The organism is Bacillus sp. FJAT-25509, from assembly GCF_001420605.1.
Taxonomy (GTDB): domain Bacteria; phylum Bacillota; class Bacilli; order Bacillales; family Bacillaceae_G; genus Gottfriedia.
Genome location: NZ_LJIZ01000016.1, coordinates 346,029 through 403,699, shown reverse-complemented (window position 1 = coordinate 403,699; position 57,671 = coordinate 346,029). Strand labels below are relative to the sequence as shown.

Sequence of the window (57,671 nt, the reverse complement as noted above, 5' to 3'; positions counted from 1 at the left end):
AAAAGGTGAAACTTTGTATGATACGGTTAAAACACTTCAGGCAATTGGTGTTGAAGCAGTTGTAATCCGTCATACACAAGACGAGTATTTTCAAGAAATAAAGGATGCAGGAATGCCAATCCTGAATGCCGGCGATGGATGTGGAAATCACCCAACACAATGCCTACTTGACTTACTAACGATCAAACAAGAATTTGGAAGCTTTGAAGGATTAAAAGTAGCAATCGTTGGAGATTTAAGACACTCAAGAGTTGCACGCTCTAATGCTGAAGCACTATCTAGATTAGGTGCAAAAGTATACTTCGCAAGTCCTGATGAATGGAAAGATGATAAAAATACTTATGGAACATATAAAAATTTAGATGAATTAGTCGAAGAAGTTGATGTCATGATGCTATTAAGAGTTCAGCATGAGAGACATGACGAAGAGACAAATCACATAATGGAAAATTACTTACAAAAGCATGGCCTAACGGTTGAAAGAGCAGCAAAAATGAAACCTACAAGCATTATCATGCATCCAGCACCATTTAATCGAGATGTTGAAATTGCAAGTGAACTAGTTGAATGCGAGCGATCAAGAATCTTTAAGCAAATGGAAAACGGAGTATATGTACGAATGGCTGTGTTAAAAAGAGCCTTACCAACAGTATGGGGAGAGATGAAAAATGAAGTACTTGTTTAAAAACGGTGTCATCTTACAAGAAAATGGTGAACTTCTAAATCGAGACGTATTAGTAGTTAATGGAAAAATTTCAGTCATCGCTGCAACAATCGTTGATGAAGATGCGATTCAAATTGAATTAGATGGCAAATTGCTTTCACCAGGTTTAATCGATGTTCATGTGCATCTTCGTGAGCCAGGCGGTGAACATAAAGAGACAATCGAAACAGGTACGAAGGCAGCGGCAAGAGGAGGATTTACTACAATTGCTGCAATGCCAAATACTCGACCAGTACCAGATACACTCGAGCACCTAAGCGCATTAAATAAAAAAATAGAAGAAACAGCAGTCGTAAACGTATTACCATATGCATCAATTACAATCCGACAAGCTGGTGAAGAGCAAACAGACTTTGAAGTCTTAAAAGAAAATGGAGCTTTTGCATTCACAGATGATGGTGTAGGCGTTCAATCTGCTGAAATGATGTACAAAGCAATGCAAAAAGCAGCTGAACTAAATGTCTCAATCGTTGCACACTGTGAAGAAAACACACTGATTCAAAAAGGTTGTGTCCACGAAGGCAAGTTTTCAAAAGAAAATGGTTTAAATGGAATTCCTTCAATTTGTGAAAGTGTTCAAATTGCTCGAGATGTTCTATTAGCTGAAGCTACAGGTTGTCACTATCATGTTTGCCATATCAGTACAAAAGAATCAGTAAGAGTAGTACGCGATGCAAAACGTGCTGGAATTAAAGTAACGGCTGAGGTTTCACCACACCATTTAATTCTTTGTGAAGATGACATCCCAGGCATGGACACAAATTTCAAAATGAATCCTCCATTAAGAAGTGCAGTCGATCGAGAAGCATTAATCGAAGGATTACTTGATGGAACAATCGACATGATCGCAACAGATCATGCACCTCATACTGAAGAGGAAAAAGCTCAGGGGATGCAATTAGCACCGTTTGGAATTGTAGGGCTAGAAACTGCTTTTCCATTATTAAACACTCATTTTGTCGAAACGGGTAAAATGACTTTACAACAAGTAATAGACTTTTTAACAACTAAACCTGCTGAAGTTTTTAACTTAAACAGAGGGAAAATTGAAGTTGGAGCGGTAGCAGACCTAACTGTAATCGACTTAGATTTAGAAGAGGAAATCGATTCAACAACATTCCTTTCAAAAGGTAAAAACACACCATTTAATGGTTGGAACTGTAAAGGTTGGCCAGTAATGACAATGGTAAATGGCAAATTAGTATATGAAAGAGAGGAACTAACAGTATGATGCGTCAATTAATATTAGAAGACGGTACAGTTTTTGTAGGAGAAGGATTTGGTAGCGAAGTTGAAACAACAGGAGAAATCGTATTTACAACAGGTATGACAGGATATCAAGAGGTATTAACTGACCCATCTTACTGTGGACAAATCGTAACATTCACTTTCCCTTTAGTAGGGAACTATGGTATTAACTTAGAGGATTTTGAAAGCATCGTACCAGCAGTACATGGCTTAATTGTAAAAGAATATGCTGAGCATCCATCAAATTTCCGAAACAAAATGAGCTTGGATCAATATTGCAAAGATAAAGGAATTCCAGGTTTAGCAGGAATTGATACACGTATGTTAACGAAAAAACTTCGTGAAGTTGGAACGATGAAAGGTAAATTCTGCAGCATGGAAGCAAATGTTGATGAAGTAGTTGCAGAATTAACAAATACACCACTATTCACAAACCATGTTGAACGAGTTTCAACACAAAAACCTTATAGAAGTCCAGGTAGAGGACACCGAGTAGTATTAGTAGATTTCGGTATGAAACATGGTATTTTAAGAGAATTAACAAACCGTAAATGTGACGTTACAGTTGTGCCTTATAACGTTTCAGCAAAAGAAATATTCTTACTAGCTCCAGATGGAATTATGTTAAGTAATGGACCTGGAGATCCAAAGGATGTTCAAGTAGCAATCGAAATGATTAAAGAAGTAGTAGGTAAAGTACCATTATTCGGAATTTGCTTAGGTCACCAATTATTTGCTCTAGCAAATGGAGGAAATACTTCAAAGCTTAAATTCGGTCACCGTGGTGCGAACCATCCGGTTAAGCATTTAGAAACAGGAAAAGTAGCAATCACTTCACAAAACCATGGTTATGCTGTAGAAACAGAATCAATTGAAGGAACTGACTTAGAAGTAACACATGTTGCACTAAATGATGGAACAGTTGAAGGACTTAAACACAAGACATACCCAGCATTCACAGTACAATATCACCCAGAGGCTTCACCTGGACCAGAAGATGCAAACTACTTATTTGACGAATTTATTAGCATGATGGAAGCACAGAAACGAGAGGGGAACTTACAATGCCAAAACGCGTAGACATAAAAACAATCTTAGTAATCGGATCAGGACCAATCGTAATCGGTCAAGCAGCAGAATTTGACTATGCTGGAACACAGGCTTGTCAGGCATTGAAAGAAGAAGGATACAAAGTAATTCTTGTAAACTCAAACCCTGCAACAATTATGACAGATGTACAAACAGCAGATAAAGTATACATCGAACCACTAACAGTAGATTTCGTTAGTCGAATCATTCGTAAAGAACGACCAGATGCTCTTTTACCAACATTAGGAGGTCAAACAGGACTTAACTTAGCGGTAGAATTAGATAAATCTGGCGTATTAAAAGAGTGTGGAGTAAAAATTTTAGGAACAACTTTAGAAGCGATTAACCGCGCAGAAGATCGCGACCTATTCAGAACATTAATGAACGACTTAAGCGAGCCAGTACCAGAAAGTGAAATCATTCATACTTTAGAAGAAGCATATGACTTCGTAGAAGAAATTGGCTACCCAGTTATCGTAAGGCCTGCCTTTACTCTTGGAGGAACAGGCGGAGGAATTTGTAATGATGAAGAAGATTTAAAAGAAATCGTAGCAAGCGGATTAAAAAATAGCCCAGTAACACAATGTTTATTAGAAAAAAGTATCGCTGGTTTTAAAGAAATCGAATATGAAGTAATGCGTGATGCAAATGACCATGCGATTGTTGTATGTAACATGGAAAACATCGACCCAGTTGGTGTTCACACAGGAGATTCAATCGTAATCGCTCCTTCTCAAACGTTAAGTGATCGTGAATATCAAATGTTACGAAATGTATCATTAAAAATCATCCGTGCTTTAGGAATTGAAGGTGGATGTAACGTACAGCTTGCACTAGATCCAGATAGCTTCCAATACTATGTAATCGAAGTAAATCCACGTGTATCACGTTCAAGTGCGTTAGCTTCAAAAGCAACAGGCTACCCGATTGCAAAATTAGCAGCGAAAATCGCAGTAGGCTTAACACTAGATGAAATGATTAACCCAGTTACTAAGAAAACTTATGCTTGCTTCGAGCCAGCATTAGACTATATCGTATCAAAAATTCCACGTTGGCCATTTGATAAGTTTGAAACTGCAAACCGTCAGTTAGGAACTCAAATGAAAGCAACTGGAGAAGTAATGGCAATCGGTAGAACACTTGAAGAGTCATTATTAAAAGCGGTTCGCTCACTAGAATTAGGAGTAAATCACATCGAACTTAACGCAGTAAAAGAACTGTCTAAAGAAGAAATGATTGCTCGCATGGCAAAAGCTGACGATGAAAGACTATACATTGTTGCTGAAGCAATGAGAACAGGTATGACGATAGAAGAAATACACGATATTACAAAAATTGATTTCTTCTTCCTACACAAAATTGAAAACATCATTAAAATGGAAAAACAAATTAAAGAAAACCATTTTGAACTAGATGTACTGTTAAAAGCTAAGAAAATGGGCTTTAGTGATGATTACATCGCATTAGAATGGAATGCAACAAATAAAGAAATATACGAATTTAGAAAACAAAATCAAATCATACCAGTATATAAAATGGTTGATACATGTTCGGCAGAGTTTGAATCTACAACACCATACTTCTACGGAACATACGAAATCGAAAATGAATCAATTGTAACAGATAAGAAGAGCGTAGTAGTTCTTGGATCTGGTCCAATTCGAATCGGTCAAGGGATCGAGTTTGACTATGCAACAGTACATTGTGTAAGAGCAATTAAAGAAGCTGGATACGAAGCAATCATTATAAACAACAACCCAGAAACAGTTTCAACTGACTTCAGTATCTCAGACAAACTATATTTCGAGCCATTAACAATTGAAGACGTAATGCACATTATCGATTTAGAAAAACCGATGGGAGTAGTTGTTCAATTCGGTGGTCAAACAGCAATCAACCTTGCAGGTAAATTAGTAGAACGTGGTGTAAAAATTCTTGGAACTTCACTTGAGGATTTAGATCGTGCTGAAGACAGAGACAAGTTTGAAGAAGCACTTCAAAAATTAGGTGTACCACAACCTCTTGGTAAAACAGCAATGACACCTGAAGAAGCAGCTGCAATCGCTGATGAAATTGGTTACCCAGTATTAGTAAGACCATCTTATGTACTAGGTGGACGTGCAATGGAGATTGTATACCACCGTGAAGAAATTCTTCACTACATGCAAAATGCAGTTAAAATCAATCCAGAACATCCAGTATTAGTCGACCGTTACTTAACTGGTAAAGAAATTGAAGTAGATGCAATCTCTGACGGAATCGATGTATATATCCCAGGTATTATGGAGCATATCGAACGAGCTGGAGTTCACTCAGGAGATTCAATCGCAGTATATCCTACACAAAATGTATCAGAAGCTGCGAAACAAAAATTAATCGATTATACAATCAAACTAGCTAAAGGTTTAAATATTAAAGGATTACTTAACATCCAGTTTGTTGTTACAGATAAAGATGAAGTATTCGTACTAGAAGTAAACCCAAGATCAAGCCGTACAGTACCATTCTTAAGTAAAATTACAAACGTACCAATGGCGAATATCGCAACAAAAGTTATCTTAGGTCAAACATTAGCTTCATTCGGATATGCAACAGGCTACCATCCAGAAGGAAATGAAGTATATGTAAAAGCACCAGTGTTCTCATTCGCTAAACTACGCTCAGTAGATATAACATTAGGCCCTGAAATGAAATCAACTGGAGAAGTAATGGGGAAAGATGTAAGTCTTCAAAAAGCATTATACAAAGCTTTAGTAGCTGCTGGAATGCAAATCCCAACTCACGGATCAGTGATCATTACAGTAGCTGATAAAGATAAAGAAGAAGTAGTTAATATCGCAAAACGCTTCCATGAAATTGGATTTACAGTATTCGGTACGGAAGGAACTAAAAATCACTTAGAAAACCACGGTGTACCAGTAAAAGCGGTAAACAAAATTAACGAGCATGAAGACAATATGCTAGATATGATCAAGCGTGGAGATGCACAGTTTGTTATCAATACGTTAACAAAAGGTAAAAAACCAGCTCGTGATGGATTCAGAATTCGTCGTGAATCAGTTGAAAACGGAGTAGTTTGCTTAACTTCACTAGATACAGCAAATGCAATATTATCAGTAATTGAAAGCTTAACATTCTCAACTTCTGCACTACCAAACAAAGAAATGAAGGCTGGCGTATTAGTATGATAAAAAAAGAACTCATGACAATTGTCTCAAACAGAGAAATTGCCCATCAAATTGTCGAAATGACATTAAAAGGTGAACTAGTTCAGGAGATGCACTCTCCTGGGCAGTTTGTCCATATAAAAGTGACTGGTGGACTAACGCCACTATTAAGAAGACCAATCAGTATATGTTCGATCGACAAAGAGAAAAGTGAGTTCACGATGATATTCCGCGCAGAAGGTGAAGGAACTAAGCTTTTAAAAGAAGCAAGCGTTGGACAACAAGTTGATGTATTAGGTCCTCTTGGTCAAGGTTACGATGTTGAAACTCTTTCAGAAGGAGATACAGCACTACTAGTTGGTGGTGGAATTGGTGTACCTCCGATGTATGAACTTTCAAAGCAATTTAAAGCTCGTGGTGTAAATGTAATTCATGTATTAGGATTTGCTTCAAGCAATGTAGCTTTTTATGAAAAAGAATTTTCAGAATTAGGACCAACCTTTATGGCAACAGTTGATGGAACTCTAGGTACAAAAGGTTTTGTAACTGATGTAATTCGTGAAAAAGAACTTCAATTTGATCAATACTTTGCATGTGGTCCAACTGTGATGTTAAAGGCTTTACAACAGCAATATAAAGGTATGAAGGATGGCTATATATCACTTGAAGAACGAATGGGCTGTGGAATCGGAGCTTGTTTCGCATGTGTATGCCATACTGAAGACGGGTCATATCGTAAAATTTGTAGCGATGGACCAGTATTCCAAGCTGAGGAGGTAGTACTATGATTTCATTACAAACAAAACTTCCTGGCTTAGATTTAAAAAATCCTATTATGCCAGCTTCTGGTTGCTTCGGTTTTGGTAGAGAGTTCGCAAATCTTTACGATCTAAGTATTCTTGGAGCTATTATGATAAAAGCAACAACAGTTGAAACCAGGTACGGAAATGAAACACCTCGTGTAGCAGAAACTCAGGCGGGGATGTTAAATGCGATTGGACTTCAAAATCCTGGTTTAGAAAAAGTAATAAACGGTGAATTAAAATGGTTATCAAATTATGATGTACCAATCGTTGCAAACATTGCTGGATCAACTATTGATGACTATGTAACAGTCGCAAAAGAGATTTCCAAAGTAAGTAATGTAAAAGCACTAGAATTAAACATTTCTTGTCCAAACGTAAAATGCGGTGGGATTGCATTTGGAACGGATGCTGCAACAGCGGCTGAAGTAACAAAAAAAGTAAAAGAAGTAAGCGAAGTTCCACTTTACGTAAAATTATCTCCAAATGTAACGAATATTGTTGAAATCGCAAAAGCAATTGAAAATGCAGGAGCAGATGGATTAACAATGATTAATACATTACTTGGGATGAGACTTGATTTAAGAACTGGTAAACCAATACTAGCTAATAAAACTGGTGGATTATCAGGTCCTGCAATAAAACCTGTAGCGATTCGTATGATTCATGATGTGAGTCAAGTAGTAAACATCCCAATCATCGGAATGGGTGGGGTTATGAATGCAGAAGATGCACTAGAGTTCTTCCTAGCAGGAGCAAGTGCAATCGGTGTAGGTACGGCAAACTTCGTTGATCCATTTGTTTGTCCAACAATTATAGATGAACTACCTGAAGTACTACACAAATACGGATATCAATCAATTGAAGAATGTATTGGAAGGAGCTGGAAACAACATGTCATCACAAGTGGTCATCGCGCTTGATTTTTCATCAAAAGATGAAGTAATGAATTTTGTAAAAAAATTTCAAAAGTCTCTATATGTAAAGGTAGGGATGGAGCTATTTTACAAAGAGGGTCCAGCGATCATAAAGGAATTAAAAGAATTAGGACATCAAATCTTCCTAGATTTGAAACTTCATGATATTCCAAATACAGTAAAACACGCAATGAAAAATATCGCCTCTCTAGAAGTAGACATGGTTAATGTTCATGCAGCTGGTGGAACGAAAATGATGAAGGCAGCATTAGAAGGTCTAGAAGAAGGCACTCCAGCTGGTAAAAAAAGACCATTACTAATAGCTGTGACACAACTGACAAGTACCTCAGAAGAACAAGTAATCCATGAACAAGGAATATCTTCTTTACAAGATTCGATTAAACTATATGCTGCGATAACAGAAGAAAGCGGTCTTGACGGTGTAGTTTGCTCTCCACTTGATGTAGAGTTAGTGCAAGCAGCAGTTGAAGGTGAGAACTTCCTTACTGTAACACCTGGTATTCGACTAGCAGATAATAGTGTAGATGATCAAGTACGTGTAACAACACCAGCGAAAGCTAGACAATTTGGAAGTAGCTATATTGTAGTAGGACGCAGTATTACAAAAAGCGAAAATCCAGTAGAAGCATATGAAGAAGTAATTGCACAATGGGAGGGCGTAACAATATGAAAAAGAATATCGCAGCAAACTTATTAAGCATTGGGGCAGTAAGTCTACAACCTGAAACTCCATTTACTTGGGCATCAGGAATCAAATCTCCAATCTATTGTGATAATCGCCTAACTCTTGGCTATCCAGAAATTCGTAAAAACATTGCAAAAGGCTTAGTTGAACTAATCCAAACTAAATTTGGTAACGTAGATGTAATCGCTGGAACTGCAACTGCTGGAATTCCACACGCAGCATGGACAAGTGATTTAATGGAATTACCAATGGTTTATGTACGTAGCTCTGCAAAAGGCCACGGCAAAGGAAACCAAATCGAAGGCCCAATCACAGCCGGACAAAAAGTAGTAGTTGTAGAAGACCTAATCTCAACTGGCGGCAGCGTAATCACATGCGTTGAAGCTTTACGCGAAGCGGGCTGCGAAGTACTAGGAGTAGTCTCAATCTTCACATACAATCTTCCAGCGGCAGTAGAGAAGTTCGATGCAAACGACGTAACATACTACTCTTTAACTGACTATGACACACTAGTTGAAGTAGCAAAAGAACAAGGATCAATCGAAGCAGAACATGTAGCAAAACTAACTGCATGGAGAAAAAATCCACAAGACGCTAGTTGGATGACTGTTGAAGTTTAATACTTAGAGTAGAAAAGATGACTTTTTAGAGTCATCTTTTTTTTGTGGGGTGAAGTTATATATTTGGACTGCAGATAATGTGGACGAAAGTGCATTCTTTCACACCTTAAACCCAAACAAATTATTTGATAAATAATTAATAAGTTTTTAAACTATTCATACAATTGATTGAAAGTAACTTTAAAATTGGAGGTTCAAATATGTCAATCGCAAAGCAATTTCTTACGAATAGTTTAATGGAATTCAAAGGGATAAAAAAGCTTGGTGACCGTTCGATGGATCAGCTAAATAATGAGGAGTTACACTTGCACCCATCTAGTGAATCGAATAGTATTTCCATAATTGTAAGGCATTTAAGTGGTAATATGATTTCTAGATGGACGGATTTTCTCACGACGGATGGTGAAAAATCATGGAGAAATCGTGACGTTGAATTTGAGGGGATATACCAAACAAAGGATGAGTTGTTAGCAGATTGGAATAAAGGATGGAATGTTGTTTTTAACACACTAGAGAGTCTACAAGAAGAAGACGTATTAAAAACGATTAAAATTCGTGGTGAAGACCATACTGTTTTACAAGCAATACATAGACAAATTAGTCATTACGGAAGTCATATTGGTCAAATTGTTTATATAGCTAAGTTAATAAAAAATGATGAATTTAAGAGTTTGAGTATTCCAAAAGGGAAATCTCAAGAATTCTTAGAGTACAAACTGAATGAATCAAAAAAATCTACGACTTAGGTTGTAGATTTTTTTACGCATTAAGAAAGTATAAATTGGCAGCTGTGAAGTAAGCTCGTCGTTGTAGCCAATTTTAGTAAAAATATAATTGCAACTACGCCCTCTATCTTCGCCTGAAAGCTTTCAAATTTGCGAGTTTTCTTTAAAAATTTCTAGCTTTATCTTTCACTTTACCCTGTACTTTTATGGACTGAAATATGTTTATCCACATTTCAAGAAAATAAAAAGTGTCACAAAAGAGACTAAAATTTAGTAAATTTTAGTAAAGTTTTCCATATATAATATTCTTGTATAGAATTGTGATGAATGATTCGACAGCTAAAATGATAAACTTCAGATCACGCTCTATTTCAAATATAGAAAATTATTTGTAAAAGGAGACGATTAAATGAAAAAATTAATCGGAGTAAGTGTCTTATCAGCTAGTTTAGTCCTAACTGCAACACCTATTAGCTATGCTAATACAAACGATTTACCTTATGTAAACGAAATTTTAGAAATGCAACCAAATGTTACAGAAAAAGAATTATTAAATGATGTAAAATCAATCACTAAAAAGACAGGTGATAAGAAAGAAGTTATATTAGAACAACTTTTTAATGAGCTTAAACAAAACGAAGCCCAAGGGCTGTCAGAAAAAAGGAAAGCTAGGGGAGCTAGTGGTGGTACTGTAAAGGTTGGAACAGGAGTAAAAGGCCAGATTTACTATACGGCATCGGAAACTGCTTATTTAAATCATGGACATGTAGGAATGTATTATACTGCTGAAACTGTAGTCGAATCTGTTCCAGGAAAGGGAGTTCGTACATTAAATTACCTTAAAAGACTAGTAGATAAAGGAGATGCGCAAGTTAGATCAGTTAATACTACAACTGCTAAACGTAATGCAGCTGCCGATTGGGCATACAGTCGAGTAGGTAAAGATGATTACTCTTACAATTTTGCAACTAACCGTAAAACAGATCATTATGGTAAAAAAAATTGTGCAAAGTTAGTCTGGTCTGCATATAAGTTAAAAGCGGACTTAGATTTAGATAAAGACAAAGGATCAGGTGTATATCCGAGGGATGTACGTGATGCAAAAGATACAACGCTAGTCCGTAAAATATAAATTTTATAAGGCAATAAGTTGAACAGTTTGACTTATTGCCTTTTAGTATAGTTTAAGGAGAAAAATATGAAAAGAAGATATAAAACTATCATACTATGTTTAACTTGCTTACTGGTTATTTTTAGTTGTTATTTTATTTTTAATAAAATAAGAGTTTCTCCATTTATTGTAAAAGAGGAGACCATTCGAAAGAATAACTTTTTAAATGATAAACAAGCCGTCTTATATTATTCTTCTACAGCGGACCAAGATATGGATGGTAGAGGGAAAAGTATCGCGATCTTTGTTGATGATGACGGTGTAGCAAGAGGGTATAAAATGAAAGGATTAGAACTTGGTAGTGTTGCTTTAGGAGAAAAAGGTCTTTTATTAATGGATAAAGAAACACTACGCTTAATTGGTCATCAATATAAAGAAGTTAAAATGGAGTATCAACATACAGGAGATCTAACAGGATATCTAAAAAGTTCAAATCTTTATTTTACTATTTTTAATTCAGGTTTTGTAAAAAATGGTTATGCTTCAAATGTATTATATGGGAATGAGAAAGGATTTGAAAAAGGAAATATCCCCCATTTTATTTCAACATCGGGTGTTGATAAAAATGAAATACTTATTTTAACAGAAGATATTGAGAAAAATACTGCTCATTTACGTAAAGTTGTTTTCGACGACAACAAACTAATAATAAAAGATTTAATTCAGCTTAAAAACCGATCTGGTTATAATAGTTACAATCCTAGCTCACAGATTATTAGTGATGAAAATTATTACTACATGGTACTTGAGGAAAGGAAAGAAGGGAATTTGAAGGATGAAAATGTAGTACTAGTTCGAATAAATAAGAAAACATTAAAGCAAGAAATGATCACACTTGTTTCCTATAAAAATAAAACCATCAATCAATTGACCGCAAAAATTCCTTACAGCACTGATCATTCGATCTATATTTATGGTAAGGAGCTTTTCTGCGCAAATGGGCTAGGTGATGTTTACACAGTGGACACTACTAATAATAGAGTCAAAAAGAAATTTACAATTGAAAATCCACGAAAAGGCCCGTATCGCTATGGAGAACAAACATATTTCAAAAATGATTCAATGTTTGTCGTAAGGTATGATTCAAAAAAGAAAGTTAAATATTACTTTGAACAATATTCTTTAGTTTCCGGCAAAAAAACAAATGAAGTTAAAATGCATGGAGTAGATGAAATTTTGTCTTCAGTAAAAGGGAAGTCAGTTCATTCATACGATTTTAAAATATTGAAATAAATAAATAATAATTGCATTTTAGTATAGTCTAGGAGAAAAAATGAAAAGAAAATATAAAACTATCATACTATGTTTAACTTGCTTACTTGTTGTTTTCAGTTGTTATTTTACTGTTAATAAATAAGAGTTTTGCCATTTATTGTAAAGGCTCTTTTCGTAAAATTTGTTGTTTTTTTAATGAATAATTTTATAAATTTACCCTTTTTTGTGTAAAAACACTAAGGGGTAATTTCAAATGAATGGAGGAATGTTTATGAAGAATTTCCTTGCAATAATATTACCAAGTATAGTTTTATTTGCATTTATATGGATAGATTCTATGTTTCCTGAAAGTAAATATATTATTTTAGGAATATATTTACTCTTCCCAATAATATTCATTATTCAGGGTATTATTTATTCAAATTCAAAAGGAAGTATGATAGTTGGCTTCTCGCTATCAACTGTTGCAGTTATTCTACCTATTTCAATATGGTATAATATAGGAAATATAGTTACTCCAGTAATCATATATCTATTATTAGGAATGTTATCATTCTATTTATTCAGGAAAATTAAATATAAGTCAGTCTAAAAAGTTGATATGACAAAAAAGAATTTTACTTTTTGGTATTTCAAATATAACCCATTATAAGTCGTCAATTGAGGGCTTTTTCCTTTATGAAAAACCTTTTAAAATGTTGACGGTAGTATAATTGGATTTTTGACACGCTGAAATAAGCATGTGTTCGACTCGATTTTCAAATGCCACATTGTTCCCCAAATCAAGCCAGCGGTACCAGAATAGGTAGTTATCCAAATATTTTGTCGCAACTCCTAGAAAACGCTCTATCCACTTTTTCAAGCGATTATGAAAGTTGTTAACGTGTTGAATGTGGTAAAGTCCCTTCTTTACACGCTGTATTTGTCGCTCAATGTAATCCTTTTATCTTAGCGAACTTTTTATAATTCGTTGCCGTATCAGTGCATAACAAAGACAACTAGTAATAGAGTCAAAAAGAAATTTACAATTGAAAATCCACGAAAAGGTCCGTATCGCTATGGAGAGCAAACATATTTCAAAAATGATTCAATGTTTGTGGTAAATTATGATTCAAAAAAGAAAGTTAAATATTATTTTGAACAATATTCTCTGGGAACTGGCAAAAAAACAAAGGTAGTTCAAATGAATGGAGTAGATGAAATTTTGTCGTCAGTAAAAGGGAAATCAGTTCATTCATACGATTTTAAAATATTGAAAGAGAAAAAGGAAAAATTATTTCATAAGTCTACATTATATATCTTCAAAAAATAAAAAATCTTAAAATCTACGACTTAAGTTGTAGATTTTTTTTATGTCCCTAAAGACTAATAGTGTACGAATGTTCAATCTATTTAATGAAGAAATAGATTAATTGAAAGATTAGAATGTATTTGAGACCAGAGAAAAGGAATAACGAAGAATTTTAGGATAGGGAAGAGGTACTGGGAGAATCATTTTAAACCACATAAAAATAACTCAACGATTCTTTTACACATGCATTACTTTAATCCTGGTAAAAATTTTAATAGTGAAAATAGTTCGAAAATATTGTAAAATGTTACAGGTTAGGGGGATGGCAATAGATGAAAATTTTAATCGAAACAATTAATCATTTTAAACCGTATTGGAAAGTATTTCTAGTTGCTTTTGTATGTTCATTAATTGCTGGCGCATTTGCGATTATTCCGCCGATTTTGACTGGTAAATTGGTCGATGAGATTATTGGTGGTCCTGATTCAAAAATTATTTTTTATTTAATTTTAGGGATTATGCTCGCATTCTTATTTAAGGTCGGTTTTGAATCATTACAAGAATTTATTCAAGTAAAAATTGGTCTAGATGTAATTACAGATATGCAATTACGTGCATTTACAAAGCTTCAAAAAGCACCAATGACGTTTTTTTCAACAACACCTCGGGGAGATATGTTATATAGGTTAACGCATGATGTAGAATCTGTTCAAAACTTGAATAATACAGTTGTACCACGTTTTATTCAACAAGTAATTGCAGCTATTGCAGCATTTATAGCGGTGTTTCCGTTGTATTGGCCTGCTGCAGTCGTCATGCTAGTTGTATTTGCAATTTATTTAGTTCCTTCTTTTATGATTGGTAAAAAAGTAAGAAAAATGGGAGCTATAGCTCGTGATATGAGTGCTGATTTGTATAATCATACTCAAGAAAGTATTGAGTCAGTTCGTTTAGTGAGAACTTTTCAAACGCAGGATATTGAAAATAAAAAATTAGAAGATAAATTGTCTGTTTGGAAAAGATTTGCTATTCGCTTGGCTTTAATTGGGAAGGTTAATTGGCGTTTAGGAAATGTGATTAATAATGGTGCACCTGGGGTCATTATGTTGATTGGTGGATATTCGATTTGGCAGCATGAAATTACAATTGGTACTTTAATCGCCGTTTTAGGATTTATCCCAACAATGTTTATGCCAGTACGCTCTTTAGCTGAAAATGCGTTAACAATTCAACAAGCAATTCCAGCACTTCAAAGAATTTATGAGTATTTTGATTTGCCTGCAGAACAGCCTGATGATTTACCGAAATTTGGAGAAGTGAAAGGTGATCTAGACGTTAAAAATGTTCGTTTTACGTATCCAAATTCAACTGAAGAAGTATTAAAAGATGTTTCGTTCTCAATGAAAGCTGGTCAACATATTGGGATTGTTGGTTCCAGCGGTGGAGGAAAAAGTACTTTAATTCAGTTATTACTCGGATTATACCAGCCTTCTTCAGGTTCAATTTTTGTTGATCGTAAAGATTTATCTTCACATGATTATCAATCATTACGCCAAAATATTGGAGTCGTTTCTCAGGAGACTTTCCTTTTAAATAGTACATTAAAGCAAAATTTACTTTATGCTAAACCGAATGCAACAGATGAAGAACTTAAACTTGCTGTTGAAGCAGCGGACTTATCTGATTTAGTTGAGTCACTACAAGAGGGTTTTGAAACGATTGTTGGTGAAAGAGGGCTAAAATTATCTGGTGGTCAAAGACAACGAGTAGCTCTTGCAAGAGCAATTTTACGTCATCCTCCAGTGTTAATTTTCGATGAGGCTACATCATCATTAGATGGAGAAACAGAGGAAAAGGTACAATCATCGCTTGAAAAGTTAATTCCAGGTCGTACAACAATTACGATCGCACATCGACTTGTAACAGTAAAGGATGCTGATTGTATTTTATTATTAGATAAAGGGCGTATTGCTGAACAAGGAACACATGAAGAATTATTATCATTAAAAGGTCAGTACTATCAATTATATATGGCACAATACAGTGAACTAGAAAAGGAGAATGCTGTATGATGCAGAAAAATACAAAAAAAATAGGTGATGGAAAAAGAGTCATAAACTTTCTCAAGCCTCATAAAAAATGGGTATTTGCAGATTCATTCGTAATTGCTTTAAGTCAAGTTTGTGCAGCATTAATACCTACTCTAGGAACGGGTTGGTTAATTGATCATATAATTCCAAACCATGATAATGCACTATTATGGGGATTAATGTGGTTGCTTTTAATTGCTGCAATTCTTGATTTAATTTTAATGGTCATTGATGAGTATTTTTGCCATCATATTGCTAAATCTGTTACAAACTGGCAAAAACTACGCTTATTTAAGCACTTGCAAATTTTACCTTATTCATATTTTCATCAATCTAAATCTGGTGAATTATTAGCTCGAGTTTCTGATGACCCAGATACACTTCATAACTTTTTAGCTTGGGAAGGCTCTACTTTTATGGCTTCTGTTCAAGGAGTATTTATATATAGTATTGTTTTACTTTGGATTAATCCTTATTTAATGATTACTAGTGTTGTTTTAGGTGTTTTATTTTATTGGACGTCCAATAAAGTCGGAGCTCGTACTAGAATTGCTTCGGCTAAAGCTAGAATGGAAGCGTCACGTTATTTAGAAAGATTACGAGAATCAGTAACAGGGATCCAACTTTCGAGAATTCTTGGTGCAACGGATTATGAAATTCAAAGTGTTGCAGATATTCGTAAATCATTTATTAAAGAATCAATTATCGAATTAAAAGCAAGAATGCAATCAATTGTCGTAATCGGTAGCTATAATGGATTTGCTTTAGCAGCTGTCTATATTATAAGTGTTTTACTGATTTCAAATGATCAAATCACAACGGGACAAATGTATACGGCAGGTGGACTTGTGACCATTGCGGCTAATGAAATTCAAAGAATGCTAAGAAACTGGTTATCAGTACGTAGAACTGGTCCTGCATTAGATCGTTCTGAAAAATTATTAGCTGAAGAAGTTTCAGAATTTGAAGTACAAGAAGGTGAAAAATTAAATTCTGTTAATGGGTTAATTGAATTTAAAGATGTTAAATTTGCCTATCCAACGAAGGAAGAATTCGTGTTAAATGGATTGTCATTTCATGTGAAACCAGGGGAAGCAGTGGCTGTAGTAGGACCGAGTGGTGCTGGAAAATCAACAATTGTAGATTTATTATTAGGTTTTTATCCATTAAATAATGGAACAATAGAAGTAGATGGTTTACCAATTGAAAAAGCAAATGCAAAGTGGATCAGGGATGCGATCTCGTTCGTTTCGCAAGATGTACAGTTAAGAAATGGTAGTTTAGCTGATAATATTCGTATAGGAAATGAATTAGTGACAAATGAAGAAATGATTCAGGCTTTAAAAGATAGTGGATTATCAGACTATCTAAATTCATTACCAGAAGGTTTAGAATCATCAATTGGTGAACGAGGTGCACTATTATCTGGCGGTCAAAAACAAAGATTATCGTTAGCAAGAGCTTTAGTTAAAAACTCTCCTATACTTATTCTAGATGAAGCAAGTTCGGCTTTAGATCCGATTACAGAGTTACAAATAAATGAAGCAATTCAACAGCGAAAATCAAAACAATCTGTCATCGTAATTTCACATCGACTATCTACCGTATTAACAGCGGACAGAATTGTTGTACTAGAAAATGGGAAAGTAGTCGAAGAAGGTACACATCATTCTTTATTAGAAAAAGATGGCGTATATTCAAGATTATTTAAAAGAGAAGCTGAAACTGGTGAAAATGTCATTAGTGTATCGTAAAAAAATAAAAAGGAGTGTTAGAATGACTAATATTTCAATAAAACTTTACGAAACAAAAGAAGAGTTAAGAAAAGGCTTTGGCGTATTAAAACAACTTCATACTCACTTAAATTAAGAATCATTTTTTACTTTGTACGAAGAAATGAAACAACAAGGCTATCAATTATTTGGGTTAGAAGATCAAGGAGTGACGGTTGCAGTCGCTGGTATTAGTATTTTAACAAATTTCTATAACGGTAGACATGTATTTGTTTACGATTTAGTGACAGATGAAAGTAAACGCTCAAATGGATACGGAAAGAAATTACTAGATTTTATTTCTGATTTTGGAAAAAGAAATGGTTGTCAATTAGTAACGCTACAATCCGGTGTCCAAAGAATTAATGCGCATCGTTTTTATGAACATAAAATGGAGAATAAGAAGCTTTCTTATTCTTTTAGTAAAGATATTGAATAAACTTAAAAACCCTAATGATTTAGGGTTTTTTATTCTATATATATAAAATAAACAAGGAACATGTATGATAAAATTAAAATTGTTTTGTTAACTTGAAGTAGGGGGAGTAATCCGTGAATAGAAAAGAGTTTTGGAGTTTAGTTGAAGAGTCTAATAATAAAGAAGATCAAGCTGAATGGTTAATTGAGGATTTAAGTAAAAAAGACTTAAATGAAATTGTGGATTTCGAATTGCATTTTCAAGGTTTAATGAATGAGAGTTATCAATCAAGATTATGGGCAGCTGCGTATATATTAATGGGTGGAAGTTCAGATGATACATTTGATTATTTTAGAGGTTGGCTAATTGGTCAAGGTGAAGAAATTTATCACAAAGTAATGGAAAATCATGAGTTTTTGGCAAATTACATAAATGATGAAAATCTTGATGAAGAAGGCTATCCTCAAAATGAAGAATTATTAAATGTAGGACAAGATGCATATACGTTAGTAAAAACAGGTGATATTGAGTGGGACGATGAAAGTTATGATGAGTTGTTAGAAAAACTGGAACAAAAAGGTCTGATGCCTGCAAGCGAGATGGAATTTGATTGGGATGAAGAAGATTCTGATGGTTTAGAAGCGATGTTTCCAAAATTATGGGCAAGATTTGGTGAAAATCCATTAGGATAAAAATTATTGTTTTCTTTTAGGGAAATTATAGATATAACTAAGAGCCCTTTAAAAATTAAGGGCTCTTAAAATTAGAATTCACTATGTATATGTTTTTTTATTAATTCAACAACATCTAAAAGATAATTACTTTCATGTGAAACAAACTGATTTTTATCTACAGATTTTTGAATTTGAATTTTTTCCTCTGTTTCAGTAATTTGAAAACCATCAACTTCAACTGTATCTCTTAATCCATGTGCGAATTGATAAAATTGGTTAAAATCAGCTTTCACGATCCCTGAAACTTCTTCTTTTTGTAGGTTGAAATCAGTAAAAGGTTTATTGCTTTTTAGTAAAAAAACATGACTCAATTCATGATCATTAATCGTTTCTAAAATGATCGAATTTTTAATGATGCCCAGAGGGATTACATCTTCCATTTTTACTTCTATTCCAAGTTCTTCTTTTACTTCTCTTAATCCATCTTGAACTGTTTCAGTAGATAATAAATGACCAGCAGCGGTAATATCAAATAAATTCGGATAATCCTTTTTTTGATGACTACGGATTTGAAAATAAATTGAAGCTTGGTCTTCTACTATACTAAGTAACCAGCAATGAAATGTTTCGTGCCATAATCCTTTTTTATGTACTTCACTTCGAGAGGCTTCGCCTATATGATTACCAGATTCATCAAAAATTTTAAGTAATTCTTCTTTCATTTAACTAACCACCTTGTATTTGATCTATGAACCATGTACTTCATTATAAAATAAATTTTGTCGGATTGAAGAATATTTTGATTAATCAAGATAATTCTTTCAATTCCACCTCATTAGAAATAGAGAGAGAAATAACGGCGGTATCTTACTTAGTCCGCCGTATCCTATAGGTGATGTTTAGGGATGTTTACTCTTTATCTATTTTTAAACCTACCCTTATTCAATACTGATGCTGCTACTGCTATAAGGAGTATACCCATAAAAGCGGGTGCAGCATGACCGAGTGTTACATAGATTTGACCTCCTATAATCGGCCCAATTATTCTTGCTAAAGCCTGAATAGATTGGCTACCTCCTTGGATTCTGCCTTGTTCACTAGGATCAGCAGTCTTGGAGACCATTCCATTGAATGAAGGCCCAAAGATTGAATCACCAAACCCAAATATAAACATTCCAACAATAAGAAGAGGATAGTATGAAAATAAAGCCGATGCAGCAATAAGACTGTAGCCTATAATTTCTGAAACCATTCCAAGAGTTGCTATTTGTGAATCACTAAATTTAATTAACAGCTTTGGCATGATGAAACCTTGTGAAATGATGTCTTGGACACCCATAATTGAGAACATTAGTCCAATAAGTACAGGCTCCCAATTGAATGTATCGATTGTAAATTGTGAAAAAACTGCCTGTATTGATCCGTTCGGTATCCAAAGTAGGAACGCTGAGATGAGTAGCCATTTTAAGTTTTTTATGGAAAGTATGTTTACAAGCTGGCTGAATGGATTCAGTCTTACAAAGGTAATCTTTTTTAGTCTATTATTTATATCAAGGCTCTCGGGCATATATAAGATTCCAAAAACAAAATTTAGTAAAGTTATGATTGCTCCAAAATACATTGGTACTGAATAGCCAAACTTGGCAAGTAATCCACCAATAGTAGGTCCAATTGCGGCTCCTACACCTGCAACGGCACTTACCCACCCGAAGTATTTGGTTCGCTTTTCACTTGGTGTGATGTCTGCAAAATATGCGAAGATTGTGCTTATGCTCCCGCCAGTTATCCCTTCTATTATACGTCCAGCAAAAAGGACCCAAAGAGCTCCTCCGATGCCAAAAACTAAGTAGCCGATAGCGGAACCTAAAAGGGATATTAAAAGTATTGGACGACGACCAAATCTGTCGCTTAATGCTCCTAGTCCGGGAGCTGCAAAAAACACGCATAAGGCATAAACAGAAGTCAACAACGTAACAACTATGGCTTGATCTCCTGGATTGCTGATATAAGGCTGTACTAAGTATGGTATGACCGGTGTGATGATACTAAAGCCTATTCCGCAAAGAAAGACAGACATTAGACCGAAAAGTAAAGCTTTTTTATCTATGGTTTGTTCCAGTTTCTGTTCTTTGAGTGATCTAAATTTGAACAATTATATTCTCCTCTCAATAACGATAATTTTGATTCCTAGGAAACATATTTATCGTACGAGGATATTGTTTCCTTGTCAACAATAATATTAAAATAAAAAACAGCCTATTCTCTCATAGAGTTGGGCTGCTTAGGGATCATCTTTACTATTTAAATTTATTCCGGTTTACGATCGATATCGATTCCTTGTGTCTTTATTTCTGCATCTAAATGATTACAATAATTGTTCACGAAGTTAAGCATACTGTCGAATTGTTCTTCGGTTATTTGATCAAATACAGCTTGATCTCGCTCTCGAAACTTTTTATGTAGTTCTTCATGGATATTGTCTATTACTTTTCCTTGCTCAGTAAGCCTAAAATAGATTTCTTTCTTATTATCTGGTTTCTGGTAGCTTTCAATCAGTCCCTTATTTATAAGCTTCTTTGTTATTTTAGTAATGGCACCTCTTGTCATATATAAGGAATCAGCAAGTTTGGTCACGTTGGAATCTACATTTTTCCCAATGTATTCGATACAATGTACTTCAGAAGATTGATACCCTTTAAGAGCCTCTTCCATCTTAAACTTATTAAGCCAAACCATCTTGTTAAATACGTCCCTAAAACCCATTATAAGCTGTTCTTCTTTGTTCATAGTCAATCCTCCAACCCGTTGGTTCATTAACAATATTATATAAAATATTGTTTCTGTTTCAACAATATTAAAATCATTATTTTAAGAATAGGTGAAAGGAGGGCTAGAAGTATATAAGTGAATAAAGTTGTTCCACAAGTAGTAAATATACACGTAACGAGTTTTTCATCTAAAATAATCATTTTGAATGTTTAGGGAATAGTGAGAAATATAGGTATAGCAAGCTTGACATGAATTGAGAATTTTTCCTTCATGAGTTAACTATTTTCTGAAAAGTTTACATTCATCCGTAATTAGGTTAATTTAGTATTATATATTTGTAAAAGTTTGTCTCTATTGAGTAATGTTATGATTTGTTGACACTTTCACAAATGACTTCATTAAATTAAAATTATTAGGTGAATTGAAATGAGAATAGCTTTTTTTGACTCAGGAATTGGTGGGTTAACTGTCTTAAATGAGGCACTGAAAAAATTACCAAATGAAGATTTTTTATATTTTGCTGATACTCTTCACGTTCCTTATGGCACAAAGTCGAAGGAAGAAGTAAGTGCATTTGTAAAAAAGTCTGTTGAAATGATTATTAAAGAAGATGTAAAAGCATTAGTAATTGCATGTAATACGGCGACTAGTATTGCAGTAAATGAATTGAGAGAAATGTATGATTTTCCGATTATCGGTATGGAACCGGCTGTAAAACCAGCTGTTGAAATGAACAGAACAACTGGTAAGAGAGTATTAGTTTTTGCGACGCCACTAACCTTAAAGCAAACAAAGTATAATGAGCTTATATCTAGGGTGGACGATCTAAGTATTGTAGACTCATTGCCTTTACCAGAGCTTGTTCATTATTGTGAGGAATTAAATTTTGATGAAAACTTTATGATTGATTATTTTAAAAGTAAACTTTCATTATTTAATATTGAGCAATATGGAACAATTGTTTTGGGTTGTACTCATTATCCTTTTTATAAAAACATCTTAAAAAAGATTTTACCTGAAGATGTTCAAATTGTTGATGGAAGTAATGGTACTGTAAAAAGATTATTCCAGTTACTTGGAGAAAATGGCCAATTAAATGAAACTGGTCAAACAAATGTCAAATTTATGTGTTCGAATAATGACATAGAATATATTGAGAAGACAAAACAGGCATTAAGCTACTTACAAAATAAAAAGAGATAAGCTAGATTTAGCTTATCTCTTTTTATTTTTAAATACAGGTCTAATATTGTTTATGATCGAATAGTTGTTAAAGTCAATCTTTTGAAAACTTTTATCTATAAGAGAGGGGAGATTGTATTTAGATGGTAAAAGTAAGGGATGTATTAAAGTATTTCGGCGTCATTACGATGCTATTTTTTGCTGCTTATTTAATCATTAAATATATAAGAGAAGATGAGATTTTCTTGAATTTAATTTTTGGATTTTGCGTAGGACTTGTATTATTTTTAGGATCAATAGTAAGTAGTAAAAATGAAAAAGTTGAAATGAAAAAGTAAATAGGTTTGCACAGTAGGTCATGAAAAAAATGGTGCCATTTTTATAGGCACCATTTTTTTATTTCTTCAATTTTAAAACAAGTTCTTCATCAGGTGTTACATACACCGTATTGTTTTGTTCGTAAATGACAAAACCTGGTTTGGAACCATTTGGTTTTTTAACATGGCGAATTTCTGTGTAATCGACTGGGACCGAGCTTGATTGACGCGCTTTACTAAAATATGCAGCGATAATAGCTGCTTCTTTAATTGCATTTTCACTAGGATCCTTAGCACGAATGACAACATGGGAGCCCGGGATATCTTTTGTATGAAACCAAAGCTCGTCCCTGCTCGCAAGTTTATTGGTTAGATAATCATTTTGTTTATTATTTTTACCGACTAATAATTGTTCACCAGTAGTAGAGATGTATTCATCTAATGTAACTTTTTGTTTGTTTGACTTTTGGGCTTTTTTCGATTTTTTCTTTCTTATATAACCCGTTTCCACTAGTTCTTCTCTAATTTCTTCTAAATCACGTGGGGAAGCAGACTCGATTTGTTGAATAACTGTCTCTAAATAATCATTTTCTTCTATCGTTAATTTAATTTGTTCTTTAATATGTGCTACCGAATTTTTAAGCTTAGTATATTTTGTGAAATAAGCTTGTGCATTTTCAGAAGGTGTTTTTAATGGTGATAACGGTATGACCATTGTGGCACCATTTTCGTCATAGTAATTAATTACTTCAATTTCTTTCATACCTTTTTGTAGTGCAAACATATTTGCAGTAAGCAATTCGCCTTGTAACTGAATTTTATCTGCTTTATCAGTATCTTCAAGACTTTTGTGTAATTTTTTAATTTTTTTCTTGTTTTTTGTAAGTTCATTTTGTAACAGTTTTTCTAAATCTCCGCTTTGTTGTTTTACACGGTCACGTTCTGCTTTACCAAAGTAATAAACATCTAAAAGTTCACTTAAGCTAGCGAAAACAGTTTGTTCGGCTTGTAAGTGAGATAAGTTTATGAAATAAAACATTTCTCTTGATTCTAAGCGGAAAAGTGAAGGAGTAAACTTTTTTAATTGTATTTCATTCATGATTGTTTTAAACGAATTATATACATCTTCTTTTCCATTATAGACAATTTCATTTGCGAGTAATGGAGAGATTCCGGAGAACTGCTGAACAATTGCTTCGGATGGTGACACCTCACCTTGGTTTATAATTTGATTAAACTCCTCTACAGAAATAACTTGAAATGGATCATGTTTTTCTTGATTTGGAGGAGAAATATAAGTTGCACCGGGTTGTACAATTCGATGACGATTCACTGCCATCGGTACATGCTTAATACTGTCTAAGATTATTTGTCTTTCTTCATCAATTAAAATGATATTACTATGTCTACCCATTAATTCGATGATCAATGTTCGGTATTGTTCATCACCAATTTCATTTCTACTACGAACTTTAATGTTAACGATTCGCTCGTGTTCTAATTGTGTAATGCTTTCAATGAACCCACCGTTTAAATGTTTTCTTAAAAGCATTGTAAACATTGATGGTTCTGATGGGGTATCGTAGTTTTGATTTGTAAAATGGAATCTTGCGTAACTAGGGTGAGCACTTAATAATAGTTTGTAATTGGCACCATTTGCTCTCACGGTAAGTAGTACTTCATAGTTACTTGGTTGTACAATTTTTGATATTCTTCCAGTTGTTAGTAGAGCTACTTCGTTTGTCATAGCTCCTGTAAAAAGTCCGTCAAAAGACATATGTATCACGTCCTACTCTTTAAAACACTATTTTTTTATTATTATAATTTTTAATCATTATAAATAAAATGATGAGGTTATTAAATTTGACCAAATATCAATTAGAATAAGGACGTTGATTTCCACTGCAGGATGCTCGCTTTCCATGGGGCGGAACCTGAGCCTCCTCGTTCTGTGCGGGGTCTCAGGCTTTCCGCATTTCCCATAGGAGTCGAGCACCCTTCCGTTCCAATCACTTCTCTAATTGTATTCAATTCTAATTCAATTATAAGTTCAATAAAATGATGGGGATTCAAAGTAACTTAAGTGACTTAATAACCATGAAAAAAGAACGTTGTTTTTACTCTGGAATGGACGAATTACTGAAAATCAAATTATATGGAACGGGAAAGATATTAAATTAAAAAATGTAAAAGTCCATACAAACGTATTTCCTGATTTCTTCTCGAACTACACTCAATTTATTTAGTCCCAACATAATTCATAAACTAGGACATATCCATTAAATAAACAATCAGAAATTTTTCATAGAATTTAATCATACAATATCTTGATTGGTCTTGTCAGAGTTCTAGTTGGTTAAAAGTTAGATTTATTTTCATCATTATATCATTTATTTGGACGAGTCTGAATATGCTTTTATGAGAGGTAAGGGGGACAACTTACCTAATGTTTAATTAGGGGTGAACGCGGGTATGAATTTTTATCGGATGAGAGCGGAAGAAGTCGTGCAAGTAACGAATACAAATGTTTCCTCCGGTTTAACTGATGAGGAGGTAAAGCAAAGGCGAGCAACTTTTGGGGCAAATGAATTAAAGGAATCAGAGAAAACTTCCAAACTCGTTTTATTTTTAAATCAGTTTAATGATTTTATGGTATTTGTTCTATTAGGCGCAACGATTATATCAATCTTTTTAAAGGAAGTAGTAGATGCAGTTGCGATTATGGCAATTGTATTAATTAACGGGATTTTAGGATATTTTCAAGAAGCTAAGGCAGAGAGATCATTAGAAGCTTTGAAAGAATTGGCTGCTCCACAAGTAAATGTTTTACGTGACGGGCAGTTTGTTAAGCTCCCTTCAAGAGATTTAGTTGTTGGGGATATTATTAAGTTTTCAAGTGGCGATCGGATTGGTGCTGATATTCGCATAATCGAAGCATCAAGTTTATACATAGAAGAATCAGCGCTAACAGGTGAATCTGTTCCGGTTCAAAAAAGATTTGAATCAATTCAGGCCGATGATATTGGTATTGGTGATCAAGATAATATGGGCTTTATGGGAACACTCGTTACGCGTGGAAATGGTAAAGGAGTTGTTGTTTCCACAGGAATGAAAACAGCAATGGGGCAAATTGCGAATTTACTTCAAAATACAGAAACCATTGTTACACCTTTACAAAGACGATTAGAACAATTAGGTAAAATATTAATTATTCTTGCATTATTTTTAACAGCTTTAGTTGTATTTATCGGTGTATATCAAGGAAATGAATTATATCATATGTTTTTAGCGGGTGTGTCACTTGCAGTTGCTGCGATTCCTGAAGGCTTGCCAGCAATTGTAACGGTTGCTTTATCACTGGGTGTGCAACGAATGATTAAAAAGAAAGCAATCGTTCGAAAGCTTCAAGCGGTTGAAACATTAGGATGTGCTTCAGTCATTTGTTCAGATAAAACAGGGACTATGACGGAAAATAAAATGACAGTTACAAATATTTGGTCGGGTGGGTCTAGTTTTGAAGTAACAGGAAATGGATATGCAATCGATGGAGAATTTACGAATAAAGAGAGAACCATTAATCCAACATTAAATAAACAATTATTTCAAACACTTGTATTCGGTTCTATATGTAGTGATGCACAATTAATTCAAAAGAAAAAAGAAATCGTACTAGATGGTGATCCTACTGAAGGTGCGATTGTTGTTGCGGGTTATAAAGCTGGGATCAACCGAGAATACGTAAATTCTAATTTTACTAGAATACATGAGCTTCCTTTTGATAGTACACGGAAAATGATGTCGGTCGTTGTGAAAAATCGTTCAGGTGAACAGTTTGTAATTACGAAGGGTGCACCAGACGTCTTACTTTCAAAATGTAATTCAATTTTATGGCATGAAAGAGAAGAACAATTAAACACGTTTAGACAAAATGCAGTGGAAAGTACAATTGAAACTTATGCAAATAATGCACTTCGTACGATTGCGATTGCTTTTAAACCTTTAAATCCAAATTCGATCTTAGATGAAAGGGATCTCGAAAGCAATTTAACATTTATTGGTTTACAAGGGATGATTGACCCACCAAGAGCAGAAGTTGCACAAGCTGTTCAAGAATGTAAAGAAGCTGGTATTAGGACGATTATGATTACTGGGGATCATAAGTTAACTGCTTCTAGTATTGCTAGAAAACTAGGAATCTTAAGAGATAACGGTAGAGTAGTTGAAGGAAAAGAATTAGATGCACTTTCTGTAGAGCAGATTCAGGAATTTGTTGAAGATGCTGCTGTATTTGCCCGAGTTTCACCTGAACATAAATTAAAAATTGTTAAAGCACTACAAGCGAATGGACATATTGTAGCAATGACTGGTGATGGCGTAAATGATGCACCAGCAATTAAAGCATCGGATATTGGAATTTCAATGGGGATTACAGGTACAGATGTAGCAAAGGAAGCTTCAGCATTAGTTTTACTGGATGATAATTTTGCTACGATCAAGTCTGCAATTAAAGAAGGACGTAATATTTATAGTAATATTCGTAAATTTATCCGTTATTTATTAGCTTCAAATGTAGGTGAAATTTTAGTTATGTTGTTTGCGATGTTATTAGCGCTACCTTTACCACTTGTTCCAGTACAAATTCTATGGGTAAATCTAGTGACTGATGGCTTACCTGCAATGGCATTAGGTGTTGATTCAGCTGAAGATGATGTAATGAAAAGAAGTCCTCGTTCATTATCAGAAGGGATATTTGCAAGAGGTTTAGGATGGAAAATTATTTCAAGAGGATTTTTAATTGGATTTGTCACACTATTAGCATTCATTATTTCCTATAATCAGCATCCGAATCAACTTGAATACGCACAAACAGTAGCATTCTCCACATTAGTTTTAGCTCAATTAATTCATGTATTTGATTGTAGAAGTGAACGATCCATTTTTCATCGAAATGTATTTGGAAATTTATATTTAATTGGTGCTGTTATCGTTTCAATGTTATTAATGCTTGTTGTTATTTACTACCCACCATTACAACCTATTTTCAAAACGATTCCGATCGTACCTAGAGATTGGTTCTTAATTGGAGGTCTTTCATCAATTCCAACTTTTATGCTTGCAGGAGCATTATTTACAAAGAAAAAATAATTTGCGAACAAAATGGATAACCAATTTAAAATATGTTATAATTCCTTAAGGTAGTAGAGGTATGCTCTATTACCTTTTCTCTTTTACATATTGAATAAAATTTGGAAATAAATTAGAGAGAAAATTAGTGTATTGGAAGTGGAACAATGGTCGTAAGTATGACAGGGTATGGTAAAGCCATTTTGTCAAATGAACAGTACAAAATACATATTGAAATGAAAGCAGTGAATCATCGATACTTAGAGACAATCGTTCGAATGCCGAGGCAATTATTAGCATATGAAGATGCAATTAAGAAAATTGTAGCTGAGTATACTAGTCGAGGTCGAGTTGAGGTTTTTGTTACAATTGAGGGCTTATTACAACGTACATTACAAATAGATGAAGGCTTAATTCAACAATATAAAAAAGCGATTGAAAATCTATCAGGTGAAGAGCAAAATAAATCTTCTTATAATCCAATCGATTTATTAAAGCTACCTGAAGTTACTACAGTAAGTGAAGTAGAACAAATCAATGATAATTTTGAAGAATTATTATTAACGACTACTGAAAATGCATGTCAGCAATTTTTTGATGTTAAGTGCAAAGAAGGTGGACAACTTAAAAAAGATTTATTAGAGAGATTAACAGCAATTGAAGAATGTAAAAAACAGATTACAGTGCATTCTCCTCTTGTTTTGAAATCATATCGTGAAAAGCTTCAATCTAAATTAGCGGAAGTTGAATTAACAGCCGTTGATGAGCAAAGATTATTAACAGAAATTATGCTCTTTGCAGATCGATGTGACATATCTGAAGAATTAGTTCGACTAACTAGTCATTTAGAATTGTTTAATGAAACTTTACAAATAAAGGAATCGATTGGGCGGAAACTAGATTTCATCGTACAAGAAATGAATCGAGAAGTGAATACGATTGGTTCTAAAGCAAATTCATTAGATATTTCTAAACAAGTTGTTGAAATTAAAAATAATCTTGAAAAAATTAGAGAGCAAGTTCAAAATATTGAATAATGTAAAAGATTTGTTTATAGTTGCAAAGGTCCGGTAACAATGTGAAATAGAAGACTAATTAATTTTTGATTAATTGACTCTAAACACGCAGATGTAACAATAGATTGACCTTTAATAAATAAAACTGTCTAGAATTAGAAGGGTAGGGTCATAAATGAGGCATGAAAGAGGCTTATTAATCGTACTTTCTGGTCCATCAGGAGTAGGTAAAGGTACGGTGCGTAAAGCTATTTTTGATAATAAGGACTTAGATCTGCAATATAGTATTTCGATGACGACAAGAAATCCTCGTGAAGGTGAAGTACATGGAGTAGATTATTTCTTTACATCAAAAGAAGATTTCAAACAGAAAATAAATGAAAATAAGTTTCTTGAGTGGGCAGAGTTTGTAGGTAATTACTATGGAACACCAATTGATTATGTTGAAAAAACATTAAGCGAAGGAAAAGACATTTTCCTAGAAATTGAAGTTCAAGGTGCCCTGCAAGTAAAAAAAGCTTTTTCTGAAGGGATTTTTATTTTCTTAGCCCCTCCGAGTATGAGAGAATTACAAAATAGAATTGTAACAAGAGGTACAGAAACTGAAGATGTGATTATGAATCGTATGAATGCAGCAAAAGAAGAAATAGAAATGATGGATGCTTACGATTATGTAGTTGAAAATGATCAAGTTGATTTAGCTTGTGACCGTATTAAAGCAATTATTTTAAGTGAACATTTAAAACGTGAACGAGTTGCAAATTATTATAAAAGAATGATGGAGGCCGAATAAACTATGTTATATCCTTCGATTGACCGTTTATTAACAAAATTAGACTCAAAATATACGCTAGTAACAGTTGCTTCAAAGCGTGCTCGCGAAATGCAAGTAAATAAAGATACTCGTGTTGAAAAACCGGTATCTGATAAATTTGTAGGAAAAGCATTAGAAGAAATTAATGCTGGCTTATTATCTTATAGAAAACTTGAAGAAGTTAAAGGAGATTAATATTTAACTGTGTGATGAGGCTGTCCCAAAACATTTGCTAATTTTCCATATGACTAAAAAGGACAACGTGGTGTTTAACACCTCTCCTAAAAGTTTCGTGGTGATTAGAAATGGGGGCAGTCTTATTTTTGTGATAAAATGGCGACGAGCAGTTTTATAAACGAAAAGCGCTGATTTAAGAAAAAGGGATAAGTGCAACTAGGCATCTGAGTTATACGATTAGGAATATTGTGAGTTTTTTTAGAAAAATCCTATAACATTTATTTCAAACATATTTGTGGTATCTTAGACATAGAACATCCAAAAGACCTATTTTTTGACATATTACATAGAAAGAATAAAATTTGAAAGGGTGAAGGTGAGTGGAACAAAAAAAGATTCTCCTATGTGTTTCAGGTGGAATTGCAGTCTATAAAGCAGCAGCACTTACAAGTAAACTAGTACAAGCAGGATATGACGTTAAAGTAATGATGAGCTTATCCGCTACAAAATTTGTGACACCTTTAACGTTTCAAGCTTTATCAAGAAATGATGTTTATATAGATACTTTTGATGAAAAAGATAGTGCAAAAATTGCACATATCAATTTAGGTGATTGGCCTGATTTAATAATCGTTGCTCCAGCGACTGCTAATACAATTGGAAAATTAGCAAATGGTCTTGGAGATGAAATGATTCAGGCAACATTACTAGCTGCAACAAAACCAGTTTGGATCGCACCAGCTATGAATGTTAATATGTATAACCATCCGATTGTTCAAAAGAATATGAACATATTGAAAGAGATTGGTCATCGATTTATTGAGCCAAATGAAGGGTATTTAGCATGTGGCTATGTAGGAAAAGGTAGATTAGCAGAGCCTGAAGAAATTGTTCAATTCGTGAATGAACATTTCCAAAGAGAAGTTGGTTTATTAAAAGGTAAAAAAATTATCATTTCTGCCGGTCCAACAGTTGAAAAAATTGATCCAGTTCGCTTTGTTTCAAATCATTCAACGGGTAAGATGGGCTATAGTATTGCAGAAGTTGCAGTCTCTTTAGGTGCAGACGTAATCCTCGTTTCTGGACCAACCAATTTAACGCCACCTGAAGGCTGTAAATTGATCCAAACTGAGTCTGCGGAGCAAATGTTTGAAGCGATTTGGTCTTATTATAATGAAGCGGATGTTGTCATAAAAACAGCAGCGGTTGCTGATTACACACCTTCAATTACTTATGATTCAAAAGTGAAAAAAGCTGATGGTGATCTTTCAATTGCTTTTAAGCGTACGAAAGATATTCTTCTAACTTTAGGTCAACATAAAACACATCAAATTTTAGTAGGGTTTGCTGCAGAAACTGATCAAGTAGATGAGTATGCAAAAAGTAAACTTTTAAAGAAAAATGCAGATATGATTGTTGCAAATGATGTGACGAAAACAGGGGCTGGTTTTGGATCTGATACGAATATTGTAACCATTTTTAAGCGGAATGGTGAAGTGAAGCCACTTCCTAAAATGAGTAAAAAAGAAGTAGCAGAAGAAATACTACTTGAAGTTCATCACTTATTAAATGAGGTAGAAAGATGACATACGCATCAGTTTTAGTTGATGTATCAGTCAGACAAACAGATCGTCCTTTTGATTATAAAGTACCAACTAGGTGGCAAGAAGCAATACAACCTGGAATGCGTGTAATAGTGCCATTTGGGCCAAGGAAAGTTCAAGGTTTTGTATTGTCTATAAAAGAAACAACTAATTTAGAGAAGGTTAAAGAAATTGAAGAAGTTCTTGATGTCATGCCAGTTTTAACAGAAGAACTTCTTCTTTTAGGTTCTTATTTATCCCAAAAAACACTTTGTTTTTTCATTTCTGCATATCAAGCAATGCTTCCGACAGCTATTAAAGCTGTTTATAAAAAACATGTTCAAGTTACATCTGAAGAAGCTTTAGATCAATTAGTTCCGGAATTAGCAAATCTATTTTCGATCGTGAAAAGAAGAGAATGGACTGAAATAGAAAGTCTTGTTAGTAAAATTTCATTAGTTCAACGAGCTATAAAAGAAGGACTGCTTGAAATTGAATATGAAGTGAAAAATAAAGCAAATAAAAAAACAGAACGTGTAGTTTCTCTATTAAAAGTATTAGATGAAGAATTACCTACGATCTCATCTCCACAACAAAAAGACATTATTGAATACTTACGTATGAACGGTCAAACAAGTGTGAAGGAGTTAAAAGAATGTCTTGGAATCACAGATTCACCTATAAAGACATTGGAGAAAAACGAGGTAATTTCAATTAAAACAGTTGAAGTTTATCGGGATCCTTATGAAGGTAGGGAAATAGAACGATCTAAGCCTTTACCATTAATAGAAGAACAACAGATTGCATTTGAGCAAATCGTTTCTTCATTTCATGAAAGAAAGAATAAGATTCATCTTTTACATGGAGTAACAGGAAGTGGAAAGACAGAAGTTTATTTGCAAACCATTCAAGAGGTCCTATCTGAAGGTAAAGAAGCAATCGTATTAGTACCAGAAATTTCACTTACCCCACAGATAGTAGGTCGTTTTAAAAGTAGATTTGGAAATGATGTTGCAGTTCTCCATAGTGGTTTGTCTATTGGTGAGAAATATGATGAATGGAGAAAGATTCAAAGAAAAGAAGTTAAGGTAGTAGTGGGAGCCCGTTCAGCTATATTTGCACCATTTGAAAACATTGGAATGATCATCATTGATGAAGAACACGAGACAACCTATAAACAAGATGAACATCCAAGATATCATGCAAGAGATATAGCAATTTGGAGAGGAGAATATCATCATTGTCCTATCGTTTTAGGAAGTGCAACTCCTACTCTAGAATCATTTGCAAGAGCTGGTAAAGGTGTTTACGAGCTAAATACAATGTCCAAAAGGGTTAATCAAGGCCCATTACCTGAAGTGGAAATAGTCGATATGAGAGAACAGCTAAGAATCGGAAATCGTACGATGTTTTCTACAGCTTTACATGAAAAAATAATTGATCGATTAGAGAAGAAGGAACAAATCATCTTATTTTTAAACCGTCGAGGCTATTCTTCATTTGTAATGTGTAGAGATTGTGGTTACACAATTCAGTGCCCCCATTGCGAGGTTTCCTTAACATATCATAAACATAACCATCATCTAAAATGTCATTATTGCGGCTATGAAACCTATATGCCAAAACAATGCCCATCGTGCCAGAGTGAACATATTCGCTTTTTTGGAACTGGGACGCAAAAGGTAGAGGAAGCTATTACAAAAACGTATCCAGAAGCACGAGTAATTAGGATGGATAATGATACGACTAGTCGTAAAGGTGCCCACGAAAAAATGCTTAAGCAATTTGGTAACGGTGAGGCTGATATATTACTAGGTACACAGATGATTGCAAAAGGACTTGATTTTCCAAATGTTACATTGGTTGGTGTTTTAGCAGCAGATAGTTCACTTCATTTACCAGATTTCAGAGCAAGTGAGCGAACATTTAGCTTATTAACACAAGTAAGTGGAAGAGCTGGTCGTCATGAAAAACCAGGTGAAGTAGTCATACAAACATATTCACCAGAGCATTATAGTATTGAATTAGCTAAAACACAGGACTATGTTGCGTTTTATGAAGAAGAAATGAAAATAAGACGCTCATTTCGCTACCCACCTTTTTATTATTTAGTTTTAATATCAATAGCACATAGTGATTTGATAAAAACAGTAAAAGTAAGTGAACAAATTGCAGGCTATTTAAGAGAGTACTTATCAGAAGGATCAATTGTACTCGGACCAGTAGCATCACCAATCGCAAAAATAAAAGACCATTTCCGTTATCAATGTGTGATAAAATACAAATCTGAACCTGCACTCTACGACGTACTAAACCGAATCCAACAATACTACCAAGACGAAACGGACAAAGGTAAACTACAATTAACAATCGACTTTCAACCTACTATGTTTATGTAACGAAAAGTGGAGGCGACTGGTTAGACCCGACAAGCATAAGACAAAGGCCGATTAAGGTTGGTTTTTACCTTAATTGGACTTTGTCTTATGACCTCGAGGGGCTAGGAGCCGGAACTAGACAAAACGAAAAGCGGAAGGCGTTTGCTCAGCCCCGACACCTCGAGGGGCTAACGCCTTGAACTAGACATTCCGAAAAGTGGGTGTAACTGGTTAGACAAGACAAACATAAAACGAAGGTCTTTCTATAGAAATTAAATGAAAACGAACAATCAAGATAGGAGTTGTGAAATTGGCTTTATTAAAAATAGTAGAATTTCCAAATGAAGTACTTGAAACACCTTGTGAAAAAGTGACGTCATTTGATAAAAATTTAGTAAAACTTTTAAATAATATGTATGAGACAATGTTGGCAGCAGATGGTGTTGGTTTAGCAGCCCCACAAGTTGGAATTCTGCAACAAGTAGCTGTTGTTGATGTTGAAGATGAGAATGGAAGAATTGATTTAATTAATCCAATCGTAATGGAAACTAAAGGCGAGCAAACTGATGTTGAAGGTTGTTTAAGTTTCCCTAACTTATATGGTGATGTAACAAGACCTAGCTATGCGAAAATTAAAGCACAAAATAAACGTGGAAAATATTTTATTATAGAAGCTCGTGGATTTTTAGCTCGTGCACTTTTACATGAAATTGATCATTTAAATGGAGTTTTATTCACTTCTAAAGTCTCGAAATACTATGAAGAAAGTGAATTAGAAGGGTAGGCAAAAAAATGACAAAGATTGTTTTTATGGGGACGCCAGATTTTTCTGTTCCTGTTTTAAGAAGATTAATCGAAGAAGGATATGATGTAGTTGGTGTAGTAACTCAGCCAGACCGCCCTGTTGGTCGAAAAAGAGTGCTAACTCCACCTCCAGTTAAAGTAGAGGCTTTAAAACATAATATCCCAGTTTTACAACCTGAAAAAATTAGACTTCCAGAAGAAACGGAAAAAGTGTTGGCTTTGAAACCAGATTTAATTGTAACTGCTGCTTTTGGACAAATTCTTCCTACAGATATTCTTGAAGCTCCTAAATTTGGTTGTATAAATGTACATGCATCATTGTTACCAGAATTACGAGGTGGAGCTCCAATACACTATTCGATCATTCAAGGTAAGAGTGAAACTGGTGTAACAATTATGTATATGGTTGAAAAGTTAGATGCTGGTGATATGTTAGCCAAAGTCGTTGTTCCAATTGAAGAAAAAGATCACGTTGGGACGCTACACGATAAATTAAGTATTGCGGGTGCGAATTTACTTTCAGAAACAATCCCACCGTTATTAAAAGGTGAAATTACTGCAGTGAAGCAAGATGAAAGTAAAGTAAGCTTTGCAAAAAATATTAAACGTGAAGAAGAACAAATTAATTGGTCAAAAACTGGTGAAGAGATTTATAATCACGTAAGAGGTTTACACCCTTGGCCAGTAGCTTATACTACATTAAACGGAGAAGTTTTAAAAGTTTGGTGGGGTGAAAAAGTAAATACGAATCAAAATTCTACACCAGGTGAAATAATTGATGTTTTAAATGATGGATTATTAGTGGCAACAGGAAATCATACTGCTATCAAAATTACTGATTTACAGCCTGCTGGTAAAAAGCGAATGGAAGCAAAGCAATACATTAATGGTGCAGGTTCGTTTATTGAACGTGGAATGAAGTTAGGAGAATAACATGAGTAAAAATGTACGAGAGATTGCCTTAGAGGCTCTTCTTTCAGTTTATAAAAATCAATCGTATAGTAATTTGTTAGTAAATAACTATATTCAAAAGAATGACTTATCTTCTGCTGATTCAGGACTATTAACAGAAATAATCTATGGTACAATCCAAAGAGATCAATTATTAGATTTTTATTTAGAACCATTCATTAAAAATCAGAAGAAATTAGAAGAATGGGTTTATATATTAATAAAACTTTCATTATATCAATTGCATTTTTTAGATCGTATACCACCTCACGCAGTTTTAAATGAGGCTGTTAATATTGCTAAAAAACGAGGACATAAAGGAATTGCTTCTTTAGTAAATGGGGTTTTAAGAAATATTCAAAGAAATGGTTTACGATCAATCGATGAAATAAAGGACCCAATCGAAAAGCTTTCAATTGAAACGAATCATCCAAACTGGTTAATTGAACAATGGGTAAAAGAATTCGGAGAAGAAGAAACGAGAAAAATTTGTGAAGAGAATATACTTCCACCGTTTCAAACTGCAAGAGTAAATACAATGAAAGCAACAAGAGAAGAAGTACTTAAAATGCTTGAAGATGAAGGAGTACAGGTCAAGGAAGGAAAACTGTCTCCATTTGCAATAGAAATCCAAAAAGGAAATGTTGCTTATACGAATGCATTTAAAGATGGTTTCCTTTCAATTCAAGATGAAAGCTCGATGTTAGTTGCACAAGCACTTGGAGTTGAAAAAGGTGAAGATATATTAGATACTTGTGCGGCACCTGGAGGGAAATCAACACATATTGCTGAGTTGTTAGGCGGTACTGGTTCAGTCACTTCATTAGATTTACACAAGCATAAAGTAAAGTTAATTAAAGAACAAGCTAATCGTTTAGGGTTAGATAATATAGAAACGAAAGCTCTAGATGCAAGAAAAGCACCTGAAGAGTTTGAAGGAAGATTATTTGACAAAGTATTAGTAGATGCTCCATGTTCTGGTTTAGGGGTTATTCGTCGTAAACCAGATATTTTATTAAAAAAGAATGCTACTGATGTAACAAATTTACAAAGAGTTCAGAAGTCTATTTTAGACGAAGCTTCAAAGTTAGTTAAGCCAGGTGGAACTTTAGTATATAGCACTTGTACAGTTGGACATGAAGAAAATATTGATGTGGTCGAAGCTTTTTTAGAAGAGCATCATGAATATGAATTAGATCACTCATTAATTGATCATGTTCCGGAAAAATTAAATGAAAATAAATCGGTTCAAAAAGGGTATGTACAACTACTACCACATTATTTTGGAACGGATGGATTTTTTATTGCAAGATTAAGGAAGAAGGTGTAACGTTGAAATTAGAAAATACTACAAATTCAGTCAAAATAGAAAAAACTCATAAACCCTCAATTTACTCGTTAAAAGTGAGTGATATAGAGGATTGGTTAAAGGCGCAAAAGCAGCAGGCTTTCCGTGCTAAGCAAATTTATAATTGGCTATACGTACAACGAGTTGAAAGCTTTGAAGAAATGCAAAATATTCCAAAAGATTTACGTATGTTACTTGAAGAGAATTTTACAATAACGACATTAAAAACATTAGTTAAACAAACCTCTTCAGATGGTACTATGAAATTTTTATTTGAATTACATGATGGATATTCGATTGAAACTGTTTTAATGAGACATAATTATGGCAATTCTGTATGTGTAACGACTCAAGTAGGTTGTCGAATTGGATGTACTTTTTGTGCATCGACTCTTGGCGGTTTAAAACGAAATCTTGAAGCAGGTGAAATCGTTGCACAAGTTTTAGAAGTACAACGTGCTATTGATGAAGTTGAAGAACGAGTAAGCTCAATCGTAGTTATGGGTATAGGCGAACCATTTGATAACTATAATGGTTTAATGGATTTCTTAAGAATTGTTAATTCTGAAAAAGGCCTTAACATAGGTGCAAGACATATTACAGTATCAACAAGTGGAATCATTCCAAAAATCTATAACTTTGCAGATGAAGGTCTTCAAATTAATTTCGCGATTTCATTACATGCTCCTAACAGTGAGTTACGTTCTAAATTAATGCCAATTAATCGTGCATACAAATTACCGGATTTAATGGACGCTGTTCGTTACTATGTTGAAAAGACTGGTAGACGTGTAACGTTTGAATATGGATTATTCGGTGGTGAAAATGACCAAGTTGAGCATGCGGAAGAACTTTCTAAGTTACTTAAAGGAGTTAAATGTCATGTTAATTTAATTCCGGTTAACTATGTACCTGAAAGAGATTACGTAAGAACTCCTAAGGAACAAATTTTTGCATTTGAAAAAGTACTAAAAAACAATGGAGTTAATGTTACAATTCGTCGTGAACAAGGCCATGATATAGATGCAGCTTGTGGACAGTTGCGTGCAAAGGAGCGTAAAGAGGAGACGAGGTGAAACAATGCAAACTTTTTTTCAAACTGATACGGGGAAAGTTCGAGAGCATAATGAAGATAGCGTAGGTATATTTACGAACGATTCTGGAATCGTATTAGCTGTAGTTGCTGATGGAATGGGTGGCCATTTAGCGGGTGAGGTTGCCAGTATGATGGCCATCAATTTCCTTGAAGCAGAGTGGAAAAATACTAGTAATTTTGAAACACCGATCGAAGCCGAATCATGGCTAAAAAATATTGTAGCGCAATTAAATACAAACTTATTAGTTCATTCAGAGCAAAATGAAGAGTGCAAGGGTATGGGGACAACCCTTGAAGCGATAATTTGTACTCCTTTATTTTTTACGATTGCACATATAGGTGATAGTAGAAGTTATTTGAGGAATGATGAAGGGTTTAAGCAAATAACAGAAGATCATACTTTTGTAGCTGAACTAGTTAAATTTGGGCAAATTTCTATGGAGGATGCAGAAATTCATCCTCGTAAAAATGTTATTACGCGAGCACTTGGTACTGAGGAAACAGTTGATGTTGATATTAAAACTTTAACTTGGGAAGAAGATGATTTAATCATTTTATGTTCAGATGGTTTATCTAATAAAATATCAAATGAACTTTTTAATGAAAAATTAAATGAAAATCTACCAATCGATCTTCTCGGTAACCAGTTGATTTCACTTGCAAATGACTTTGGTGGAGAAGATAACATCACGCTTGCCATTATTAAGTTTGAGCCTAGAAATATAGAGAAAGGGTGATGATGAGCGTGATGATTGGTAGACGCCTAAACGACCGATATAAGATCTTAAAATTAATTGGTGTTGGCGGTATGGCAAACGTTTATTTAGCCCGTGATATGATATTAGATCGAGATGTAGCTGTAAAAATGTTAAAAGCTGATTTTTCGAACGACCCTGACTTCTTAAGAAGATTTCAACGTGAAGCCTATTCAGTTACTTCGCTATCTCATCCAAATATCGTAAGCTCATATGACGTTGGGGAAGAAGATGGATTACAGTATATCGTCATGGAATACGTTGAAGGTGAGACTTTAAAGGAGTATATTCAGCATCATACACCAATAAAGCCAAAAGAAGTATTGAGGATTATGGAACAATTAGCATCAGCATTAGCTCATGCGCATCATTTTCAAATCGTTCATAGAGATGTAAAACCGCAAAATATTTTAATCAATAAAGAAGGAAATGTAAAAATAACTGATTTTGGAATTGCAACAGCTTCGACAGCTGCAACAATTACACAAACAAATTCAGTACTTGGTTCTGTTCATTACCTTTCACCTGAACAAGCAAGAGGTGGAGTTGCGAATAAAAAGTCAGATATTTATTCTTTAGGAATTGTAATGTTTGAGCTTTTAACTGGAAAACTACCATTTTCGGGTGAGAGTGCAGTTGCAATCGCATTAAAACATTTACAAAGCGAAGTTCCGCCACCAACAAAATTTAATCCAGAAATACCACAAAGCGTTGAAAATATCGTTTTAAAAGCTACTGCCAAAGATATTTTTTATCGATATGATACTGCAGATGAGATGAAGCTAGATTTACAAACTGCTTTAGATAGTGATCGTTTGAATGAAAAACGTTTTGTGATTCCTACAAATGATGATGAAACGAAGGTAATTCCGATCATAAAGGATATACCTGTATCAACTAATGATGATACTGTTGTCGTACCAACAAAGAAAAAATCAACTAAAGAAAAAGAACCGATTAAAAAAGAAACTGTCAAAAAAGAAACTGTCAAAAAAGAACCTGATAATCTAAAACGGAAGAAGAAGAATTCTTTTGCAAAGTTTATTATAGGTACTTTTATAGCACTTTTAATTGGTGGTTTATTAGCGATAACTTTGATTCCTGCGTTATTTTTGCCTGAAGACGTAGAAATTCCAGATGTTAAAGATATGACATACGAAAGTGCGGTTACGTTGCTTGCATCAAAAGGCTTAAAGATAAGCGATCCTAAAGAAATTTTTGATGATGAAGTTGATGAAGGTAAAGTAGTAAAAACTTCTCCTAATATTGGGGAAACTGTTAAAGAAAATTCATCGATAACGATTTATAAATCAAAAGGTAGAAAAAGTAACGAGATGGAAGACTTAAAAGGATTCCAATACAACACAGTAAAATCTAGATTACAAGACGATTATCGTTCTGTTACAACGCATTTTATCGAAAGTGATGAATCAGAAGGTGAAATAATCGACCAATCTCCAAATGTCGGAGCTGAAGTCGTTCCATCAGAAACAGATTTAAATGTATGGATTAGTAAAGGGGCATCTACGATCACTCTTCGTGACTTAAAAGGATGGTCTAGAAAAGATGTTGAAACCTATGCAGGTGACAATAACTTAAAGCTTAATGTAACGAAAGAAGATTCTGGAACAGTTGCTGAAAATCATGTTATTTCTCAATCTCCATCTGCTAACGTTGCAGTAAAAGAAGGGGATACATTAAATGTTGTTATTTCTTCTGGAAAACAAAAAGAAAAGACGAAAAAAGTAACAATTAATGTACAAGTACCATATACCCCAACAAATCCTAGTGCACCTCAGCTAATCGAGGTATTTATTAGGGATAAAAAAAATAATGGTGAAAAACCTGCAATTTCAAAATCGATCACCGAAACAACTACTATACCGGTAGAAGTGACAATTGATCCTGGACAAACTGCTTCCTATAAAATTGTTAAAGATGGTCAAGTTATTGCAGAAAGAGATGTACCTTATCCATCGAATTAAAGAGCTGTAGGAGTGAGTATATGCCAGAAGGCAAAATCATAAAAGCATTGAGTGGATTCTATTATGTCGAAACAGATGAGACAGTTGTTGCTTGTCGTGGTAGAGGAAATTTTCGTAATAAGAAAATAACACCTTTAGTTGGAGACGAAGTAGAATATCATATCGAAAAAAGTGGAGAAGGTTATCTACTTGAAATTAAAGAGCGAAAGAATGAACTTGTTCGACCTCCTGTTGCAAATGTTGATCAAGCAATATTAGTTTTTTCAGCCGTAGAGCCCGATTTTTCTCCAATATTATTAGATCGATTCCTTGTATTAATTGAGTTTAATGAAATTAAACCGTTAATTGTTATTACAAAGATCGATTTATGTTCTGAAACACAATTAAAATTAGTGTATGAATACGTTTCTTATTATCGCCAAATTGGATATGAAGTATGTTTAACTTCTTCAAAAACTGAGGAAGGATTAGAAAAAGTACTTCCACATTTGTCAAATAAAATATCTGTATTTGCAGGACAATCTGGCGTTGGTAAGTCAACTTTACTAAATGCGATTAATCCGGAGCTAGATTTAAAAACAGGTATTATTTCCTCTCATTTAGGACGAGGAAAACATACAACTAGACATGTTGAATTAATAAAAATTGGACAAGGGCTAGTTGCGGATACTCCTGGTTTTAGTTCATTGGACTTTATGGGAATCGAATCCGAAGATTTATCGTATTGTTTTGTGGAAATGCGTGAAAAAAGTCAAGATTGTAAATTTAGAGGTTGTACCCACTTAAAAGAACCAAAATGCGCTGTAAAAGCTGCGGTTGAAAGTGGGGAAATTTCTCCTAAACGATATGATCATTATGTATCATTCATAGAAGAAATAAGAGATAGAAAGCCGAGGTATTAATCATGGTTAAAATTGCACCATCAATCCTTTCAGCGAATTTCGCTAAACTTGGAGAAGAAATTTTAGATGTAGAACGTGGAGGAGCAGATTATATTCACGTTGATGTAATGGATGGTCATTTTGTTCCAAATATTACAATTGGCCCACTAATTGTAGAAGCAATTAGACCAGTGACGAAGCTCCCACTTGATGTACATTTAATGATTGAAAAACCTGATCAATACATAGAACAATTTGTAAAAGCTGGAGCGGACATTATTACTGTTCATGTTGAAGCGTGTACGCATTTGCACCGCACGATTCAAACGATTAAATCATTTGGTATTAAAGCAGGAGTTGTTCTTAATCCAGCGACTCCAGTTTCATCAATTGAACAGATTATAGATGATGTTGACATGGTCCTTTTAATGACAGTAAATCCAGGCTTTGGAGGACAGAAATTTATTCATTCAGTTGTTCCGAAAATTAAACAAGTTGATAATTTAATTAAAGAACGCAATTTAACAGTTGAAATCGAAATAGACGGTGGCGTTGACGAGCATACGGCTAAACTTTGTATAGAAGCGGGTGCTACCGTATTAGTAGCCGGTTCAGCAGTTTATAATAAGGAAGACAGAAAAGAAGCAATCGCGAAAATTAGAGGATAATGTAATCATCTAAAATTGCATGGAAAATCTAATTATGAAACAAAAAATGCAATCGACATTCGATTGCATTTTTTTTAAAGGTGGAAAAAAGTTGATTATACATATTGTAGGTGCAGGACCGAAATCGAATACAATAACTGAAATTACACAAAAAGTCGAAAACCAAGTGCTGATTGGTGTAGATAATGGATCTCATTACTTAATAGAAGAAGGATTAATTCCAGAGGCAATATTCGGTGATTTTGATTCATTAAGCGATGAAAATTTAGAAAAGATAAAAAGACTTGTCCCAAATGTTTTTATTTACCCTCCTGAGAAAGATGAAACTGATTTAGAACTTGCTATTCAATGGGCAATTACAAAAAAACCAGAAAAGATATTCGTCCACTGTGTTACTGGAAAACGTTTAGATCATGAATTTGGCAGTATTACATTATTAATAAAATTTATGAATTCAGGTATTCCAATAAAAATCGTTGATGAATATAACGAAATATATGTCATTAAGGAAGGGACCCATTATATTAGTAAGCTACAACAATTTAAATACGTATCCTTTTTTTCATTAGGTGCTAAAGTAGAGAATTTAACTTTAAAGGGGTTTAAATATCCACTAACGAATCATTTATTAGAGATTGGATCATCCCTATGTGTAAGCAATGAACTGCTGGAGAGTGAAGGGTCTATTTCATTTAGCGAAGGCATAGCATTAGTAGTAAGGAGCAAAGATTAACAATTTCATGTCATAGTTTTCGCTCAACGCAAGTAGAATGTAATAGGATTAATCTTTTCCTTAAAAATGCTAGAAAGCTTGTAGGAGGGAAAGCATGAGATTTTATACGATTAAATTACCTAAATTTCTTGGCGGACTTGTTCGCGCCATGCTGAGTACATTTAAAAAAGACGCTTAACTTAGTTGGAGTAGGTTTTTTGGTTAAAAGGCAATAGGAGTCATAAAAAAAGTAAAAAAGCATAGCGGATTGCTATGCTTTTTAGTACGTTAATAAATTAAACGCGCTCAATTTTACCTGATTTTAATGCTCTCGCTGAAACGTAAACACGCTTTGGTTTACCGTTTACTAAAATACGAACTTTTTGAAGGTTAGCACCCCAAGTACGTTTTGAAGCATTCATAGCGTGAGAGCGACTGTTACCAGAACGAGACTTTCTTCCTGTGATTACACAAACACGAGCCATCTATTTCCCTCCTAACAAAAAACGGAATAACATTTCAATGATTATTTTCATTCAAACACTACTATAATTTATCATACCGCTTCGCCGAATGCAACAGTTATTGGTAAGTTGTTCAAGAAAAAAACCTTGACATCGAAATGTATGATATACTAAATATTAAAGAGGGACCTCCTAAGAAATTCATTAATAATTGTATTTTCTATAATTAACCATGAATATTATTGAAATGCTAATAATAGTAGTGAGTCAATAGAATTATTTTGGAAAAAGGTATACAATAATAAGTAAGTAGTATAACTAACTATACTTGGATTATCCAATAAGGGGGACCAAATTATGTCATTAGAAATGAAAACTCAATATGGAACAATCGAGATTGGTACAGATGTGATCGCTACAATTGCTGGTGGAGCTGCCGTTGATTGTTACGGTATTGTTGGAATGGCTTCTAAGAAACAAATTAAGGATGGTCTTACAGAAATCCTAAAAAAAGATAACTTTACAAAAGGTGTTATTGTTCGCCAAGTAGGCGAAGACGTTAATATCGATATGTACATAATTGTAAGCTATGGTACGAAGATTTCTGAAGTTGCTAATAACGTACAAAATAAAGTGAAGTATACTCTTGATCAAACATTAGGCTTGTCAGTTGACTCTGTTAATATTTTTGTTCAAGGTGTGAAAGTAGCAAACCTGTAAAGACGCATTAAGGAGGAGAATTTGTGTCGATAAAACGTATTGACGGTAAATTATTTGCAGATATGGTGATTCAAGGTGCAAATAACTTAACGAAAAATGTAAAATTTGTAGATTCATTAAATGTATTCCCGGTACCAGATGGTGATACTGGAACAAATATGAATCTTTCTATTACTTCTGGATCAAAGGAAGTAATAGAAAAACCAAATAGTCATGTAGGGAAAGTTGGTCAAAGCTTTGCAAAAGGCTTACTGATGGGTGCGCGTGGTAATTCTGGTGTAATACTTTCTCAATTATTTAGAGGTTTTTCTAAATCAATTGAAACAAAGGAAACAATTTCAACAACTGATTTTGCTTTAGCGTTAGAAGCAGGGGTAGAAACTGCTTATAAAGCTGTTATGAAGCCTATTGAAGGAACAATCTTAACAGTTGCAAGAGAAACTGCAAAAAAAGCAGTTGTCATAGCAAAAACACATGAAGAATTTATTCCTTTTCTTGAGGAAACAATTATTGAAGCAAATGCATCATTAAACCGTACGCCAGACTTACTACCTGTGTTAAAACAAGTTGGTGTAGTCGATAGCGGAGGTCAAGGTTTAGTACTTGTCTATGAAGGATTCTTAGCATCATTAAAAGGTGAAGAAATTTCCCTAGAAGGTGCTGAGGCGGCTCTTTCACTTGAGGAACTAGTTGAAGCAGAACATCGTAATGTACAAAGTATGTTAAATACTGAAGACATTGTTTACGGATACTGTACTGAATTTATGGTGCGATTTGAAAAAGATAAAATAAAAAAACATCCTTTTGACATAGATACTTTCCGTAAAGAGTTAAGTTCATGGGGTGATTCTTTATTAGTAGTTGCTGATGATGAAATTGTAAAAGTTCATATTCACGCTGAGTACCCTGGGGAAGTATTTAATTTAGGTCAACGATTTGGAAGCTTTTTAAAACTAAAAGCTGAAAATATGCGCGAACAACATACTAACTTACTACATGAAGAGGTTTCAAATGAATCTCCTTCTAAAAATGAGTCTATACAATCTGCTGAAAAACAAGAATTTGGTATCGTTACGGTAGCTATGGGATCAGGGATTAAAGCATTATTTGAAAGTATTGGGGCAACTGTTGTAATTGAAGGCGGTCAAACAATGAATCCTAGTACAGAAGACATTGTAAAAGCGATTGAACAATGCAACGCAGAAAATGTTATTGTACTTCCTAACAACGGAAATATTGTGATGGCTGCCGAACAAGCTGCATCTGTTGCAGAATGTAATGTAGCAGTTGTAACGTCTAAAACAGTACCTCAAGGAATGTCAGCATTATTAGCATTTAATCCTACAGGTTCATTAGATGAAAATAAATCAGGAATGCAAGATGCTTTAAAGACAGTAAAAACAGGTCAAATAACTTATGCGGTTCGAGATACTGAAATTGATGGTGTAGAAATAACAAAAGATCATTTCATGGGAATCCTTGAAAGTAAAATTGTTACTACAGATGCCAATCAATTAGAGGCTGCAAAAAAATTACTACAAGATATGATTGATGAAGATTCTGAAATATTAACAATCTTATATGGTCAAGATGTATCGGATGAAGAACTTTCAAAATTAGTCGAATTTGCCGAAGAGAGCTTTGATCACTTAGAAATTGAAGTTCATAACGGTAAACAGCCTTTATATTCATATATTTTTTCGATTGAATAAGATATAATATAGCAAGATAAAAGAGGAAGTGGGATCACTTCTTCTTTTTTTTTGTAATTTATTTAAAGACTAATGTAAAATAACATAGAACTCTGTAGAATTTCGTATTACACTATAAGATGGACATTGCTTTGTCCGTAATACCAAGTTTTTATATAAATATTTGTTCTAACAAAACAAAAACTAAATAAAATACGCTTTTACAATAACGTATTGGGGGAAACGTGATGAAATATAAAAGTGTTTTTGACATAATTGGTCCAATTATGATTGGTCCTTCTAGTTCACATACAGCGGGAGCGGCAAAAATTGGTCGTGTAGCAAGAAATCTTTATGGAAAAGAACCAAAGAAGATTTTGATTTCATTGTATGGTTCATTTGCTAAGACATATCGTGGACATGGTACAGATGTTGCGCTTATTGGTGGATTATTAGATTTTGATACATTTGATGAGCGTATTCCAGAATCATTAAATATTGCACAAGAAAAAGGGATGTCAGTAGATTTCATTGAGGAAGATGCAGTAACAGAGCATCCAAATACAGTGAAAATTTCTATTCTCGATGATGACCAACCATTTGAATTAGTTGGAATTTCAATCGGTGGTGGAAAAATTGAAATTATTGAGTTGAATGGATTTGAACTTAAACTTTCGGGTAATTACCCTGCAATCCTTGTTGTTCATAATGACCGTTTTGGTTCGATTGCTGGTGTAACAAATGTCCTTATGAAATATGCTGTAAATATTGGCCATATGGAAGTTTCACGTAAAGAGGTCGGACAAATTGCTTTGATGGCAATTGAGGTCGACCAAGATCTAGATAATAAAGTTATTAATGAAATTGAATCTTTACCACATATCATTCGTGTTACGAAAATGGTTGATTAAGGAGAGGGGGATCTTATATGTTTAAAAATGTTGCTGAATTAGTTGAATTAGCTGAATCAAAAAATGTTAAAATTTCGGAAATAATGATTCAACAAGAGATGTTATTTACAGGAAGAAGCCGTGAAGAGATTATCGGTAAAATGGAGCAAAATCTTGTTGTTATGGAAAAGGCGGTTGAAAGAGGACTTGCAGGTGTTCACTCGCCAACAGGTTTAACAGGGGGAGACGCTGTATTACTTCAAAATTATATTGCAAAAGGTAATTTCCTTTCAGGCCATTTACTTTTAGATGCTGTTAGTAAAGCGGTTGCGACAAATGAAGTAAATGCTGCAATGGGTACGATTTGTGCAACTCCTACAGCTGGTTCTGCTGGGGTAGTACCTGGAACCCTTTTTGCTGTAAAAGAGAAATTAAATCCAACTCGAATGCAAATGATTGAATTCTTATTTGCATCAGGTGCTTTCGGTTTTGTTGTAGCCAATAATGCGTCAATTTCAGGAGCTGCAGGTGGCTGTCAAGCGGAAGTAGGATCTGCAAGTGGTATGGCAGCAGCAGCGATCGTTGAAATGGCTGGTGGTACTCCAAGTCAAAGTGCTGAAGCATTTGCTATTACATTAAAAAATATGCTTGGTTTAGTATGTGACCCGGTTGCAGGTTTAGTAGAAGTCCCATGTGTTAAGCGAAATGCAATGGGTGCTGCTAACGCAATGGTAGCAGCAGATATGGCATTAGCAGGTATTACAAGTCGTATCCCATGTGACGAAGTAATTGATGCTATGTATCGAATTGGACAAACAATGCCATCTGCGCTAAGAGAAACTGCAGAAGGAGGACTAGCGGCAACGCCAACAGGACGTGAATTAGAAGCAAAAATATTTGGTGTTTCGCTAAAAAAATAGTGAGTATTGAACTTGAACAAAAAGTATCTGTATTAAGTGGTGTTGGCGATGAAACTGAAACACAATTAAATGATATGGGTATTTTTACTATAAATGACTTAATCGAATATTTACCGTATCGATATGAGGATTTTCGAAATAAGGATTTATCAGAAGTGAAGCATGAAGAGCGCGTGACAGTCGAGGGGATTGTTCATAGCGCTCCTCTTCTTCAATATTTTGGCAAAAATAAATCACGATTAACATTTCGACTTTTAGTTGATCGATACTTAATTACTGTTATTTGTTTTAATCGACCGTATTTTAAAACAAAGTTAAACTTAAATGAGCATGTAACTGTTTCTGGTAAGTGGGATCAACATAAACAAACCATTTCATTATCAGACCTTGTATTTGGTTCTCGTACGAATAGTCATGAAATTGAGCCTGTCTATTCAATTAAGGGCAAAATGTCTGTAAAAACAATGCGTAAATTTGTTGAGCAGTCCTTTAAAAAATTTGGACATTTAATAAATGACTTAGTGCCAAAAGAACTTATTCAAAAATATAAACTTTTAAATCGTTCAGAAACTATGAGATTACTTCACCATCCAATTGATGCGAATAGTTTAAAACAAGCTAGAAGAAGCTTTGTTTATGAAGAGTTTTTTCTTTTCCAACTAAAAATGCAAGCACTTCGAAAAATTCAGCGTAATCAATCAAAAGGTATCCCAAAAACATTAAACATTGAAAAAATTCAACAACTAATCCAATCCTTACCATTTCCTCTGACATCAGCTCAAAATAGAGTTGTACAAGAAATATTCACAGATTTAGAAAGTCCTTATCGAATGAATCGCTTATTACAAGGTGATGTTGGTTCGGGAAAAACAGTTGTCGCTACCATTGCATTGTATGCATGTACACTTAATGGTTACCAAGGGGCATTAATGGTGCCTACAGAAATATTAGCTGAGCAACATTTTGAATCTTTAGCAAAAATGCTACAACATACTGAAGTAAATGTTGAACTTCTTACAAGTTCTGTAAAAGGTAAAAAGCGTCGTGAAATCCTAGAACGATTAAAAAACGGTGAGGTACATATTTTAGTCGGAACTCATGCTTTAATTCAAGATGAGGTTCAATTTAATAAATTAGGCATTGTAATTACAGATGAACAACATCGATTTGGTGTTGGTCAGCGAAGAGTTTTAAGAGAAAAAGGTTATTTCCCTGATGTTTTATTTATGACAGCAACTCCAATCCCAAGAACTTTGGCAATAACGGCATTTGGTGAAATGGATGTCTCGATTATTGATGAATATCCGGCTGGTCGTAAAAAAATAGAAACGTATTGGGTTAAACAAGAAATGTTTGATCGTGTTTTAGATTTTATCGGTAAAGAAATTAAAAATGGACGACAAGCGTATTTAATCTGTCCTCTAATCGAGGAGTCAGAGAAACTAGACCTTCAGAATGCATTGGATTTACATAGTGTTCTATCTTTTCATTATCAAAATATAGCGAAGGTTGGATTGATGCATGGAAAGCTTTCATCAACAGAGAAAGATGACGTAATGAAGGCATTTGCAGCTAATGATGTTCAAATATTAGTATCAACGACAGTTGTAGAAGTGGGTGTAAATGTACCGAATGCAACTGTGATGGTTATTTATGATGCAGACCGATTTGGACTTTCACAATTACATCAACTAAGAGGACGAGTTGGACGAGGTTCAGAACAATCATATTGTATTTTAGTTGGCGATCCAAAAAGTGAGGTAGGAAAAGAAAGACTAACAATCATGACAGAAACAAACGATGGTTTTGAGTTAAGTGAAAAAGATTTAGAACTTAGAGGACCAGGAGATTTCTTTGGAAAACAGCAAAGTGGTGTACCCGAATTTAAAATGGCTGATATGGTACATGACTATCGTGCATTAGAAGTTGCTCGAAATGATGCAACATTACTTGTTAATTCAGATGTATTTTGGAAAGCTAATGAATATCAAGAATTAAGAATGTACTTAGACAGAACGGGAATATTTAATTCAGAAAAATTAGATTAGTACTAGGTATTAAAAGTTTGTCAAAAAACTATTGTAATACGTGGATTTTTAATATAAACTGTATTTAATACCTGGTCACAAATTAGTAGTTGAGGTATGTAATATGAGAAGAAATAAAAAAGATCGTCATGAATTGTTAAAAAAAATTATAAAAGAAAATCCGTTTATTACAGATGAAGATTTAGCTAATCAATTATCTGTGAGCATACAAACTATTCGTCTTGATCGTCTTGAATTATCAATTCCTGAGTTAAGAGAGCGCATCAAAAATGTTGCCACTCAGCAATTAGAAGATGTAAAATCACTACCAGTAGATGAAATAATCGGTGAAGTTATTGATATTCATTTAAACGAAAGTGCCATTTCTATATTTGACGTTAAGGAAGAGCATACTTTTAGTAGAAATGGAATTGCCCGAGGTCATCACTTATTTGCCCAGGCTAATTCTTTAGCAGTTGCAGTTATTCATGATGATTTAGCTCTTACAGCTAAATCCAATTTTGTTTTTATTAAACCTGTAAGAACAAATGACCGAGTAATTGCGAAGGCAAAGGTTTTACCGCAAAAAGGAGATCCGAGGCGTACTACAGTTGATATCAATGGCTATGTTGAAAAAGAACATGTATTCCATGGCTTGTTCGAAATGTACCACCGAAGTATTGAAGAATAGGAAGTGAACAAGATGAAATTAGCGATCGATGCAATGGGTGGAGATCATGCCCCAAAAGCTATCGTTGAAGGTGCGATGCTTGCAGTTGAAAAATTAAATGATATACATATTACTTTAATTGGTGATGAATCAAAAATTAAACCATTCTTAACGAATGATAAAAATATAACGATTATCCATACAGATGAAGTAATTGAAGGAACTGAAGAACCAGTTAGAGCGGTTAGAAGAAAAAAGAATGCTTCTATGGTCTTAATGGCAAACCAAGTAAAAGAAGGCAATGCCGATGCATGTATTTCTGCGGGAAACACTGGAGCATTGATGACAGCGGGCTTATTAGTCGTTGGTCGAATGGAAGGTGTAGAACGACCTGCACTTTCACCTACGATGCCTACTTTAGATGGCAAAGGCTTTGTATTTCTTGATGTAGGTGCTAATGTTGATGCAAAAGCAAACCATTTACTTCAATATGCAATAATGGGATCTGTATATGCCGAAAAGGTTAGAAGTATACATAATCCGACTGTTGGATTACTAAATGTCGGTACGGAAGATAAAAAAGGTAATGAACTTGCTAAACAAACATTCCAATTACTAAAAGAAAGTAATTTGAATTTTATAGGAAATGTTGAAGCTAGAGACTTAATGAACTCAGTAGCAGATGTAGTAGTTACAGACGGGTATACTGGAAATGTAGCTTTAAAAGCTATTGAAGGTACTGCACTTGCAATGTTTTCATTAATTAAAGATGCGATGCTTACTAATTTCACATCAAAGCTTGCAGCAGCTGTATTAAAACCAAACTTAAAAGGTGTAAAAAAGAAAATGGATTACTCTGAGTATGGTGGAGCAGCGTTATTTGGCTTGAAATCACCTGTCATTAAGGCTCATGGAAGTTCTGATGCGATGGGGATTTTTAGTGCAATTAAGCAAACTCAAACGATGGTTGAACATAATGTTGTAAAACTAGTAAGTGATCACATGGAGAAAATCGAATCAAATGCATAAGGGGGTCACTCCAATGGGTAAAGTGGCGTTTATTTTTCCTGGACAAGGATCACAAAAAGTTGGAATGGGTAAAGATTTAGCTGAGAGCTATAATGAATGTGGATCTATTTTTGAAACTGCTAACGAACAAATTGGTTTTAGTCTTTCTGAAATTATTTTCAATGGAACTGATGAAGAGTTAACTGCTACATATCATGCACAGCCAGCAATCTTAACAACTTCAATTGCTATGCTTGAGAAGATTAAAGCAGCTGGAATTAAACCAGACTTTGTCGCTGGTCATAGTTTAGGTGAGTTTACAGCGCTTGTAGCAGCAAACAGCATTTCATTTGAAGACGGTGTTAAATTAGTACATAAACGCGGTCAATTAATGGAGCAAGCAGTACCAGTAGGACAAGGTGCAATGGCAGCTGTATTATTTTTAGCTCCAGAAAAAATTGAAGAAGTTATTTCTGAAGTAAATAAAAATGGTCATTCTGTAGGTATTGCGAACTATAATTCTCCTACACAAGTGGTTATTACTGGAGATGCAGAAGGTGTACAAATTGCTTCTGGCTTACTAAAAGAAGCTGGAGCTAAACGTGTATTACCTTTAAAAGTAAGTGGTCCATTCCACTCATCTTTAATGAAACCTGCAAGCGAAGAATTCCAAAATGAGCTTGGTAAAATTAATGTAAATGATTGTGTAACACCATTAATTTCAAATGTTACTGCTAAAGTTGTTACAGATGCAAATGAAATTAAAGAATTATTAGTTAATCAATTATATTCTCCGGTAAAATGGAACCAATCTATTCAAGAATTAGTTGACCTTGGTGTTGATACATTCGTTGAAATTGGTCCTGGTAAAGTTTTAACTGGATTAGTAAAAGCAATCTCTCCATCATCAAAATTAGTAAATGTTTATGATGTTGAAACATTAAACCAATTTTTAAATGAGTGGGAGGAAATAAAATCATGCTAAATGGTAAAGTTGCATTAGTTACAGGTGGATCTCGCGGTATCGGACGAGCAATCGCATTAACTTTAGCTAAAAATGGTGCGAATGTAGTTGTTAATTATTCTGGGAATGAAGCGGCTGCTCTTAAAGTTGTAGAAGAAATTACAGCTCTTGGAGTTAAAGCGATTTGCTATAAAGCAAATGTATCAAATGGTGAAGAAGTTGCAGCTTTAGTAAAAAATACTGTTGATGAATTTGGTAGTATTGATATACTAGTAAACAACGCAGGTATTACAAGAGATGGTCTTTTATTACGCATGAAAGATGCTGATTGGGATGATGTAATTGATACAAACTTAAAAGGCGTATTCAATTGTATCAAAGCAGCAGCGAAGTTTATGACTCGTCAACGTAATGGCCGCATCATTAATATTAGTTCAGTTGTTGGACAAATTGGTAATCCAGGACAAATGAACTATGTAGCTGCAAAAGCTGGCGTATTAGGTTTAACAAAAACAGCAGCAAAGGAATTAGCTACTAGAAATATTACAGTTAATGCAATTGCGCCTGGTTTTATTGAAACTGATATGACAAATGAATTAAATGAGCAAATTAGAACGCAAATGTTATCTAATATTCCATTGCAATCTTTTGGTCAACCAGAAGATATTGCAAACGCAGTAGTATTCTTAGCAATGGATGCAAGTAGATACATTACTGGACAAACAATCAATGTTGATGGTGGACTTGTAATGAATTAGTTTGGCGTTTGCCAAATTTTTATGTATAATGCATAAGTAGACAATCTTTGGGGGGAGGTGAATAATAATGCAAGATGTATTAGAGCGCGTATCAAAGATTATTGTTGACCGTTTAGGTGTAGAAGAATCTGAGATCCAAATTACAAGCCGTTTCAAAGAAGATTTAGATGCAGACTCATTAGACGTAGTTGAATTAGTAATGCAATTAGAAGATGAGTTTGAATTAGAAATTTCTGACGAAGATGCTGAAAAAATCGTCACAGTTGGTGATGTTGTGAACTACATAGAGAGCAACATGTAATGAGAAAAGTCCCGTATTTTATACGGGACTTCTCATCATTTTCTTGACTAGTAGGTTTAGCAGCATATCAAACTGCTTTTTAGTTGGAGGTAAATATGCCGCATTCAAGAAGAGTAAGAGAATTTAAACTTTCTGATGTTGAAAAAGAGAATTTTGTAAAATTACAAAAACAAATAAATATTATGTTTAATAATGAGGGCTTGCTAATTCAAGCGTTTACACATTCATCCTATGTGAATGAGCATCGTAAAAAACCATATGAAGATAATGAGAGATTAGAATATTTAGGGGATGCTGTTTTAGAGCTTACCGTTTCACAATATTTATTTCAAAAATATATCACAATGAGTGAAGGCGAGTTAACAAAATTACGTGCCGCAATCGTTTGTGAACCATCACTTGTGAAATTTGCGCATGAGTTAGATTTTGGTCGATATATATTACTTGGTCGCGGGGAAGAAATGACAGGTGGTCGAACACGTCCAGCACTACTTGCGGATGTTTTTGAAGCATTCATTGGATCATTATATTTGGACCAAGGATTACAAACAGTTATTAACTTCTTATCTCTTCATATATTCCCAAAAATAAACGATGGTGCTTTTTCGCATGTGATGGATTTTAAAAGTCAGTTACAAGAGTTTGTACAAAGAGACTCCACAGGTTCAATTGAGTATAAAATACTTCAAGAAAAAGGACCAGCTCATAACCGAGAATTTGTTTCAAAAGTATTATTAAATGGTGAAACATTAGGAATCGGTAGTGGTAGATCTAAGAAAGAAGCAGAGCAACAAGCAGCTAAAGAAGCATTATTAAAATTAAAAGAGTCAAGTAAATAGATTAAGTAAAAAATCTAGTAGAAACTTGTCGGATAATCGATAAAAATGACGAATTCCCCCTTTTATGGGGGAGTTTTTGTGTATATAATTAAATCAAAAAAGGGGGAATTCAGTTGTTCCTCAAACGACTAGATATAATTGGATTTAAATCATTCGCTCAGCGAGTTAATATAGATTTTGTAAAAGGTGTTACAGCAGTTGTAGGACCAAATGGAAGCGGTAAAAGTAATATTACTGATGCCATTAGATGGGTACTAGGAGAACAGTCAGTCAAATCACTACGAGGAGCGAAGATGGAGGATATTATTTTTGCTGGTAGTGAAGGAAGAAAACCTTTAAATTATGCAGAAGTTACACTGACATTAGATAATGAAGATCAACAATTACCACTTGAGTATAATGAAGTAAGTGTAACTAGACGTGTTTACCGTTCTGGAGATAGTGATTTTTATATTAATAAACAATCTTGTCGGTTAAAAGATATAGTTGATTTATTTATGGATTCTGGACTCGGAAGAGAGGCATTCTCTATTATTTCTCAAGGGAAGGTTGAAGAAATATTAAGCAGTAAGCCAGAAGAACGAAGAGGAATTTTTGAAGAAGCAGCTGGAGTATTAAAGTATAAAAACCGAAAGAAAAAGGCTGAAGCAAAATTATTCGAAACACAAGAAAACTTAAACCGAGTTGATGATATTTTATTTGAACTAAGCTCGCAAATTGAACCATTAAGAATGCAAGCTTCAATTGCAAAGGAATACATAGAACATAGAGATGAGCTAGAAAAGGTTGAGGCAGCTCTATTAGTATACGAAATTGAATCGCTTCACCAGAAATGGGAGGAGCTTAAACAAGAAGTTGCCCAAAACTCTGATTTAGAAATTTCGTTATCGACAGAGATTTCGACTGAAGAATCAAAACAACACGAATTACAAGAGAAATTAAATGCATTAGATGAATCAATTGATCAATTGCAGCAAGTTTTATTAACCGTTACGAAGAACTTGGAAAAATATGAAGGTCAGAAAGAACTAATGAAGGAGCGAAAAAGAAATACTTCAACTCAATCTGAACAATTAAGAAAACAAGTTGATGAAGTTACTGAACAAATAAACGAGACGAATCAATTAATCGAAGCAGAAAAAGAACAAGAAAAATGTTCTCGTCAAAATGTAAACAAAACGAAAACTAATATTGTTGAGATCCAAAATGAGATTATATCTTATGAGGGTGATATTGAAGAACAAATCGAATTAATAAAATCTGATTATATTGAGCTATTAAATAATCAAGCATCGATTAAAAATGAAAAAACGATGCTTGAAAAGCAAAGTCAACAATACTCAGTTAAATCAAGTCGATTAGATTTAGAAAATGAAAAATACATTCGTCAAAGAGAGCAATTACAGAATAGAAAAACTGAATTGCTTAATGAGAAAGAACAATTTGATTTAACATTTAATGAGTTAAATGTTAAATTTGAAACGCTGAATAAGCAGCTTGATGAAACTTCAACAGTTTTAAAGGAAAAAGAAGAATTACTAAATAAAGCTTATCAGTTTATTCAACAAACAAAATCAAGAAAAGAAACACTTGAAGAACTTCAAGAAGATTTTGCTGGTTTTAATCAAGGTGTTAAAGAAATATTGAAAGCAAGAGGCACAAGACTAGAAGGTATTAAAGGTGCAATTGCTGAACTAATTACAACAAACAAACAATACGAAATTGCGATTGAAATTGCACTAGGTGCAGCTACACAACAAATTGTTGTTGAAAATGACGAGCATGCTAGAAGAGCAATTCAATTTTTAAAGCAGCAACGACTAGGCCGAGCTACATTTTTACCTATGAATATTGTTAAAGCTCGTTTTGTACCAGCTAATGTTATTGAAGGATTAAAAAGAAATCCTTCATTTATTGGAGTTGCATCATCCCTTGTTAGTTATTCAAGCGAGTATGAACAAGTGATTCAAAACATACTTGGAACTGTTTTAATCGCACAAGATTTAAAAGGTGCTAATGAACTGGCTAAACTCGTTGGACATCGCTATCGCTTTGTCACGCTTGAAGGTGATGTAGTTAATCCTGGTGGAGCGATGACTGGTGGGGCTGTTCGAACTACGAATTCTTCACTTATTGGAAGACAGCGAGAGTTAGAGGAAATCACTGTAAAGCTAAAAGATATGCAAGAAAAGACTAACTTGCTTGAGAGTGAGGTTCATACTCTTAAAGCGACAAATCTAGAAAGTTCTTCTAAAGCTCAAACAATAAATGAGGAAATTGAAAAGGTTAAGCAAATAATTGTTTCAATTATGGAACAACTAAAAAGTATCGAATTTGAAGAAAAAAATATTAACGATGCTTTAGCAATTTATGATTTAGAAATGGGAAGTTCAGCAAGTGATTTACTAAAGGTTAAAGATCGTCTAGAGGAATTATCGTCGTTAAATGCTAATGTGAAAAATGAGATAATTTCAAAAGAACAGAAGATCAATGAATTAACTGAACGGAAACTAAATCAAAAAGAAATTAAAGATGAATTACAATCGAAGTTAACTAGTCTGAAAATTTCTCTAGCACAAGAAGAGCAAAAGTTAAGTTATAGTAACGAACGAATTCGCCAGTTTGTAGAGAATTCTATAAAACAAAAGCAAATTCTTGAAGAAACGAAGGAAAAAATAATTTTCTTATCAAGTGAACTTATGACGAATGAAAATGGTAAGGAAGAGCTCGAGAAAATAATTTCGGATACTCGAATTGAATTTTCAAAAACGACGGAAATTATTTCTAAACGTCGAGAGCAACGAATTACTTATCAAACGGAGCTCGAAGATTATGCCCAATCATTACGCGAAAAGCAACGTCAATACAAGTCGCTATCTGATTTACTAAAACAACAAGAAGTAAATAGTAATCGACTTGATGTAGAGCTTGAAAATCGTCTAGAACAACTGAATGTGAAGTATATGACTACTTACGAAGCAGCAAAAATGAAATATACTCTAGAAATGACCGTTGATGATGCAAGGAAACGAGTTAAACTATTAAAGCTTTCAATTGAGGAATTAGGAACTGTAAATATTGGTGCAATTGATGAGTATGAACGAGTATCTGAACGTCATGATTTTCTTCAAGAACAAAGAACTGATTTAAATGAAGCAAAAATCACACTTTACAATGTAATTAGTGAGATGGATGAAGAAATGACAAAACGTTTCGAAACGAGTTTTAG

Annotated in this window: 52 protein-coding genes and 1 pseudogene (2 of these 53 cut by a window edge); 47 read left to right on the top strand and 6 right to left on the bottom strand. The window is 34.1% G+C overall.

What is annotated here, in order from left to right; genetic code table 11:
* The 12 genes from AN960_RS11145 to AN960_RS11090 all read left to right on the top strand — a co-directional run.
* On the top strand, positions 1-685 hold the 3' portion of the coding sequence (locus AN960_RS11145) for an aspartate carbamoyltransferase catalytic subunit (RefSeq protein WP_056471023.1). The gene continues 227 nt to the left of window position 1, outside the view; only the last 685 of its 912 coding nucleotides appear in the window; the start codon falls outside the window, past its left edge; it ends in the stop codon at positions 683-685.
* Positions 669-1,955: a dihydroorotase gene (gene pyrC / locus AN960_RS11140; protein WP_056471019.1), complete on the top strand. Its 1,287-nt coding sequence runs from the start codon at positions 669-671 to the stop codon at positions 1,953-1,955. Before AN960_RS11145 ends, pyrC begins: the two co-directional genes overlap by 17 nt.
* Positions 1,952-3,052: a carbamoyl phosphate synthase small subunit gene (locus AN960_RS11135; protein WP_056471016.1), complete on the top strand. Its 1,101-nt coding sequence runs from the start codon at positions 1,952-1,954 to the stop codon at positions 3,050-3,052. Before pyrC ends, AN960_RS11135 begins: the two co-directional genes overlap by 4 nt.
* Positions 3,037-6,249, top strand: a complete 3,213-nt coding sequence (gene carB / locus AN960_RS11130) for a carbamoyl-phosphate synthase large subunit (RefSeq protein WP_056471015.1) — start codon at positions 3,037-3,039, stop codon at positions 6,247-6,249. Before AN960_RS11135 ends, carB begins: the two co-directional genes overlap by 16 nt.
* Positions 6,246-7,016, top strand: coding sequence for a dihydroorotate dehydrogenase electron transfer subunit (locus AN960_RS11125; RefSeq protein WP_056471012.1), 771 nt, complete (start codon positions 6,246-6,248; stop codon positions 7,014-7,016). The genes carB and AN960_RS11125 overlap by 4 nt, the downstream gene beginning before the upstream one ends.
* Positions 7,013-7,954 carry a dihydroorotate dehydrogenase gene (locus AN960_RS11120; RefSeq protein ID WP_056471010.1) on the top strand — a complete coding sequence of 314 codons (942 nt, stop codon included), beginning with the start codon at positions 7,013-7,015 and terminating at the stop codon, positions 7,952-7,954. The genes AN960_RS11125 and AN960_RS11120 overlap by 4 nt, the downstream gene beginning before the upstream one ends.
* Entirely contained in the window at positions 7,926-8,639 is a 714-nt protein-coding gene (gene pyrF / locus AN960_RS11115; RefSeq protein WP_056471007.1) for an orotidine-5'-phosphate decarboxylase, read from the top strand. The genes AN960_RS11120 and pyrF overlap by 29 nt, the downstream gene beginning before the upstream one ends.
* Entirely contained in the window at positions 8,636-9,274 is a 639-nt protein-coding gene (gene pyrE / locus AN960_RS11110) for an orotate phosphoribosyltransferase (protein ID WP_056471004.1), read from the top strand. Before pyrF ends, pyrE begins: the two co-directional genes overlap by 4 nt.
* 200 nt (positions 9,275-9,474) lie before the next feature.
* A complete protein-coding gene (locus tag AN960_RS11105; protein WP_056471002.1) occupies positions 9,475-10,020 on the top strand; it encodes a DUF1572 family protein in 546 nt (181 codons plus the stop codon).
* A gap of 388 nt (positions 10,021-10,408) precedes the next feature.
* On the top strand, positions 10,409-11,131 hold the full coding sequence (locus tag AN960_RS11100; protein ID WP_056470999.1) for a YiiX/YebB-like N1pC/P60 family cysteine hydrolase: 723 nt from the start codon (positions 10,409-10,411) through the stop codon (positions 11,129-11,131).
* A gap of 66 nt (positions 11,132-11,197) precedes the next feature.
* Positions 11,198-12,403 (top strand): YycP family beta-propeller protein, encoded by a 1,206-nt coding sequence (locus tag AN960_RS11095; RefSeq protein WP_056470996.1) that lies wholly within the window; start codon positions 11,198-11,200, stop codon positions 12,401-12,403.
* Positions 12,404-12,638: 235 nt separating this feature from the next.
* Positions 12,639-12,977, top strand: coding sequence for a hypothetical protein (locus AN960_RS11090; RefSeq protein ID WP_056470994.1), 339 nt, complete (start codon positions 12,639-12,641; stop codon positions 12,975-12,977).
* An 84-nt stretch (positions 12,978-13,061) separates the two neighbouring features.
* Here AN960_RS11090 and AN960_RS24000 read toward each other — a convergent pair.
* Positions 13,062-13,380: pseudogene (locus AN960_RS24000) on the bottom strand (IS1595 family transposase); the annotation flags it as partial.
* On the opposite strand from AN960_RS24000, the gene AN960_RS25455 reads away from it, so the two are divergent.
* The 5 genes from AN960_RS25455 to AN960_RS11065 all read left to right on the top strand — a co-directional run bounded on the left by AN960_RS25455 (position 13,356) and on the right by AN960_RS11065 (position 18,648).
* Positions 13,356-13,697 (top strand): YycP family beta-propeller protein, encoded by a 342-nt coding sequence (locus AN960_RS25455; RefSeq protein ID WP_502692542.1) that lies wholly within the window; start codon positions 13,356-13,358, stop codon positions 13,695-13,697. The pseudogene AN960_RS24000 and the gene AN960_RS25455 sit on opposite strands and share 25 nt — an antisense overlap.
* Before the next feature lie 311 nt (positions 13,698-14,008).
* Entirely contained in the window at positions 14,009-15,748 is a 1,740-nt protein-coding gene (locus tag AN960_RS11080; RefSeq protein ID WP_056470989.1) for an ABC transporter ATP-binding protein, read from the top strand.
* Entirely contained in the window at positions 15,745-17,520 is a 1,776-nt protein-coding gene (locus tag AN960_RS11075) for an ABC transporter ATP-binding protein (protein ID WP_056470986.1), read from the top strand. Before AN960_RS11080 ends, AN960_RS11075 begins: the two co-directional genes overlap by 4 nt.
* Before the next feature lie 142 nt (positions 17,521-17,662).
* On the top strand, positions 17,663-17,977 hold the full coding sequence (locus tag AN960_RS11070) for a GNAT family N-acetyltransferase (RefSeq protein WP_286131697.1): 315 nt from the start codon (positions 17,663-17,665) through the stop codon (positions 17,975-17,977).
* 113 nt (positions 17,978-18,090) lie between these two features.
* Positions 18,091-18,648: a DUF4240 domain-containing protein gene (locus AN960_RS11065; RefSeq protein ID WP_056470983.1), complete on the top strand. Its 558-nt coding sequence runs from the start codon at positions 18,091-18,093 to the stop codon at positions 18,646-18,648.
* 71 nt (positions 18,649-18,719) lie between these two features.
* On the opposite strand, the gene AN960_RS11060 is transcribed toward AN960_RS11065, so the two are convergent.
* From AN960_RS11060 to AN960_RS11050, 3 genes are all read right to left on the bottom strand, one after another.
* Positions 18,720-19,352 (bottom strand): NUDIX hydrolase, encoded by a 633-nt coding sequence (locus tag AN960_RS11060; protein ID WP_056470980.1) that lies wholly within the window; start codon positions 19,350-19,352, stop codon positions 18,720-18,722.
* A 194-nt stretch (positions 19,353-19,546) separates the two neighbouring features.
* Positions 19,547-20,782 (bottom strand): MFS transporter, encoded by a 1,236-nt coding sequence (locus AN960_RS11055; RefSeq protein WP_056470977.1) that lies wholly within the window; start codon positions 20,780-20,782, stop codon positions 19,547-19,549.
* Between the two features lie 155 nt (positions 20,783-20,937).
* Positions 20,938-21,417, bottom strand: coding sequence for a MarR family transcriptional regulator (locus AN960_RS11050; RefSeq protein ID WP_056470974.1), 480 nt, complete (start codon positions 21,415-21,417; stop codon positions 20,938-20,940).
* 408 nt (positions 21,418-21,825) lie between these two features.
* Here AN960_RS11050 and murI point away from each other — a divergent pair, with 408 nt between their 5' ends.
* Together murI and AN960_RS11040 are read left to right on the top strand one after the other, a co-directional pair.
* Positions 21,826-22,602 carry a glutamate racemase gene (gene murI, locus AN960_RS11045; RefSeq protein ID WP_056470970.1) on the top strand — a complete coding sequence of 259 codons (777 nt, stop codon included), beginning with the start codon at positions 21,826-21,828 and terminating at the stop codon, positions 22,600-22,602.
* Positions 22,603-22,724: 122 nt separating this feature from the next.
* A complete protein-coding gene (locus AN960_RS11040; RefSeq protein ID WP_056470967.1) occupies positions 22,725-22,919 on the top strand; it encodes a hypothetical protein in 195 nt (64 codons plus the stop codon).
* 58 nt (positions 22,920-22,977) lie between these two features.
* Here the strand turns inward: AN960_RS11040 and AN960_RS11035 are convergent, their stop codons facing one another.
* Positions 22,978-24,675 carry an Rqc2 family fibronectin-binding protein gene (locus AN960_RS11035; protein ID WP_056470965.1) on the bottom strand — a complete coding sequence of 566 codons (1,698 nt, stop codon included), beginning with the start codon at positions 24,673-24,675 and terminating at the stop codon, positions 22,978-22,980.
* 695 nt (positions 24,676-25,370) lie between these two features.
* Here AN960_RS11035 and AN960_RS11030 point away from each other — a divergent pair.
* The 16 genes from AN960_RS11030 to spoVM all read left to right on the top strand — a co-directional run bounded on the left by AN960_RS11030 (position 25,371) and on the right by spoVM (position 43,389).
* Positions 25,371-28,043 carry a calcium-translocating P-type ATPase, SERCA-type gene (locus AN960_RS11030; RefSeq protein ID WP_056470963.1) on the top strand — a complete coding sequence of 891 codons (2,673 nt, stop codon included), beginning with the start codon at positions 25,371-25,373 and terminating at the stop codon, positions 28,041-28,043.
* A gap of 146 nt (positions 28,044-28,189) precedes the next feature.
* Entirely contained in the window at positions 28,190-29,059 is an 870-nt protein-coding gene (locus AN960_RS11025) for a YicC/YloC family endoribonuclease (RefSeq protein ID WP_056470960.1), read from the top strand.
* A gap of 154 nt (positions 29,060-29,213) precedes the next feature.
* On the top strand, positions 29,214-29,831 hold the full coding sequence (gene gmk, locus AN960_RS11020) for a guanylate kinase (RefSeq protein WP_056470957.1): 618 nt from the start codon (positions 29,214-29,216) through the stop codon (positions 29,829-29,831).
* Positions 29,832-29,834: 3 nt separating this feature from the next.
* A complete protein-coding gene (gene rpoZ / locus AN960_RS11015) occupies positions 29,835-30,047 on the top strand; it encodes a DNA-directed RNA polymerase subunit omega (RefSeq protein ID WP_056470954.1) in 213 nt (70 codons plus the stop codon).
* Between the two features lie 362 nt (positions 30,048-30,409).
* Positions 30,410-31,615: a bifunctional phosphopantothenoylcysteine decarboxylase/phosphopantothenate--cysteine ligase CoaBC gene (gene coaBC, locus AN960_RS11010; RefSeq protein ID WP_056470951.1), complete on the top strand. Its 1,206-nt coding sequence runs from the start codon at positions 30,410-30,412 to the stop codon at positions 31,613-31,615.
* On the top strand, positions 31,612-34,011 hold the full coding sequence (priA, locus tag AN960_RS11005) for a primosomal protein N' (protein WP_056470947.1): 2,400 nt from the start codon (positions 31,612-31,614) through the stop codon (positions 34,009-34,011). The genes coaBC and priA overlap by 4 nt, the downstream gene beginning before the upstream one ends.
* A 289-nt stretch (positions 34,012-34,300) precedes the next feature.
* Entirely contained in the window at positions 34,301-34,774 is a 474-nt protein-coding gene (gene def, locus AN960_RS11000) for a peptide deformylase (protein WP_056470946.1), read from the top strand.
* 8 nt (positions 34,775-34,782) lie between these two features.
* Positions 34,783-35,727 (top strand): methionyl-tRNA formyltransferase, encoded by a 945-nt coding sequence (gene fmt / locus AN960_RS10995; RefSeq protein ID WP_056470943.1) that lies wholly within the window; start codon positions 34,783-34,785, stop codon positions 35,725-35,727.
* Between the two features lies 1 nt (position 35,728).
* Positions 35,729-37,075 carry a 16S rRNA (cytosine(967)-C(5))-methyltransferase RsmB gene (gene rsmB / locus AN960_RS10990; RefSeq protein WP_056470940.1) on the top strand — a complete coding sequence of 449 codons (1,347 nt, stop codon included), beginning with the start codon at positions 35,729-35,731 and terminating at the stop codon, positions 37,073-37,075.
* Positions 37,076-37,077: 2 nt separating this feature from the next.
* Positions 37,078-38,169 carry a dual-specificity RNA methyltransferase RlmN gene (rlmN, locus tag AN960_RS10985; RefSeq protein ID WP_172795408.1) on the top strand — a complete coding sequence of 364 codons (1,092 nt, stop codon included), beginning with the start codon at positions 37,078-37,080 and terminating at the stop codon, positions 38,167-38,169.
* A 4-nt stretch (positions 38,170-38,173) separates the two neighbouring features.
* Positions 38,174-38,926: a Stp1/IreP family PP2C-type Ser/Thr phosphatase gene (locus AN960_RS10980; protein ID WP_056470937.1), complete on the top strand. Its 753-nt coding sequence runs from the start codon at positions 38,174-38,176 to the stop codon at positions 38,924-38,926.
* An 8-nt stretch (positions 38,927-38,934) separates the two neighbouring features.
* Complete coding sequence (gene pknB, locus AN960_RS10975) at positions 38,935-40,929, top strand: Stk1 family PASTA domain-containing Ser/Thr kinase (protein ID WP_056471186.1); 1,995 nt, start codon at positions 38,935-38,937, stop codon at positions 40,927-40,929.
* 20 nt (positions 40,930-40,949) lie between these two features.
* Positions 40,950-41,831, top strand: a complete 882-nt coding sequence (rsgA, locus tag AN960_RS10970) for a ribosome small subunit-dependent GTPase A (RefSeq protein ID WP_056470934.1) — start codon at positions 40,950-40,952, stop codon at positions 41,829-41,831.
* Between the two features lie 2 nt (positions 41,832-41,833).
* Complete coding sequence (gene rpe / locus AN960_RS10965; RefSeq protein WP_056470931.1) at positions 41,834-42,478, top strand: ribulose-phosphate 3-epimerase; 645 nt, start codon at positions 41,834-41,836, stop codon at positions 42,476-42,478.
* Positions 42,479-42,569: 91 nt separating this feature from the next.
* On the top strand, positions 42,570-43,211 hold the full coding sequence (locus AN960_RS10960; RefSeq protein WP_056471183.1) for a thiamine diphosphokinase: 642 nt from the start codon (positions 42,570-42,572) through the stop codon (positions 43,209-43,211).
* A 94-nt stretch (positions 43,212-43,305) separates the two neighbouring features.
* Entirely contained in the window at positions 43,306-43,389 is an 84-nt protein-coding gene (spoVM, locus tag AN960_RS10955) for a stage V sporulation protein SpoVM (protein WP_056470930.1), read from the top strand.
* Between the two features lie 97 nt (positions 43,390-43,486).
* Here spoVM and rpmB read toward each other — a convergent pair whose 3' ends face one another.
* A complete protein-coding gene (gene rpmB / locus AN960_RS10950; protein ID WP_025568947.1) occupies positions 43,487-43,675 on the bottom strand; it encodes a 50S ribosomal protein L28 in 189 nt (62 codons plus the stop codon).
* A 336-nt stretch (positions 43,676-44,011) separates the two neighbouring features.
* On the opposite strand from rpmB, the gene AN960_RS10945 reads away from it, so the two are divergent.
* From AN960_RS10945 to smc, 12 genes are all read left to right on the top strand, one after another.
* Complete coding sequence (locus AN960_RS10945; protein WP_025568946.1) at positions 44,012-44,374, top strand: Asp23/Gls24 family envelope stress response protein; 363 nt, start codon at positions 44,012-44,014, stop codon at positions 44,372-44,374.
* A 23-nt stretch (positions 44,375-44,397) separates the two neighbouring features.
* A complete protein-coding gene (locus AN960_RS10940) occupies positions 44,398-46,086 on the top strand; it encodes a DAK2 domain-containing protein (protein ID WP_056470927.1) in 1,689 nt (562 codons plus the stop codon).
* 227 nt (positions 46,087-46,313) lie between these two features.
* On the top strand, positions 46,314-46,976 hold the full coding sequence (gene sdaAB, locus AN960_RS10935; protein WP_056470924.1) for an L-serine ammonia-lyase, iron-sulfur-dependent subunit beta: 663 nt from the start codon (positions 46,314-46,316) through the stop codon (positions 46,974-46,976).
* Between the two features lie 17 nt (positions 46,977-46,993).
* Positions 46,994-47,875 carry an L-serine ammonia-lyase, iron-sulfur-dependent, subunit alpha gene (gene sdaAA / locus AN960_RS10930; RefSeq protein WP_025568942.1) on the top strand — a complete coding sequence of 294 codons (882 nt, stop codon included), beginning with the start codon at positions 46,994-46,996 and terminating at the stop codon, positions 47,873-47,875.
* A complete protein-coding gene (gene recG, locus AN960_RS10925) occupies positions 47,875-49,923 on the top strand; it encodes an ATP-dependent DNA helicase RecG (protein WP_056470922.1) in 2,049 nt (682 codons plus the stop codon). The genes sdaAA and recG overlap by 1 nt, the downstream gene beginning before the upstream one ends.
* A 103-nt stretch (positions 49,924-50,026) precedes the next feature.
* Entirely contained in the window at positions 50,027-50,593 is a 567-nt protein-coding gene (gene fapR / locus AN960_RS10920) for a transcription factor FapR (RefSeq protein WP_025568940.1), read from the top strand.
* A gap of 12 nt (positions 50,594-50,605) precedes the next feature.
* Positions 50,606-51,601 carry a phosphate acyltransferase PlsX gene (gene plsX, locus AN960_RS10915; RefSeq protein ID WP_056470919.1) on the top strand — a complete coding sequence of 332 codons (996 nt, stop codon included), beginning with the start codon at positions 50,606-50,608 and terminating at the stop codon, positions 51,599-51,601.
* A 13-nt stretch (positions 51,602-51,614) separates the two neighbouring features.
* Positions 51,615-52,565, top strand: coding sequence for an ACP S-malonyltransferase (gene fabD, locus AN960_RS10910; RefSeq protein WP_056470915.1), 951 nt, complete (start codon positions 51,615-51,617; stop codon positions 52,563-52,565).
* Positions 52,559-53,302, top strand: a complete 744-nt coding sequence (gene fabG, locus AN960_RS10905; protein WP_056470912.1) for a 3-oxoacyl-[acyl-carrier-protein] reductase — start codon at positions 52,559-52,561, stop codon at positions 53,300-53,302. The genes fabD and fabG overlap by 7 nt, the downstream gene beginning before the upstream one ends.
* Positions 53,303-53,369: 67 nt before the next feature.
* On the top strand, positions 53,370-53,603 hold the full coding sequence (gene acpP, locus AN960_RS10900) for an acyl carrier protein (protein ID WP_025568936.1): 234 nt from the start codon (positions 53,370-53,372) through the stop codon (positions 53,601-53,603).
* 95 nt (positions 53,604-53,698) lie between these two features.
* Positions 53,699-54,442 carry a ribonuclease III gene (gene rnc, locus AN960_RS10895; protein WP_056470910.1) on the top strand — a complete coding sequence of 248 codons (744 nt, stop codon included), beginning with the start codon at positions 53,699-53,701 and terminating at the stop codon, positions 54,440-54,442.
* Positions 54,443-54,555: 113 nt separating this feature from the next.
* Positions 54,556-57,671: the 5' portion of a chromosome segregation protein SMC gene (gene smc / locus AN960_RS10890; RefSeq protein ID WP_056470907.1), read on the top strand. 457 nt of this gene lie beyond the right edge of the window; only the first 3,116 of its 3,573 coding nucleotides appear in the window; the start codon lies at positions 54,556-54,558; its stop codon lies beyond the right edge, outside the window.

Excerpts from the sequence above, each read along its gene's own strand:
- pyrC (WP_056471019.1), top strand. The coding sequence starts at position 669 with ATGAAGTACTTGTTTAAAAACGGTGTCATCTTACAAGAAAATGGTGAA.
- AN960_RS11135 (WP_056471016.1), top strand. The coding sequence starts at position 1,952 with ATGATGCGTCAATTAATATTAGAAGACGGTACAGTTTTTGTAGGAGAA.
- carB (WP_056471015.1), top strand. The coding sequence starts at position 3,037 with ATGCCAAAACGCGTAGACATAAAAACAATCTTAGTAATCGGATCAGGA.
- AN960_RS11125 (WP_056471012.1), top strand. The coding sequence starts at position 6,246 with ATGATAAAAAAAGAACTCATGACAATTGTCTCAAACAGAGAAATTGCC.
- AN960_RS11120 (WP_056471010.1), top strand. The coding sequence starts at position 7,013 with ATGATTTCATTACAAACAAAACTTCCTGGCTTAGATTTAAAAAATCCT.
- pyrF (WP_056471007.1), top strand. The coding sequence starts at position 7,926 with ATGTCATCACAAGTGGTCATCGCGCTTGATTTTTCATCAAAAGATGAA.
- pyrE (WP_056471004.1), top strand. The coding sequence starts at position 8,636 with ATGAAAAAGAATATCGCAGCAAACTTATTAAGCATTGGGGCAGTAAGT.
- AN960_RS11105 (WP_056471002.1), top strand. The coding sequence starts at position 9,475 with ATGTCAATCGCAAAGCAATTTCTTACGAATAGTTTAATGGAATTCAAA.
- AN960_RS11100 (WP_056470999.1), top strand. The coding sequence starts at position 10,409 with ATGAAAAAATTAATCGGAGTAAGTGTCTTATCAGCTAGTTTAGTCCTA.
- AN960_RS11095 (WP_056470996.1), top strand. The coding sequence starts at position 11,198 with ATGAAAAGAAGATATAAAACTATCATACTATGTTTAACTTGCTTACTG.
- AN960_RS11090 (WP_056470994.1), top strand. The coding sequence starts at position 12,639 with ATGAATGGAGGAATGTTTATGAAGAATTTCCTTGCAATAATATTACCA.
- AN960_RS11080 (WP_056470989.1), top strand. The coding sequence starts at position 14,009 with ATGAAAATTTTAATCGAAACAATTAATCATTTTAAACCGTATTGGAAA.
- AN960_RS11075 (WP_056470986.1), top strand. The coding sequence starts at position 15,745 with ATGATGCAGAAAAATACAAAAAAAATAGGTGATGGAAAAAGAGTCATA.
- AN960_RS11070 (WP_286131697.1), top strand. The coding sequence starts at position 17,663 with ATGAAACAACAAGGCTATCAATTATTTGGGTTAGAAGATCAAGGAGTG.
- AN960_RS11060 (WP_056470980.1), bottom strand. The coding sequence starts at position 19,352 with ATGAAAGAAGAATTACTTAAAATTTTTGATGAATCTGGTAATCATATA.
- AN960_RS11050 (WP_056470974.1), bottom strand. The coding sequence starts at position 21,417 with ATGAACAAAGAAGAACAGCTTATAATGGGTTTTAGGGACGTATTTAAC.
- murI (WP_056470970.1), top strand. The coding sequence starts at position 21,826 with ATGAGAATAGCTTTTTTTGACTCAGGAATTGGTGGGTTAACTGTCTTA.
- AN960_RS11040 (WP_056470967.1), top strand. The coding sequence starts at position 22,725 with ATGGTAAAAGTAAGGGATGTATTAAAGTATTTCGGCGTCATTACGATG.
- AN960_RS11035 (WP_056470965.1), bottom strand. The coding sequence starts at position 24,675 with ATGTCTTTTGACGGACTTTTTACAGGAGCTATGACAAACGAAGTAGCT.
- AN960_RS11030 (WP_056470963.1), top strand. The coding sequence starts at position 25,371 with ATGAATTTTTATCGGATGAGAGCGGAAGAAGTCGTGCAAGTAACGAAT.
- AN960_RS11025 (WP_056470960.1), top strand. The coding sequence starts at position 28,190 with ATGGTCGTAAGTATGACAGGGTATGGTAAAGCCATTTTGTCAAATGAA.
- gmk (WP_056470957.1), top strand. The coding sequence starts at position 29,214 with ATGAGGCATGAAAGAGGCTTATTAATCGTACTTTCTGGTCCATCAGGA.
- rpoZ (WP_056470954.1), top strand. The coding sequence starts at position 29,835 with ATGTTATATCCTTCGATTGACCGTTTATTAACAAAATTAGACTCAAAA.
- priA (WP_056470947.1), top strand. The coding sequence starts at position 31,612 with ATGACATACGCATCAGTTTTAGTTGATGTATCAGTCAGACAAACAGAT.
- fmt (WP_056470943.1), top strand. The coding sequence starts at position 34,783 with ATGACAAAGATTGTTTTTATGGGGACGCCAGATTTTTCTGTTCCTGTT.
- rsmB (WP_056470940.1), top strand. The coding sequence starts at position 35,729 with ATGAGTAAAAATGTACGAGAGATTGCCTTAGAGGCTCTTCTTTCAGTT.
- AN960_RS10980 (WP_056470937.1), top strand. The coding sequence starts at position 38,174 with ATGCAAACTTTTTTTCAAACTGATACGGGGAAAGTTCGAGAGCATAAT.
- rsgA (WP_056470934.1), top strand. The coding sequence starts at position 40,950 with ATGCCAGAAGGCAAAATCATAAAAGCATTGAGTGGATTCTATTATGTC.
- rpe (WP_056470931.1), top strand. The coding sequence starts at position 41,834 with ATGGTTAAAATTGCACCATCAATCCTTTCAGCGAATTTCGCTAAACTT.
- spoVM (WP_056470930.1), top strand. The coding sequence starts at position 43,306 with ATGAGATTTTATACGATTAAATTACCTAAATTTCTTGGCGGACTTGTT.
- rpmB (WP_025568947.1), bottom strand. The coding sequence starts at position 43,675 with ATGGCTCGTGTTTGTGTAATCACAGGAAGAAAGTCTCGTTCTGGTAAC.
- AN960_RS10945 (WP_025568946.1), top strand. The coding sequence starts at position 44,012 with ATGTCATTAGAAATGAAAACTCAATATGGAACAATCGAGATTGGTACA.
- sdaAB (WP_056470924.1), top strand. The coding sequence starts at position 46,314 with ATGAAATATAAAAGTGTTTTTGACATAATTGGTCCAATTATGATTGGT.
- sdaAA (WP_025568942.1), top strand. The coding sequence starts at position 46,994 with ATGTTTAAAAATGTTGCTGAATTAGTTGAATTAGCTGAATCAAAAAAT.
- fapR (WP_025568940.1), top strand. The coding sequence starts at position 50,027 with ATGAGAAGAAATAAAAAAGATCGTCATGAATTGTTAAAAAAAATTATA.
- plsX (WP_056470919.1), top strand. The coding sequence starts at position 50,606 with ATGAAATTAGCGATCGATGCAATGGGTGGAGATCATGCCCCAAAAGCT.
- fabD (WP_056470915.1), top strand. The coding sequence starts at position 51,615 with ATGGGTAAAGTGGCGTTTATTTTTCCTGGACAAGGATCACAAAAAGTT.
- fabG (WP_056470912.1), top strand. The coding sequence starts at position 52,559 with ATGCTAAATGGTAAAGTTGCATTAGTTACAGGTGGATCTCGCGGTATC.
- acpP (WP_025568936.1), top strand. The coding sequence starts at position 53,370 with ATGCAAGATGTATTAGAGCGCGTATCAAAGATTATTGTTGACCGTTTA.
- rnc (WP_056470910.1), top strand. The coding sequence starts at position 53,699 with ATGCCGCATTCAAGAAGAGTAAGAGAATTTAAACTTTCTGATGTTGAA.